Source organism: uncultured Sulfitobacter sp., assembly GCF_964021855.1.
Classification (GTDB): domain Bacteria; phylum Pseudomonadota; class Alphaproteobacteria; order Rhodobacterales; family Rhodobacteraceae; genus Sulfitobacter.
In genome coordinates, this window is sequence record NZ_CAXHZD010000001.1 from 852,077 (window position 1) to 909,747 (window position 57,671).

51 protein-coding genes and 1 tRNA gene (2 of these 52 running past the window's edge) are annotated in these 57,671 nt (G+C 57.7%); 29 read left to right on the forward strand and 23 right to left on the reverse strand.

What is annotated here, in order from left to right; all coding sequences use genetic code 11:
• On the reverse strand, positions 1–169 hold the beginning of the coding sequence (locus AADJ11_RS04180; protein ID WP_341233285.1) for a tellurite resistance TerB family protein. Its footprint begins 254 nt before the window's first position; 169 of the gene's 423 nt are visible here — the first part of the coding sequence; the start codon lies at positions 167–169; its stop codon lies off the left edge, out of view.
• Positions 170–287: 118 nt separating this feature from the next.
• Here AADJ11_RS04180 and AADJ11_RS04185 point away from each other — a divergent pair, with 118 nt between their 5' ends.
• Together AADJ11_RS04185 and AADJ11_RS04190 are read left to right on the forward strand one after the other, a co-directional pair.
• Positions 288–1,868: a lysine--tRNA ligase gene (locus AADJ11_RS04185; protein ID WP_341233286.1), complete on the forward strand. Its 1,581-nt coding sequence runs from the start codon at positions 288–290 to the stop codon at positions 1,866–1,868.
• 239 nt (positions 1,869–2,107) lie between these two features.
• Positions 2,108–4,396: a glycosyl hydrolase family 28-related protein gene (locus AADJ11_RS04190; protein ID WP_341233287.1), complete on the forward strand. Its 2,289-nt coding sequence runs from the start codon at positions 2,108–2,110 to the stop codon at positions 4,394–4,396.
• 38 nt (positions 4,397–4,434) lie between these two features.
• Here AADJ11_RS04190 and AADJ11_RS04195 read toward each other — a convergent pair whose 3' ends face one another.
• The 4 genes from AADJ11_RS04195 to AADJ11_RS04210 form a co-directional block, all read right to left on the reverse strand.
• The gene (locus AADJ11_RS04195) at positions 4,435–5,106 is read right to left on the reverse strand and encodes a hypothetical protein (protein WP_341233288.1); all 672 of its coding nucleotides are present in this window, start codon (positions 5,104–5,106) and stop codon (positions 4,435–4,437) included.
• Positions 5,107–5,240: 134 nt separating this feature from the next.
• Entirely contained in the window at positions 5,241–5,426 is a 186-nt protein-coding gene (locus AADJ11_RS04200) for a PLD nuclease N-terminal domain-containing protein (RefSeq protein ID WP_093916737.1), read from the reverse strand.
• A gap of 153 nt (positions 5,427–5,579) precedes the next feature.
• A complete protein-coding gene (gene uvrB / locus AADJ11_RS04205) occupies positions 5,580–7,796 on the reverse strand; it encodes an excinuclease ABC subunit UvrB (RefSeq protein WP_341233289.1) in 2,217 nt (738 codons plus the stop codon).
• An 87-nt stretch (positions 7,797–7,883) separates the two neighbouring features.
• A complete protein-coding gene (locus AADJ11_RS04210) occupies positions 7,884–8,168 on the reverse strand; it encodes an antifreeze protein (protein WP_341233290.1) in 285 nt (94 codons plus the stop codon).
• Between the two features lie 138 nt (positions 8,169–8,306).
• On the opposite strand from AADJ11_RS04210, the gene AADJ11_RS04215 reads away from it, so the two are divergent.
• From AADJ11_RS04215 to AADJ11_RS04245, 7 genes are all read left to right on the forward strand, one after another.
• Entirely contained in the window at positions 8,307–8,618 is a 312-nt protein-coding gene (locus tag AADJ11_RS04215) for an ETC complex I subunit (RefSeq protein ID WP_341233291.1), read from the forward strand.
• A 105-nt stretch (positions 8,619–8,723) separates the two neighbouring features.
• Positions 8,724–9,641 (forward strand): MYG1 family protein, encoded by a 918-nt coding sequence (locus AADJ11_RS04220; RefSeq protein WP_341233292.1) that lies wholly within the window; start codon positions 8,724–8,726, stop codon positions 9,639–9,641.
• A gap of 68 nt (positions 9,642–9,709) precedes the next feature.
• Entirely contained in the window at positions 9,710–11,095 is a 1,386-nt protein-coding gene (gene selA, locus AADJ11_RS04225) for an L-seryl-tRNA(Sec) selenium transferase (RefSeq protein WP_341233293.1), read from the forward strand.
• A complete protein-coding gene (gene selB, locus AADJ11_RS04230; protein WP_341233294.1) occupies positions 11,092–12,978 on the forward strand; it encodes a selenocysteine-specific translation elongation factor in 1,887 nt (628 codons plus the stop codon). The genes selA and selB overlap by 4 nt, the downstream gene beginning before the upstream one ends.
• Before the next feature lie 41 nt (positions 12,979–13,019).
• Positions 13,020–13,114 (forward strand) — tRNA-Sec (locus AADJ11_RS04235).
• Between the two features lie 63 nt (positions 13,115–13,177).
• Positions 13,178–14,767, forward strand: a complete 1,590-nt coding sequence (locus AADJ11_RS04240; RefSeq protein ID WP_341233295.1) for a redoxin domain-containing protein — start codon at positions 13,178–13,180, stop codon at positions 14,765–14,767.
• Positions 14,768–14,791: 24 nt separating this feature from the next.
• Entirely contained in the window at positions 14,792–15,313 is a 522-nt protein-coding gene (locus AADJ11_RS04245; RefSeq protein ID WP_341233296.1) for a UGSC family (seleno)protein, read from the forward strand.
• Positions 15,314–15,348: 35 nt separating this feature from the next.
• Here AADJ11_RS04245 and nagA read toward each other — a convergent pair whose 3' ends face one another.
• Positions 15,349–16,479 (reverse strand): N-acetylglucosamine-6-phosphate deacetylase, encoded by a 1,131-nt coding sequence (nagA, locus tag AADJ11_RS04250; RefSeq protein ID WP_341233297.1) that lies wholly within the window; start codon positions 16,477–16,479, stop codon positions 15,349–15,351.
• Positions 16,476–17,351 carry a BadF/BadG/BcrA/BcrD ATPase family protein gene (locus AADJ11_RS04255; RefSeq protein WP_341233298.1) on the reverse strand — a complete coding sequence of 292 codons (876 nt, stop codon included), beginning with the start codon at positions 17,349–17,351 and terminating at the stop codon, positions 16,476–16,478. The genes nagA and AADJ11_RS04255 overlap by 4 nt, the downstream gene beginning before the upstream one ends.
• A gap of 170 nt (positions 17,352–17,521) precedes the next feature.
• Here AADJ11_RS04255 and edd point away from each other — a divergent pair, with 170 nt between their 5' ends.
• Both edd and eda read left to right on the forward strand, forming a co-directional pair.
• On the forward strand, positions 17,522–19,321 hold the full coding sequence (gene edd, locus AADJ11_RS04260) for a phosphogluconate dehydratase (protein WP_341233299.1): 1,800 nt from the start codon (positions 17,522–17,524) through the stop codon (positions 19,319–19,321).
• A 21-nt stretch (positions 19,322–19,342) separates the two neighbouring features.
• Complete coding sequence (eda, locus tag AADJ11_RS04265; protein ID WP_341233300.1) at positions 19,343–19,984, forward strand: bifunctional 4-hydroxy-2-oxoglutarate aldolase/2-dehydro-3-deoxy-phosphogluconate aldolase; 642 nt, start codon at positions 19,343–19,345, stop codon at positions 19,982–19,984.
• Here eda and AADJ11_RS04270 read toward each other — a convergent pair.
• Positions 19,981–20,505, reverse strand: a complete 525-nt coding sequence (locus AADJ11_RS04270; RefSeq protein ID WP_341233301.1) for a winged helix DNA-binding protein — start codon at positions 20,503–20,505, stop codon at positions 19,981–19,983. The genes eda and AADJ11_RS04270 overlap by 4 nt on opposite strands.
• A gap of 221 nt (positions 20,506–20,726) precedes the next feature.
• Between AADJ11_RS04270 and AADJ11_RS04275 the strand changes: the two genes are divergently transcribed.
• Positions 20,727–21,644 (forward strand): lipid A-modifier LpxR family protein, encoded by a 918-nt coding sequence (locus tag AADJ11_RS04275; protein ID WP_341233302.1) that lies wholly within the window; start codon positions 20,727–20,729, stop codon positions 21,642–21,644.
• A gap of 166 nt (positions 21,645–21,810) precedes the next feature.
• Complete coding sequence (locus AADJ11_RS04280; RefSeq protein WP_341233303.1) at positions 21,811–22,884, forward strand: Hint domain-containing protein; 1,074 nt, start codon at positions 21,811–21,813, stop codon at positions 22,882–22,884.
• A 37-nt stretch (positions 22,885–22,921) separates the two neighbouring features.
• Here the strand turns inward: AADJ11_RS04280 and AADJ11_RS04285 are convergent, their stop codons facing one another.
• Entirely contained in the window at positions 22,922–23,491 is a 570-nt protein-coding gene (locus AADJ11_RS04285; protein WP_341233304.1) for a TlpA disulfide reductase family protein, read from the reverse strand.
• A gap of 22 nt (positions 23,492–23,513) precedes the next feature.
• On the opposite strand from AADJ11_RS04285, the gene argH reads away from it, so the two are divergent.
• From argH to AADJ11_RS04310, 5 genes are read left to right on the forward strand one after another with little or no spacing between them, the layout of a single operon-like run.
• Positions 23,514–24,905, forward strand: a complete 1,392-nt coding sequence (argH, locus tag AADJ11_RS04290) for an argininosuccinate lyase (protein ID WP_341233305.1) — start codon at positions 23,514–23,516, stop codon at positions 24,903–24,905.
• The gene (locus AADJ11_RS04295) at positions 24,902–25,060 is read left to right on the forward strand and encodes an argininosuccinate lyase (protein ID WP_341233306.1); all 159 of its coding nucleotides are present in this window, start codon (positions 24,902–24,904) and stop codon (positions 25,058–25,060) included. Before argH ends, AADJ11_RS04295 begins: the two co-directional genes overlap by 4 nt.
• Before the next feature lies 1 nt (position 25,061).
• A complete protein-coding gene (locus tag AADJ11_RS04300) occupies positions 25,062–25,379 on the forward strand; it encodes a DUF2834 domain-containing protein (protein ID WP_341233307.1) in 318 nt (105 codons plus the stop codon).
• A 40-nt stretch (positions 25,380–25,419) separates the two neighbouring features.
• Positions 25,420–26,685 carry a diaminopimelate decarboxylase gene (gene lysA, locus AADJ11_RS04305; protein WP_341233308.1) on the forward strand — a complete coding sequence of 422 codons (1,266 nt, stop codon included), beginning with the start codon at positions 25,420–25,422 and terminating at the stop codon, positions 26,683–26,685.
• 39 nt (positions 26,686–26,724) lie between these two features.
• Positions 26,725–29,247: a TIGR02302 family protein gene (locus tag AADJ11_RS04310; protein WP_341233309.1), complete on the forward strand. Its 2,523-nt coding sequence runs from the start codon at positions 26,725–26,727 to the stop codon at positions 29,245–29,247.
• Positions 29,248–29,274: 27 nt separating this feature from the next.
• Here the strand turns inward: AADJ11_RS04310 and AADJ11_RS04315 are convergent, their stop codons facing one another.
• Positions 29,275–30,090 (reverse strand): zinc-ribbon domain-containing protein, encoded by an 816-nt coding sequence (locus AADJ11_RS04315; RefSeq protein ID WP_341233310.1) that lies wholly within the window; start codon positions 30,088–30,090, stop codon positions 29,275–29,277.
• 164 nt (positions 30,091–30,254) lie between these two features.
• Between AADJ11_RS04315 and AADJ11_RS04320 the strand changes: the two genes are divergently transcribed.
• The 6 genes from AADJ11_RS04320 to AADJ11_RS04345 all read left to right on the forward strand — a co-directional run bounded on the left by AADJ11_RS04320 (position 30,255) and on the right by AADJ11_RS04345 (position 38,896).
• Positions 30,255–30,932 carry an ATP-binding cassette domain-containing protein gene (locus tag AADJ11_RS04320; RefSeq protein WP_341233664.1) on the forward strand — a complete coding sequence of 226 codons (678 nt, stop codon included), beginning with the start codon at positions 30,255–30,257 and terminating at the stop codon, positions 30,930–30,932.
• 2 nt (positions 30,933–30,934) lie between these two features.
• A complete protein-coding gene (locus AADJ11_RS04325; RefSeq protein ID WP_341233311.1) occupies positions 30,935–31,834 on the forward strand; it encodes an FtsX-like permease family protein in 900 nt (299 codons plus the stop codon).
• The gene (locus AADJ11_RS04330) at positions 31,834–32,562 is read left to right on the forward strand and encodes a lysophospholipid acyltransferase family protein (protein WP_341233312.1); all 729 of its coding nucleotides are present in this window, start codon (positions 31,834–31,836) and stop codon (positions 32,560–32,562) included. The genes AADJ11_RS04325 and AADJ11_RS04330 overlap by 1 nt, the downstream gene beginning before the upstream one ends.
• Before the next feature lie 186 nt (positions 32,563–32,748).
• Positions 32,749–34,284 (forward strand): alkaline phosphatase D family protein, encoded by a 1,536-nt coding sequence (locus tag AADJ11_RS04335; protein WP_341233313.1) that lies wholly within the window; start codon positions 32,749–32,751, stop codon positions 34,282–34,284.
• A 316-nt stretch (positions 34,285–34,600) separates the two neighbouring features.
• Positions 34,601–35,758: an efflux RND transporter periplasmic adaptor subunit gene (locus AADJ11_RS04340; protein WP_341233314.1), complete on the forward strand. Its 1,158-nt coding sequence runs from the start codon at positions 34,601–34,603 to the stop codon at positions 35,756–35,758.
• Positions 35,759–35,776: 18 nt separating this feature from the next.
• Positions 35,777–38,896, forward strand: a complete 3,120-nt coding sequence (locus AADJ11_RS04345) for an efflux RND transporter permease subunit (protein WP_341233315.1) — start codon at positions 35,777–35,779, stop codon at positions 38,894–38,896.
• Positions 38,897–38,956: 60 nt separating this feature from the next.
• Here AADJ11_RS04345 and AADJ11_RS04350 read toward each other — a convergent pair whose 3' ends face one another.
• The 13 genes from AADJ11_RS04350 to AADJ11_RS04410 all read right to left on the reverse strand — a co-directional run bounded on the left by AADJ11_RS04350 (position 38,957) and on the right by AADJ11_RS04410 (position 53,775).
• Complete coding sequence (locus AADJ11_RS04350; RefSeq protein WP_341233316.1) at positions 38,957–40,327, reverse strand: phosphomannomutase; 1,371 nt, start codon at positions 40,325–40,327, stop codon at positions 38,957–38,959.
• A gap of 300 nt (positions 40,328–40,627) precedes the next feature.
• Positions 40,628–42,016, reverse strand: coding sequence for a dihydrolipoyl dehydrogenase (lpdA, locus tag AADJ11_RS04355; RefSeq protein ID WP_341233317.1), 1,389 nt, complete (start codon positions 42,014–42,016; stop codon positions 40,628–40,630).
• 125 nt (positions 42,017–42,141) lie between these two features.
• On the reverse strand, positions 42,142–42,537 hold the full coding sequence (locus tag AADJ11_RS04360) for an MAPEG family protein (protein WP_341233318.1): 396 nt from the start codon (positions 42,535–42,537) through the stop codon (positions 42,142–42,144).
• Between the two features lie 14 nt (positions 42,538–42,551).
• The gene (locus AADJ11_RS04365) at positions 42,552–42,935 is read right to left on the reverse strand and encodes an MAPEG family protein (RefSeq protein ID WP_341233319.1); all 384 of its coding nucleotides are present in this window, start codon (positions 42,933–42,935) and stop codon (positions 42,552–42,554) included.
• Positions 42,936–42,987: 52 nt separating this feature from the next.
• Entirely contained in the window at positions 42,988–44,493 is a 1,506-nt protein-coding gene (gene odhB, locus AADJ11_RS04370) for a 2-oxoglutarate dehydrogenase complex dihydrolipoyllysine-residue succinyltransferase (RefSeq protein WP_341233320.1), read from the reverse strand.
• 2 nt (positions 44,494–44,495) lie between these two features.
• Positions 44,496–47,459: a 2-oxoglutarate dehydrogenase E1 component gene (locus AADJ11_RS04375; protein ID WP_341233321.1), complete on the reverse strand. Its 2,964-nt coding sequence runs from the start codon at positions 47,457–47,459 to the stop codon at positions 44,496–44,498.
• A gap of 76 nt (positions 47,460–47,535) precedes the next feature.
• Positions 47,536–48,423 (reverse strand): succinate--CoA ligase subunit alpha, encoded by an 888-nt coding sequence (sucD, locus tag AADJ11_RS04380; RefSeq protein ID WP_341233322.1) that lies wholly within the window; start codon positions 48,421–48,423, stop codon positions 47,536–47,538.
• Between the two features lie 230 nt (positions 48,424–48,653).
• Positions 48,654–49,847 (reverse strand): ADP-forming succinate--CoA ligase subunit beta, encoded by a 1,194-nt coding sequence (gene sucC / locus AADJ11_RS04385; protein WP_341233323.1) that lies wholly within the window; start codon positions 49,845–49,847, stop codon positions 48,654–48,656.
• A 399-nt stretch (positions 49,848–50,246) separates the two neighbouring features.
• On the reverse strand, positions 50,247–51,284 hold the full coding sequence (locus tag AADJ11_RS04390) for a MaoC family dehydratase (RefSeq protein WP_341233324.1): 1,038 nt from the start codon (positions 51,282–51,284) through the stop codon (positions 50,247–50,249).
• The gene (locus tag AADJ11_RS04395; RefSeq protein ID WP_341233325.1) at positions 51,284–51,487 is read right to left on the reverse strand and encodes a DUF1737 domain-containing protein; all 204 of its coding nucleotides are present in this window, start codon (positions 51,485–51,487) and stop codon (positions 51,284–51,286) included. Before AADJ11_RS04395 ends, AADJ11_RS04390 begins: the two co-directional genes overlap by 1 nt.
• A gap of 15 nt (positions 51,488–51,502) precedes the next feature.
• Complete coding sequence (locus tag AADJ11_RS04400) at positions 51,503–52,060, reverse strand: NnrU family protein (protein WP_341233326.1); 558 nt, start codon at positions 52,058–52,060, stop codon at positions 51,503–51,505.
• Positions 52,061–52,064: 4 nt separating this feature from the next.
• On the reverse strand, positions 52,065–52,922 hold the full coding sequence (locus AADJ11_RS04405; RefSeq protein ID WP_341233327.1) for a CoA ester lyase: 858 nt from the start codon (positions 52,920–52,922) through the stop codon (positions 52,065–52,067).
• A gap of 100 nt (positions 52,923–53,022) precedes the next feature.
• Positions 53,023–53,775, reverse strand: coding sequence for a sulfite exporter TauE/SafE family protein (locus tag AADJ11_RS04410; RefSeq protein WP_341233328.1), 753 nt, complete (start codon positions 53,773–53,775; stop codon positions 53,023–53,025).
• A gap of 153 nt (positions 53,776–53,928) precedes the next feature.
• On the opposite strand from AADJ11_RS04410, the gene AADJ11_RS04415 reads away from it, so the two are divergent.
• The 5 genes from AADJ11_RS04415 to sdhA form a co-directional block, all read left to right on the forward strand.
• A complete protein-coding gene (locus AADJ11_RS04415; protein WP_341233329.1) occupies positions 53,929–54,786 on the forward strand; it encodes a PRC-barrel domain-containing protein in 858 nt (285 codons plus the stop codon).
• Between the two features lie 187 nt (positions 54,787–54,973).
• Entirely contained in the window at positions 54,974–55,936 is a 963-nt protein-coding gene (gene mdh, locus AADJ11_RS04420; RefSeq protein WP_093917053.1) for a malate dehydrogenase, read from the forward strand.
• A 331-nt stretch (positions 55,937–56,267) separates the two neighbouring features.
• Positions 56,268–56,651, forward strand: a complete 384-nt coding sequence (sdhC, locus tag AADJ11_RS04425) for a succinate dehydrogenase, cytochrome b556 subunit (protein WP_341233330.1) — start codon at positions 56,268–56,270, stop codon at positions 56,649–56,651.
• An 11-nt stretch (positions 56,652–56,662) separates the two neighbouring features.
• On the forward strand, positions 56,663–57,034 hold the full coding sequence (sdhD, locus tag AADJ11_RS04430) for a succinate dehydrogenase, hydrophobic membrane anchor protein (RefSeq protein ID WP_341233331.1): 372 nt from the start codon (positions 56,663–56,665) through the stop codon (positions 57,032–57,034).
• Positions 57,035–57,064: 30 nt separating this feature from the next.
• A protein-coding gene (gene sdhA, locus AADJ11_RS04435) for a succinate dehydrogenase flavoprotein subunit (protein ID WP_341233332.1) crosses the window boundary here: on the forward strand, positions 57,065–57,671 show its start. The gene runs 1,199 nt beyond the window's last position; the window shows 607 of its 1,806 coding nt (coding positions 1–607); its start codon is at positions 57,065–57,067; the stop codon falls past the right edge of the window.

Here is a 57,671-nt window from a genome sequence, read left to right on the forward strand (position 1 = left end):
TGCTGATGCGGTCGTTATCGTAGTCCAGAAAAATGGGCAGGATATTTACCGCAGTTTGAATTTTAATCAGCTCGGTCGTGCGAATGTCTTCGTCCGACGCGGAAACCGCAATCATCAGCGCGACAAGACAATCTTGCGCGCTTAGTGTCAGGGAGGTGTCTTCGGTCATTGGGATATCCTGTATCGCCTGCTCATCAAGGGCAGATTATTGACGGCCAGAGGGGGACGCAATAGGAACAGCCTGCTTGTACACATAGGGTGACAGGCAAAATTGATGGATTTTAAAGATGTCGCAGATGCGTGAAGCCGCCTTAACCAGCAAAGCATGGCCCTTTGAGGAAGCACGCCGGGTGTTGAAACGCTATGGAAATAAGATGCCCGAGAAGGGTTATGTCTTGTTCGAGACCGGGTATGGCCCGTCGGGCCTGCCGCATATCGGGACCTTCGGCGAAGTTGCGCGCACCACGATGATTAGGCGCGCTTTTGAGCTGATCAGCGACATTCCGACCCGTTTGGTCTGTTTTTCGGACGATTTGGATGGCATGCGCAAGGTGCCAAGCAACGTTCCCAACCCCGAAGCACTGGCCGAACACCTGCAACGCCCACTGACATCTGTGCCGGATCCATTCGGGACGCATGACAGCTTTGGCGCGCATAACAACGCCATGCTGCGCCGGTTTCTGGATACATTTGGCTTTGAGTACGAGTTCATCTCGGCCACCGAATTTTACGGATCGGGCCAATTTGACGAGATTCTTTTGCGGGCCGCAGAAAAATACGATGAAATCATGGCTGTGATGTTGAAATCACTGCGCGATGAGCGTCGCCAGACCTATTCGATATTCTTGCCGATCCATCCTGAAACCGGCCGTATTCTCTACGTGCCGATGAAAGAGGTGAACGCCAAAGAGGGTACCATCACTTTTGACGATGAAGACGGTACAGAGATGACGCTGCCGTTGACGGGTGGCAATGTGAAGCTTCAATGGAAGCCGGATTTCGGCGCGCGTTGGGCGGCCTTGGGCGTCGATTTCGAAATGTATGGCAAAGACCATTCGACCAACACGCCGATCTACGATTCAATCTGCCGGATTCTGGGCGCGCGCGCGCCCGAGCATTTCACCTATGAATTGTTTCTGGATCAGGACGGTCACAAAATCTCGAAATCATCGGGCAATGGCCTGACGATTGACGAATGGCTGACCTATGCCAGCGCGGAATCGCTGTCGTATTTCATGTACCTCAAGCCCAAGACGGCAAAACGGATGTATTTCGACGTGATCCCGAAAGCGGTGGATGAATATCACCAGCAGCTGCGCGCCTATGAGACACAGGATGATAAGGCCAAGTTGAACAACCCGGTTTGGCATATCCACGGCGGGGATGTGCCCAAGTCGGATATGATCGTGCCTTATTCGATGCTGCTGAATCTGGCGTCTGTTTCCTCGGCCGAGGAAAAATCGCAGCTCTGGGGCTTTATCCAGCGCTATGCGCCTGATGCGACGCCCGAAGGTAATCCCGGTATGGACGCCGCTGCCGATCATGCGGTGCGGTATTACAATGATTTCGTAAAGCCGACCAAGGTGTTCCGCGCGCCCACCGATCTGGAACGCGAGGCATTGGAAGACCTGCGCGATCAATTGAAAGCATGGGATGGGGGCCTAGATGCCGAAGCGTTGCAAACGATGGTGTTTGCGGTCGGCAAAGAACGCTTCGATCCGTTGCGTGATTGGTTCACGGCGCTTTACGAGGTGCTTTTGGGTGCCAGCCAAGGCCCCCGTTTCGGCGGGTTCATTGCACTGTACGGTGTAGATGAGACCGTGGCGCTGATTGAAGATGCATTGGCAGGGAAACTCGTCTCAGCGTAACTTTATCCAAAAGCGACGGGGCCTACGCCTTGGCTCAGCCGCTTACCATCCCGACAATACTGCGCCGTTTGCCCACCCCAGTTGGTGTGGTAAGCGGCGCATTTTTGTTTTCAGCGTTCGCTCCCCTTAGCGCCGGTTAACGAACCGTAACTATCCAACTGCGCATGCCGGCATACCGCCGGGGTTACGCAACAGATGGGCCGCCGGGCGTGTGCCGCGGTTTCTGAAAGGGGATAGTGATGAACAAGGCGATTACGGACGGGCTTGTCCTGACACCAGCGATCTTTGCCAACGGGTTGGATGTGTATTCAAGCGGGGACGGCACCGCGGGTTCGGATACCTATGCCAATGCGATCAATGCGGCGTTCATCCCGGCCGATCAGGATTTTGGCGGCGCGTTAGAGCTGATTAAGACGCAAAGCACACAAAGGCTGCGCTATATGGGGCAGACGCCGCTGTTGCCTGGGTGTTATCTGCGCATAACGGCCAAGGTCAAAGCGGTCAGCGGTAACTTGCCCGCCGTTCGGATTGCGGGTTATCCCGCCCTTGGCAACGGCAGCCGCGTCGGCGGGTTGACCGAAGTTGGGCCGTCCGTTCAGCTTTCCAGCTATGGCGACGTTGTGGAGGTCAGCGCGATTGTCGGCTCCGGCCAGCGCAACGGCGTTGACATGGTGTGGGGGACCGAACCGGTTTACGGGCATTTCGGCCTTGATCTGACCGGGCAGAATGGCGGCGTGGTGCGTATCGATGACCTGCAAATCGAAGACATCACCAGCGCATTTCTGGTGGACATGCTGGCGCAGATTGATGTGCGTGACTTTGGTGCGGTGGGCGACGGGGTTACCGATGATACCGCTGCCTTTAATGCCGCGAATGCCGCGTCGGCAGGTCGGCGGGTGCTGATCTCAAAGGGGACATATCTGCTGAACGGGGATGTCACATTTGACGCCGAAACCCTGTTCGAGGGTAAGGTGACCATGCCCGCAAACGCAATCCTACAACTGCGCCGCAACTTTGATCTGCCAAACTATATCGACGCATTCGAGACTGAAGAGATTGCCTTTCGTAAGGCGTATCAGGCGCTTTTGAACAATTCCGACCATGAATCTTTGGATATGGGTGGGCGCAAGATTTATGTGACAGGGCCTATCGATATGCAGGCGGCCACGCCCGAACGGACAAGTTATGCCACACGCCGCGTGATCCGAAATGGTCAGTTTGAAGCGGCCAGTGGTGGTGATTGGGATACGATCACCGTCACGTCGAACGCGACATATACCCCGTCGAACGCGCGCAAGCTGACCAATGTGACCAATATCGCAAATGTGCCGGTCGGTGCGCTGGTATCCGGGGCTGGCGTCGGGCGTGAAATTTACGTGCGGTCGAAAAACGTAGCGAGCAAAGAGATCACCCTGAATGCCCCACTTTATGATGCGGCTGGTACGCAGAGTTTCAGCTTTTCGCGCTTTCAATACATGTTGGATTTCAGCAACTACGGATCGCTGAGCAAATTCGTGCTGTCTGATATCGAAATCCAGTGCAACAACGTGGCAAGCGGCGTGAACCTTGCGCCCTCTGGCGTCACCTTCCATATGCGCGACTGCTTTGTTTCACGTCCGAAAGATCGGGGTGTTACGTCGATTGGCGGCGGCTGTCAGGGGATGTTCATCGACCGTTGTCAATTCCTGTCATCGGAAGACAGCCTGAACGTCGCAGACCGCAAGACCATCGGGATCAACTGTAACGCCAATGATGTGAAAATTCGCGACAACCGGGCCACGCGGTTCAGACATTTTGCATTGGTTGCCGGGCAAAACAACATCATCACGGGCAACCATTTTTTCCAAGGCGATACTGTAACCAATGGTATCCGCTCTGCGGGTTTGATCCTTGCCGCGCAGCACACCGGATCAGTGGTGCAGGGCAATTATATCGATAACTGTTTTATCGAATGGACGAACGAACAAGATCCGGCCCCCGACTATAGCAACGAATATTCATTCAGTTCCTTGGCGATCAGCGGGAATATCTTTCTGTCGGGCGAGGTCGCGCCGTGGTTCAGTTATATCGTGATCAAGCCGCACGGATCGGGGCATGTTATCAATGGCCTGACGATTAACGATAACCGGTTCCGCAGCCTTAATGGCTGGATTGACCGGGTTGAACGGATCGACACCAGCTTTGCCGACATGGATTTTTCGCGCATGCGGAATATTGAAATGACCGGCAATTCGTTTCACGGTGTGACCTATCCTGTCGCAAACCCCGTCCAGGTTGAACATTCACAATCCAGTCCGGCGCAAAACTGGACTGTCGATATTTCCGAACGTTTTCCATTCGGCGGCTGGGCAATTGCAGTGGACAGCGTCGCGATGGATGGCCCGATCCGGAACGCTTCAAATGTGGCGCAGTTCACGGTGCCCTATGTGCTGACAGATCAGGGCCCGAACCGTGATTTGCTAAACCTTGTGTGGAATACCAGCGTGAAGGGATCCGTCTTTTTGCAGGCGCGTATGGACAAGCGTTAACCTAACGGGGCCTTTCGCGGTTGAGTTCGCGAAGGGCCCTAAAAATCTCTCCAGAAAGAAATTTTGAAGGCCGAGTTATCTGTGTTGCCGATCTGAGTTTCCGTGCCAATTTGCAACCTGAACTCGGGCCTGCTTTTGATGGGTTTGAACAAGATCGAAGGGGCGATTGATGTCGCGCTGATGTCGGACGTGGCAGCGTGAAAAATCTGTATCATGCCGGCAAAACGATCGTTGAAGTTGAGGCCGATGGTGCTGTCAATTTTCAGCAGATGTTCCCCATAGTAGGTATCGATAAAAAGCGATGCATCAACCGCCATCCATCCATTCAGGCGTTTGAGTTGATATCCGCGCCCCCATGATAGCCCGCCCCGAATGTAGGGGCGGACAATGTCACCGGACCAGCCGGCCCCGAAGCCAAGTTCATATGCATAAACGCTGGGGCGGTCATCCCCACCGATAGGACGCCGCAGGAAAACCATCGCGGAGCCTGACTGAACACCATTGGAGAATGCGTAAAAGGCGACTTCGGCACCGAGTGTCAGGTCATCACGCACGCCGAATTCAAGATACGTACTCTCTGAAAAGTCGCGCGAGAGCGTAGTGCTGATCGTAATCGAAGAGTATCCGCTGCCCTTTTCACGCATCCACGCACCAGCGGTCGCGGGTGAGGTCGCGAGAACAAGCAGTACAATCGCCAAGATACGCAGCATGTCCGAAATCCCGCCCTTTTGCGGGAAACATGCTCAATTGTGCTTAATAAATTGCTTACGGTTTGAAATGAATTATCCAAAAGAAAAGGGTCCGCAGAATGAACTGCAGACCCTATCCGTCACGTTACGTCGATTTAGACGTTGATTGTGCCACCGCGTGGGCCGGCCAGCAGCCATACGATAAAGCCAACGACTGGGAATACCAGAATGCCGACGATCCACAGGATTTTCGCCAGCGTCGACGCGCCGGAGCCGATAACTTTGACGATCGCGTAAATGTCAGCGATCAAGATGATGAGGCCTAGAATGCCATATTCCATTGTTGTTCTCCTTATGAGTTGTTCTGGGTGGACAACTAGCCAACGGGCCAAATTGTTCCCAAACCTGTGAGAAGAACTTCAAATTTTAGTGAGCGGGTGGAGGTGCACCTGCCACACGTGGGGGCAGAATGGCCGCCCCCACGTCTCGACGCGTTAACGTTTTTTGCCGCCATATCTGGATTTGCCACCGCGCATTCCGCCACGACCACCGGTTGATCGGCCAGACGCCTTTTGCGCATCATCAACGGCCTTGTCGACGGCGTATTGCCGCGCCATCGGGTCGTCCGCAATCGCCAGATCGACAGCTTCAAGCCGTTTCACCTCGTCACGCAAACGTGCAGCTTCTTCGAACTCCAGATTCTCAGCGGCCTTGCGCATATCGGTGCGCAGCCCGTCCAGAACGGTCTGCAAGTTACCACCAGCCAAGGGGTTGTCGATCTTGGCCGTCACGCGGTTCATGTCCACGTCGCCCTTATAGAGGCCGGCCAGAATATCATCGACGTTCTTTTTGACCGTGGTGGGCGTGATGCCGTGCAGCTCGTTATAGGCGACCTGCTTGGCGCGGCGCCGATCTGTTTCGCCCATCGCACGTTCCATGGAACCGGTAATGCGGTCGGCATACATGATCACACGGCCCTCGGCGTTGCGCGCAGCACGGCCAATTGTTTGGATCAGTGATGTTTCAGAGCGCAAGAAACCCTCTTTATCCGCGTCCAGAATGGCCACCAACCCACATTCGGGAATGTCCAAGCCTTCGCGCAGTAGGTTGATCCCGATCAGCACATCAAACGCACCCAAACGCAAGTCGCGCAGGATTTCGATTCGTTCAATCGTGTCGATATCGCTGTGCATATAGCGCACGCGAATGCCCTGTTCGTGCATGTATTCGGTCAGATCTTCGGCCATGCGTTTGGTTAGAACCGTACACAGGGTTCGGAACCCGTCAGCCGCGACTTTGCGGACCTCGTCCAGCAGATCGTCGACCTGCATTTCAACGGGTCGGATTTCAATCATCGGATCGATCAGGCCGGTGGGGCGAATGATCTGTTCGGTAAACACACCGCCGGTTTGCTCAATTTCCCACGCCGCAGGGGTCGCGGACACGAACACCGATTGCGGGCGCATGGCGTCCCATTCCTCGAACTTGAGGGGGCGGTTATCCATGCAAGACGGCAAGCGGAAACCATGTTCGGCCAGCGTGAATTTGCGCCGATAGTCGCCTTTATACATCCCGCCGATCTGCGGCACGGAAACGTGGCTTTCATCTGCGAAAACAATCGCATTATCGGGGATGAATTCAAACAGCGTTGGGGGCGGTTCGCCCGGTGCGCGGCCCGTTAGATAGCGTGAATAGTTCTCGATCCCGTTACAGACGCCCGTGGCTTCCAACATCTCGATGTCGAAATTGCACCGCTGCTCAAGCCGCTGCGCCTCAAGCAATTTACCTTCGGCGACAAGCTGATCCAGCCGCATCCGCAGCTCTTTCTTGATGCCGATGATGGCCTGATTCATTGTGGGCTTTGGTGTCACATAGTGGCTGTTGGCATAGACGCGAATTTGGTCGAACGTGCCGGTTTTTTCCCCCGTCAGCGGGTCGAATTCGGTGATGCTTTCCAACTCCTCGCCAAAGAAGGACAGCCGCCAGGCGCGATCCTCAAGGTGGGCTGGAAAAATCTCGAGCGAATCGCCGCGCACCCGGAACGTGCCACGCTGGAACGCGGCATCATTGCGTTTGTAGGCCTGGGCGATCAAATCGGCGATGACCTTGCGCTGGTCATATGATGCGCCGACCTTAATATCTTGGGTCATCGCACCATATGTTTCGACAGACCCGATACCATAGATACACGACACCGACGCGATGATGATCACATCGTCGCGCTCAAGCAGTGACCGCGTGGCAGAGTGGCGCATCCGGTCGATCTGTTCGTTGATCTGCGATTCTTTTTCGATAAAGGTGTCCGACCGCGCGACATAGGCCTCGGGCTGGTAGTAGTCATAGTAGCTGACGAAATATTCGACGGCGTTGTCGGGAAAGAACCCTTTGAATTCGCCGTATAACTGGGCGGCCAACGTCTTGTTCGGGGCCAGAATGATGGCGGGGCGCTGCGTTTCCTCGATAACCTTGGCCATCGTAAACGTCTTGCCTGTACCGGTTGCCCCCAGCAAAACCTGATCACGCTCGCCTGCGCGCACACCTTCGGACAATTCCTTGATCGCAGTGGGCTGATCGCCTGCTGGTTCAAATTCCGTTGCCAAAACAAACTTTTTGCCGCCTTCAAGCTTGAGGCGGTCACGCACATCAGGTGCGGGATTGGATAACATCGGTAGCTTGCGTTCTGGCAAGCTGTCAGAGTGGGCGTAGGCCATAAGTACAGTCCTTTGGGGGTCGCCCCCTAAGGTGTCATGTTTTTGCGCAGGTTCAAGAGGCAGCCGCATGAACAGCTTGCATAGCTGTTATTTTGTGAGGCGCTTGCGGTTGGCCCGTACCTTTTTGCTGACGGGTGCCATCGCCGCCGTCATGATCTGATCGGGGCTGCCGCCAGCCATTGCGGCCTTGGTTGCGGATTTATACGCTTGGGCCATCGCGGGGCCTTTTTCTTTGACCATTCGTGAATTTTCGCCGCTGGCATGTGGCATTAACCCTGCCATCCCAAGAATCCGCAGGGTCATCACCGCCTGCGTATCAAACAATAGCGACGCAAATTGGGTATTTAGGGCGAATAAATTCAGGGGATTCATACAGGTGCTCCGATGGGCTGTGACTAAGGTATGCCGCAGTGCAGCATTTGCAAGGTGTTTTATTTACAAATGCCAGTGATAACTTGATACCTTGGCCTAAATGTCCGATACGTACGCCACCACAGCGGAGAATTACCCATGCGCGCTCGCATCTACCAACCGGCACGAACAGCAATGTCATCTGGCACAGCCAAAACGCACGTTTGGCTGCTTGAGTTTGATCAAGAAACCGCGCGCGAGGTTGATCCTTTGATGGGATGGACGTCGTCCAACGATACGCAAACGCAGGTCAGACTGCGGTTCGATACCAAAGAAGAAGCCGTTGAATATGCGGTTGCACACGGCATCGATGCCCTCGTGCAAGAGCCGCACAAGCGCCGGTCCAACATTCGGCCCGGTGGCTATGGTGAAAACTTTGCTACAGCCCGCCGCGGTGCCTGGACCCACTAAGCCCGCCACCTATATCAACGGAATGACCATGCCTAAGACGCTTCCCATCGGGTGGCGTCTTGCTTTTTTCAGCCGCTGTTCAGCATATTATTTTAAAGGCCGCACATGACCATTACCCATCTTGTTACGCATTCCGGCGGTTTTCATGCTGATGAATTGCTGTCCTCTGTCATTCTGACGCGTCTTTTTCCGCAGGCCGAGCTGGTGCGCAGCCGCGATACTGCTTGGACGACACCTGCACCGGATAAAATCATCTATGACGTGGGCCGCGAATATGACGCCGATGCGCAAATATTCGATCACCACCAACGCCCTAATCCCCTTCGCGAAGATGGCCAGCCTTACAGCTCATTCGGGTTGATCTGGGCGCATTACGGGCGCGATTATCTGCGCGACTTTGGTGTGCCTGACGCTGATATCGATGACATCCATAGCAGCTTTGACAACGGGTTTGTTCTGCCGATTGATCTGGTCGACAACGGCGATCTGGCCCCCGCAACCGCCGGTCAACTTGCCGGGCTGACTTTGCCCGCGCTGTTGGGCACGCTCAAACCGGTGTTTGATGACCGCAGCGCCGATGCGGATGATCGCGCTTTTGCCGCCGCCCTGCCGATTGCCCGCGCCTTTATCGAAGGGTCGATTGCAGGCAAAGCGGCCAAGCGCCGTGCCGAGGCCGTTGTGCTGGAAGCTATCGCCCAAGCGGGCCCGTCGCGCGTGTTGGAACTGCCCATGGGCATGCCATTCCGCAAAGCGATTGAGACAGCCGGGGCCGATCATTTGCTCTTCGTCGTCCACCCAAGGGACAGCGATTGGGCGATCACCGGCATTCGCCTGAGCGGCGACGGGTTCGAGCAGCGCGCCGATTTGCCCGCCGCATGGGCCGGTCTGACGGATGATGCGCTTGAGGCTGCTTGCGGTGTAAAAGGCGCGAAGTTCTGCCACAACGGTCTGTTCATCGCCGTTGCGTCTACGCGCGAAGCGGCGCTTGAAATGGCTGATCTGGCCGTCAAAGACGCGATGTAATTCTTGATCCGCCTTGCCCTTGTCCGCCACGGGGATAGACTGAGCGGTATCAAAGGGCGGGTGCTTGCGTGAACGATCAACTTAGACAACTGCCCCAGATCGAGGCGATGCTGGCCTATCCCGCCATAGGCGCGGTGATCGATGCCTATAGCCGTGATGAAACTGTCGCCGCCTTGCGCACGACCTTGGCCGACCTGCGCCGCGCGATCACCAAGGGCGATCTGGTGCAGCTTCCTGATTTTGCGGGCGATGCCTTTGCCGACAGCTTGCGGAAGATGATCGAGCAAGATCGGCATATGAACCTGCGTGCCGTGGTGAATGCGACGGGCATTATCATCCACACCAATCTGGGCCGCGCCCGCCTTGCGCCGCAAGCGATCCAAGCCATGCATGACGTCGGGCTGAACGCATCAAACCTCGAACTGAACCTGACCACCGGCAAACGCGGCTCTCGCTATGATCATGCAGAGGCGCTGATTTGCGAGCTGACGGGCGCAGAGGCGGCGTTGATTGTGAACAACTGCGCCGCCGCCGTTGTGCTGGGTCTGATGGGCACGGCGATGGGGCGCACGGTCGTCGCCTCGCGCGGGGAGCTGATCGAGATCGGCGGATCATTCCGGCTGCCCGATGTCATCGCGCAAAGCGGTGCCGTCCTGCGCGAAGTCGGTGCGACCAACAAAACCCGGCTAAGCGATTATGCCGAAGCTATTGATGATGACACTGCCGTTTTGCTGAAAAGCCACACCAGTAATTTCAAGATCGTCGGCTTTACGTCGGCCCCAGCCCGCAGTGATCTTGCCAAACTGGCCCAAGACCGGAACCTGATTTTGATGGAGGATTTGGGCAGCGGTGTTCTGATCGATCTGTCGCCCTATGGGATGACGGACGAACCCGTTGTTGCGGATATCCTAAAGGCCGGCGTTGATGTGGTGATGTTTTCCGGCGACAAATTGCTGGGCGGACCGCAAGCCGGCATTATCGCGGGCAAGGCCGATGTGATTGCAAAACTCCGCTCGCATCCCCTGCTGCGCGCGCTGCGGATCGATAAGCTGTCCCTCGCAGCGCTCGAGGCAACTTTGCGTCTCTACCGCGCGCCGCATGATCCGTTTGAATCCGTTCCCGTGCTTAAAATGCTGTCAGAGCCTTTGACCGATGTGCAGGCGAGGGCCGATGTGCTGACGGGGCTGCTAGACGGTCTGGTTGCCACCTCGGTCATGCCATCTGACGCCTTTGTCGGGGGCGGGTCGCTGCCGCAACAAGGGCTGCAAAGCTTTGCGGTCAGCATTGCCCATCCTGACATGACGGCAGACGCCTTGGCCGATGCATTGCGCCGTGCGACGGTGCCGGTAATCGGTCGCATTCATCAAGATCAGGTTTTGCTGGATATGCGCACCGTGACGGATGCAGAGCTGCCGCTGATCGTGGATGCAATCGGCCAAGCGCACGCGAAATGACCTCTGCCTGCGTCATCGTGATCGGCCATGTGGATCACGGGAAAACCACGCTGGTGCGCCGGTTGACGGGTATGGAAACCGATACATTGGCGCAGGAAAAGCAACGCGGGCTGTCGATCAATCTGGGCTTTGCTTATTGTCGTTACCCATCCGGTACCGTTGACCTGATCGATGCGCCGGGCCACGAGGATTTTATCCGCGCGATGGTCACTGGGGCAACAGGTGCGCAGGCGGCGCTGCTGGTGGTTTCCGCCGTCGACGGGATCGCCACCCAAACGCTTGAGCATTTGCGTATTGCGAGGTTGCTCGGCGTCCGCGTCCGGTTTGTCGCCGTGACCAAGGGTGATTTGTTGGCCCCTGATGATCTGAATGCACGCGTTGAAATGATCCACCAAGGGCTTCAGAAATTGGGGCTGGGAGATGTCGAATTGATCCCCGTTTCTGCGGATTTAGATGCGGGTATCCAGACGTTACACCAGCGGTTAGAGGCGCTGCTTGCCGAGCCCACGCCCGCCCAAAACCCCACCGGTAGTTTCCTGCCCGTTGACCGCGTTTTTACGGTGCAAGGTATGGGAACCGTCGTAACAGGGACCTTGCTGGGCGGTGATCTGTCCCCGTCTGATCCCTTCACCCTGCACCCGCAAAACCGGTCGGTGACGATCCGCGGGCTGCAATCGCGCGGCGCGGCCCGCGATAAGGTTACCCATGGGGAACGCACCGCGGTCAATCTTCGTGGCATCGCGGCTGAGGAGATTGCGCGCGGCGATGTTCTGGCCGCTGACGGGCTGTGCGTGCCGAGCGATTGCATGGATGTGGAGCTGACGCTGCTGGCGGATGCGGCGAAACCGATCAAGCACATGACCGACATCAGGGTGCTGTTTGGCACGACCCATACGGTCGCGACCCTACGGCTGATGGGCGGGGGGCAGGTTGAACAACGACATAGCGCATTCGCGCAGTTACGTTTTAGCAAACCAGTCACGGGCTATGCCGGTCAGCGGATGATCGTTCGCAGCTTGTCACCTGCCGAGACGATTGGCGGCGCTGTGGTGCTTGATCCGGTTTCAACCGGCGCGAAATCCGGTGACAGGCTGCGCTTGGCGGTGATGCAGGCGGCCTCTGGTGGTGATGTCTTTGCACTTGCCAATGCGCTTTGCGCACAAGGTCGGGGCAGTGCAAAGCTGGCGGACGTCGCGCGGATATCGCGGTGCGATGCAGGGCGCATGTTGGCAACGCTGGGGAGCGCGTTCGAGGAGGTTGATACCGGGTGGATCGCATCGTCGCAAACGGTCAAGGACGTGCAGAACGATCTGCTTTCAAATCTGAAAGAGTTCCATGCGGCGCACCCGCTTAAACGCTTTGCCCCCCGCGCCAAAATCGTGGGCCGCACACAGTCGCTGATCCTGACCCGATATGTTGAAAACAGCTTGGCTGTGGCGGGCGATATCCACGTGGCCGAGGGGCAGATCGGGCTGGCCGCCCATGACCCTGCTGCGGCGATGACACCATTGCAACGGGACCGGATGGCCGAGATTGAGGCGCGGCTGAGGGACGGCGGCACCATGCCGCCCAGCCTAAGCGAGATCGTGCAGAACAGTGACGACGCTGATCTGGTCGAGCTGTTGATTGCCGATCAAACGGCTATTGCCACGATGAATATCGGTCTGAACCAACGGCTGGTTTTTCACGTGAAATCAGTCGCCCAAGCTGCGAAAACGTTGCGCGACGCCTTCCCCCCGCCGACGCTGTTCACCACGGGCCAGGCGCGCGAAGCATTGGGCACCAGCCGCAAATTCATCGTTCCGTTGCTTGAATATTTTGACGCGGAAAAAGTGACGCAGCGTGATGGCGACCTGCGTGTGATGGCACAGCCTGCGGATTGATCTTTCGCCCGCCTACACGTGCCGTTAGGGTCCGCCCAAACGGAGGTGACTGGAGTCTGGTGGCTTCCCTGGTCTTCAAAACCATGGACGCGTCGACAAGGCGTGTGGTGGGTTCGATTCCCATCCACCTCCGCCAAGTTTCTGGACATTCCGTAGAAATCACCATCAATATGCAAATGCATACTTGGGAGGGTGGCAGATGATCGACGCGGCGCGGGCTTTCACACTTAATAATCTTGACGGGACAGCCCACGCTTTTGATGGCACTGGCCCAAGTTTGGTGTGTTTCGTGAAAGAGGATTGCGAAACCTGCAACATCGCGGGCCCGGTTCTTGAGGGGCTGTTCAAGGGCTACGGCAGTGGTATCGACATGGTCGTGTTGGGGCAATCAGGTGATAAGAACGCAGATTTCGCGCAGCGTCACGGCCTGACGCTGCCCGTGTTGGGGGACGCGGGCTGCAAGGCGTCGTTTGACTGGGACATCGAAATCGTGCCCGCCGTGTTCTGGATTGATGCCGACGGCACTGTCGTCACCAAATTCGAAGGGTTTGTGCGCGATGACTGGCAAGCGTTGTCAGATCAGATCGCAACAGAAACCGGGCAGCCCGCAGCGCAGATTGATTGGGACAGCCTGCCCGCGTGGCGGCCCGGTTGCGGGTCAAAACACTTTGACCCCGAGATTTACGACAAGCTGCGCGCCGAGGCAGACGGCAGCGTTTTGCGTGCCCGCAAGGTTGAGGTCGCCAGCGGTGATGATGTGGCGGAGTTCATGTTCGATCAGGGGTTTTCGGATGGTTTGCCACTGGTGCCACCCACGCCTGAACGGGTGATGCGGATGTTGGCAGGCACACACCGCGACCCCCAAGACGTGGTGGCAACCGTGCCCCCGAACATGGGCGTCGGCACGGTTGAAAAGATCGCGATCAATGCGGTGATGGCGGGGTGCAAGCCGGAATACCTGCCTGTGGTGATCGCCGCGGTGGAGGCCGTTTGCACCGACGAATTTAACATCCACGGGGTCACAGCAACCACAATGGGGGCGGCCACGGTCGTGATTGTGAACGGTCCGGTGGTGGAGAAAATCGGCATGAACGCGGGCCTTGGCGCGATGGGGGCAGGCAACCGGGCCAACGCCACAATCGGGCGCGCGTTGCGGTTGGTGATCCGCAATGTCGGCGGTGCGACGACGGGGGGCGTTGAACGATCCACCCTTGGCAACCCGATGAAATACACCATGTGCTTTGCCGAGAATGAGGCCGTGTCGCCGTGGGAACCGCTGCATGTTGAACGTGGGTTCAAGGCCGAAGATTCGGTCGTGACCGTTTTTGCCATGACCGGCGGCCCAGTGCATATCGTCGACCAAACGTCGCGCAAACCGGATCAGATTGCCGGGTCGCTGGGGCAGGGGCTTGAGGGGGTGTTCATGCCCAAGCTGCACAACCTGCCCATCGATGCGCTACTGGTCGTGTGCCCCGAACACATCAACACGCTGACCGTTGACGGGGAATACTCCAAAGACCGGCTGCGCGACCGCATTCAAGAGGTCACATCCCGGCCCTTAAGCGAAATGGTGCAGGACGATCATTCGGGCGCGGGTATCCCCGTTGCCGATGCCGAAAAGATGGGGCCGGAAAAACTGGCGCAGCTGGCCCCGAAATTTGCAGGCAAAGAGTATATCCACATCGTCGTCGCAGGCGGCGATGCCGGCAAGTTTTCGTCGGTCTTTCACGGCTGGGCCACGGGGGCTGTAGGGTCAATTTCCGTTTCCAGAAAGATCGATCTGGGATAACATAGGTATAAGAGGAGGACATGAATGACAATAATTCTCGACCCGACGGATGAACGCATCCCGGTCGCGCGTCAGATTGCCGAACGATCTGGGTCTGTGCAGGGGGTTGTGGGGCTGCTGAACATTAGCAAGCCACGCGGCAATATCCTGCTGGATGAACTGGACCGTTTGTTGGCCGAAGGCGCGCCCGGTGTGGAAATCCGGCGCTATACCAAGCCGACATTTGCCAAGCCGTGCCCTGACGCATTGCGCCATCAAATTCGCGATGAATGCGACTTCTTGGTCGAGGCATTGGCGGACTGAGGATCATGTACCACGTGCAGTATGCACGATACAGTCTGGTTTGAAATCCAGGGGATCCCATCTGTTTCCGTCGCCTCAAGCGCTTTTGGCCAAGCTGCTGAAACGCAGCGCAAAGCGTTAGGTATGGAAGGTGCGCGATACGTCTTGGTGCCACATCCCATTCAGGATGCCACCGACGATGAAATGCGCATCAAAGCACGCGAAGCCTATGATCAGATCATGGCGGCGTTGCGCGATAAGTGAAGATAGGGCGGCGCAGGGGAAACCTTGGGCCGCTTTTACAGTTCAGTGATCCAGCGCGTCTGGGTCATGTCTTGGCTAAGCCACAGCAGATCATCAACGCGATCACGCGAGGGCGGGTTGCGCAACATGCCAGCAGGGATCGTGGTTGCGCGTGCCAGCGCCTTTTCAAGCGGCTCTTTGACATCATCGACCAGCACGCGGATCGCTTGCGGCATTGTCACATCAGCGCCAGCGAGGGTGCCGTCTGCTAGCGTGAGCCTACCATCTTTGCGTAAAATTTCACGACCGTTCAGCTGAAAGCTGGTAATGTCCGACCCAGCCGTCGCCATGGCGTCGGTCACGAGGAAAATATCGCTTGGCCCCGTCTTTGCAGCCAATGCGGCACGGATCATCGCGGGGTGCACATGCACACCATCGGCAATCAGCCCGCAGGCCGCCATTGGGTGGTTAAGCGCAGCACCCACCAGACCGGGCGCGCGCGCTTGTGCTTGGCTCATCGCGTTGAACAGATGGGTGGCACAGCGTGCGCCTGCGTCAAAGCCCGCCATGGCGGTGTCGTAATCACAATCGCTGTGGCCCAGCGATACGATGATCCCCGCATCCGCCATCGTCTTGATCTGCGTATTGGTCACATTCTCCGGGGCCACCGTGACCATCAGATTGGGAATGTGGTCGGCGGCATCCAAAAGCCCGCGCAGATCGCTGTCTTGCATCGGGCGGATCAGGGTGCCGTCATGCGCGCCTTTGCGCGCCACGCTAAGATGTGGCCCTTCTAGGTGCAGACCCGCGATGCCGGGGATGTGTTGGTCAATGGCGTCTATCACCGCCTTGATCGCAGCCGCGGTTTGGGCGGGCGTATCGGTAATCAACGTGGGCAGGATCGCCACCGTGCCCAACCCGCGATGCGCGGCTGCGATGGTGGCAAGGGTTTCCACCGTCGGGGCATCGTTGAACATCACGCCGCCGCCGCCATTAACTTGCAGGTCCACAAACCCCGAGAGCAGTGTTCCCCCGTCAAGGGTATGTGTTGGGCATTCGCTTGGCAGATTTTGGGGGGCGGTGATGCGGGTGGTTCCGTCCGACAGCACCAACAACGCATGGTCGTCCCGCAGGGCCGCGCCATCGTAAATGCGCGCGCCGATATAGGCCGACCGCGCTTGGGTCATTGCGCCGCCGCGCTTTTGGCGAGGGCAAAGGCACCATCGACAGCCCGCCCTTTTGCAGAGACCAGATTGGCAGTCGTTTCTGCGGGAAGGTAGGGCGCATAATGCGGCCCGACCCCGCCTGCCAGACACAGCAAATCATTCGTGTGATAGTCCAGCGCGGCCAGCGCCTTTTGCAGGTAATCCGCACCGCGCTGCATCAGCAATGTACCAATCGGGTCGCCCGCAACTGCGGTTTCGACGACATCTGGTGCAAGCGTGCCAAAATCGCCCGGGCGGGCCTTGAGACTGAACTGCACGATGCCAGCCGCACCGCCGAATTTGTCTAGCATCCGATCCGATAGGGGGCTTGCCGGCACGATGCCGTCAACAGCCAACAACGTCTGTTCCAACGCGCCATGTCCCAGCCATGCGCCGGACGCTTGATCGGACACCTGATAACACCAGCCGCCAATGCAGGTTTGTGCCTGCGCGCGTTGCCGCGCAATGATCGTGCCAGTGCCAAGCGCCACAACATATCCGTCCTCGGCACCGATGGCCCCGACAATCGTGGTTGTCGTGTCTTCGGTGACCACGCTTTTGCCAAAGGGCAGGGCGTTTGCGATGCGTTTACCAATGTCGGGCCCGGTGAAGCCCGCCAGCCCGAGATGTGCAACCGCTTGGCTTATTTGCGCAACGTCCTGGCCCGCGTCCTTTACCGCAGCATGGGTCGCTTCCAGAATATGCTTAATCGCCTCGTCAAAATTGGTGCTGACATTGGCGCGGCCGCCTTTGGCCTCGGCCAGTATGCCGTCTTGGGCGGTGCCCACCACAACGCGGCAACCGGTTCCGCCGCCATCGACGCCAATGATAAAGGGGGGGTGTTGATCCATCATGGGGCTTGTCTAAGATACCTGTTTTGTGGGGGAAAGGATATTTTCCCGCTTGGCGCAAAAGCGTTTGAGCAAGTGCATTTACAAAACACCTGCTTTAATGTTAAGTTAGCGCTAACATTAATCGAGCAATCCCATCTTTGACAGCCCAGATTGATAGTGAGGGAATAGTTATGCTGAATGAAACCGTCGCCCGCGTCACCGACCGCATCATCGAAAGAAGCGGTGCAGGCCGTCAGGCATATCTGGCCCGCATGCACGGCGCAGCTGAGGCCGGTCCCGCACGGGCGCATTTGTCATGCAGCGGGCAGGCTCATGCCTATGCTGGGGCTGGCGCGGACCAAGCAGCACTGGCAACGCAATCCACGGGCAATATCGGCATCATCACCACCTATAATGACATGCTGTCGGCGCATCAGCCGTTCGAACGTTTTCCCGAACTTATCCGGGATGCGGCCCGTGCGGCGGGCGGCACAGCACAGGTTGCAGGCGGCGTTCCTGCGATGTGCGATGGCGTGACCCAAGGGACGGCGGGGATGGAGCTGAGCCTGTTTTCGCGTGATATCATCGCCATGGCAGCAGGCGTGGGGTTAAGCCACAACACGTTCGATTCCGCGATTTATCTGGGGGTCTGCGACAAGATCGTGCCGGGGCTGGTCATTGCCGCCCAAGCATTTGGGCATTTACCAGCGGTGTTTTTGCCAGCGGGTCCGATGACCTCGGGCATCTCGAACGATGCGAAGGCTGAAGTGCGTCAACGCTTTGCCTCGGGCGATGCAACCCGAGAAGAGCTGATGGCGTCAGAGATGGCGGCCTATCACGGGCCGGGTACTTGCACATTCTATGGCACGGCCAACACCAACCAGATGCTGATGGAATTCATGGGCCTGCACCTGCCGGGTGCATCCTTTGTGAACCCCAACACGCCGCTCCGTGACGCCCTGACGATTGCGGGGACGCAGCGGGCCTTGGCGATCAGCCACTTGGGCAACAGCTATACGCCGGTTTGCGACGTGCTGGACGAGAAAGCATATGTAAACGGCATCGTGGGGCTGCATGCGACGGGCGGGTCGACGAACCTATTGATCCATCTGGTCGCGATGGCGCGCGCAGGCGGGATCATTCTGGACTGGCAGGATTTTTCCGATCTGGCCGATGTGACCCCGCTGCTGGCGCGGGTCTATCCAAACGGTCTGGCCGATGTGAACCATTTTCATGCGGCCGGTGGTCTGGGCTATATGATTGGTCAGTTGCTCGGCGGCGGGTTGCTGCATGACGACGTGAAAACCATCGCCGGTGACGGGCTGGATCGCTATACCCAAGACCCCAAGCTGAAAGACGGTGCGGTTGAATGGGTCGCTGGCCCGACAGAGACGTTGAATGACAAAATCCTGCGTCCCATGGGTGACCCTTTCCAGCCAACGGGCGGGCTTAAACGTTTGTCGGGGTCCTTGGGCAATGCTGTGACCAAAGTGTCTGCGGTGAAGCCTGAACACCGCATCGTCGAAGCACCCGCGCGGGTGTTCCACGATCAAGAAGCGGTGAAAGAGGCGTATAAAAACGGTGAATTCACCGGCGATGTTGTCGTGGTTGTCCGCTTTCAGGGGCCAAAGGCCAACGGTATGCCCGAATTGCACAGCCTGACGCCGGTGCTGGCGAACTTGCAAGCCAGGGGGCTAAAGGTTGCGTTGGTTACGGATGGCCGTATGTCTGGCGCGTCTGGCAAAGTGCTTAGCGCCATCCATGTCTGCCCCGAAGCGTTGGATGGTGGCCCGATTGCCCGCATCCAAGACGGCGATATGATCCGGGTGGATGCCCGTGATGGCGTGCTCGAGGTCACAACGCCCGGTGCGCTGGACCGCGCGCTTGCCACCGCCGATCTATCGGGCAATGAATACGGCCAAGGCCGAGAGCTGTTCGCGAATTTCCGCAAAACTGTCGGTGCCGCCGATACCGGTGCCAGCAGCATTTGAACTGAACAAAGGACCATCCCTATGACCCCGCAAGACGCAAGCGCCGCTGCCTATGATATTTGCAAACTGGCCCCGATCGTACCGGTTTTGGTGGTACATGATGTGGCTCACGCCCGCCCGTTGGCCGAGGCGTTAATCGCTGGTGGCCTGCCCGCGCTAGAGGTGACATTGCGCACCGATGCCGCATTGGAAGTGATCGCCGAAATGGCCAAGGTCGAAGGCGGTGTTGTCGGCGCAGGCACATTGTTGACGCCGGATGATGTGAAACGTGCGGTTGATGCGGGTGCGAAATTCGGTGTCTCGCCGGGGGCGACAGATATCTTGCTGCAAGCCGCCGAAGACCTTGATTTGCCGATGCTGCCCGGTGCTGCCACCGCGTCCGAGGCGATGCGCCTTTTGGAACGTGGCTATGACATGCTCAAGTTCTTTCCCGCAGAAGCATCTGGCGGGGCACCTGCGTTGAAATCGCTTGCGTCGCCGCTGCCGCAAATCCGGTTTTGCCCCACGGGCGGGGTTAGCACGGCCAACGCTGAAAGCTATCTGTCATTGCCGAACGTCGTTTGTGCAGGCGGCAGCTGGGTCGCCCCCGACGCGCTGGTGCGCAAAGGTGACTGGGCCGCGATCACGGAACTTGCCCGCGCGGCCAGCCAGTTGGGCCGCTAAAGCGACGCAGCTGCGCGACTGGCCTGATCATATTGGCCGGAAATCGCGCGCAGATGGGCGGCGATATCCCGCAGATCATCGCCTTTCATATCCGTGCGATTTAGGTTGTCGATCAGGCAAGTATTGCGCACCGCGCGATACGCCTCGATCAGTTCGGCACCGGCGGCTGAGGTGCGGTAAAACACTTCTTTGCCGCGCTTGTCGGCCTCAAGCAGGTCGGACTTGAGCAATTTACGCAGGGCGTAGTTGACTGTATGCGTGTCCTCGATGTTCAGCATAAAGCAGATGTCGGTCAGACGTTTTTCGCGACCCCGATGATTTGTGTTGTGCAGAACCAGAATTTCCAAAGGCGTCAGATCGGAATTGCCCGCCGCCGTCATGCAGCGCGACATCCAGCGGCTGAAGGCGTTATAGGCGATGATCATCCCGTACTCGAGCTCGGACGCCTCCCATCCTTCGCCCTCGGCCAAGTGGCGTGAGGATACAATCCGGCGGGAAGGTTGCGATTTTGCGTCTGACATGGGGCACCTACAGCTGATTATTGTTGTCGTTACGTTAGCGATTTGTGTGCGTCTTGCAATGTTTCGGGAATGACTTCGGGGCATTTGATTTCAAATATGAGCGGCCCAATTCTGGACGTATTTCCCCGTTAGATGGTATCGCGTTGCCAATGTGCAGCATCGAATCTGGTGACCCTAAAGGCTGCGCTGTCCAATCGGGTCCAACACAGGAGAGCCCAAGGATGCTCAAGGCCATCGCCGCCGCCGTGATTTTTCTATTGTCCCTGCCGCAGGCCGGGGCCGCAGAAGGGCGCGAATATCTTGGGTATGGGCGCTTGATCACCAACGACTATCTTGGCGATCTGCAAGACCGCGAGCGGACCGGCGCGGTGCAGTCGTCACGGGTGTGGGGGCCGGAATGGACGGGCGCATTGCCCAAGAACCTTGGTGAACTGGTTGAATTTCGCTTGGGGTTCGAGGTGCTGGCACCTGCAAACCTCGCTAATCCCTCCTCAGGGTCGCGCCCGTGGGCCGGGGCCATATCGGCTGGGATACATACCCATTTCAAGCCCAAGGACATTGAATACGCTGTCGGTGCATCGCTTTACGTGACCGGCCCGCAGACCGGCTTGGGCAGCTTTCAACGCGAACTCCACGAGCTGATCGGCGACCCGCCTCCGAGCGAGAGCACCTTGGACAGCCAGATCGAAAACGGCTTTCATCCCACCGTTCTGGTCGAGGCCGCGCGCACGATCCCGCTTGGGGAGAACAAAGCCATACGTCCGTTTATTGAAGGCCAAGCGGGTATCGAGACGATGATGCGCGCAGGGTTCGATGTGACATTCGGGGCGGCAGCAAAGGATGCGTTTTTCGTGCGCGATAGTACATCCGGGCACCGCTACCGCGTGATCCAGAAGGACAAGGTCGAGGGCTATAGCTTTGTTGCGGGGGCCGATGTCGCCTATGTCAGCGAAAGCACGTTTTTGCCAGAAAACCGCGGTTATATGCTGACCGATCACCGTGACCGCGTGCGGCTGGGTGTGCATTGGCAGGGCAAAAACGCATCGATTTTTTACGGCGCGACATGGTTGGGGAAAGAATATGAAACCCAGCCCGATGATCAGGTCGTAGGCTCGGTGCGCATCAACTTGTCATTCTAAAATGACGTCACAACCTATGGTTTACCTCGTCTAACCTGCCGTTTTGCAGACTGGCCTGCCCGCTTTTTGCAACGCGTGTGAAAATTTGGCAGTTACAGTCTTTGCATATCTCACGGTCTTTGCTACTCTAACGGTAATAAAAACACGATGAGGCAGCAGAACAGTGGTGAAAACGGGCTTTCGAGGCACGTTTGTCATTAGCTGGTCGCAGACAGACATAGACGGGCTTGAAGCCGCGCCGGTGCAATCCCTTGAGGTAGGGGCAGCATGGGCATGGCGAGGCGACGCGATACGCGTTGACGGGCCATCTGACGTTTTGCGACTGGATCAGGCAGACGGTGCAGAAGAACTTCGCAAGCGCGCGGCGCGTATGGTGCATCGGCTAGTCGGTGCGGCGTTGGATAAAGACGCGCCCAAACCGCGTAAAGACCACAGCGATGATCCCTTTAACACACTGATGGATAACAGTTTTGTCGTTACCGATGGCGGCAAAAGCTATACCGTCACACTGATCGAGGTCGGCGGTGGCAAGCAGCCGCTTTTGATGTTTATCGATGATATCCCCCCGCGCAATTGCGACCTGTGGGTCGTGCACCACAGCCTCAGCACCACGTCGTTGGACAAAGTCGCCCAGCAAAATGGCGGGGTGATTTGTTTCACACCCGGCACGTTGATCCGCACTGCGGATGGTCTGGCGCGGATCGAAGACTTGCACGAAGGCGATCTGGTGCAGACCAAAGACAACGGCGTGCAGCCGGTGCGCTGGATCGGCAAACGCCGGATGAGCGGCGCGCGCCTGTTTACGATGCCGCAACTGCGCCCCGTGCGGTTTCACGCCAATGCCTTGGGGCTTGCCCGTCCGGATCAGGATTTGCTGGTCTCGCCCAGCCATCGCATGTTGATCACCGGTGACGCGGCGCAAAGTCTGTTCAACACCAGCGAGGTGTTGGTGACGGCGCGAGATTTGGTGAATGGTTCAAGCGTCACGATTGATGCGTATCTGCGCGAGGTGACCTATATTCATCTGCTGCTGGACCAGCATCAGATCATGTGGGCGAACGGCGTCGAGACTGAAAGCTTTCATCCCGCATCGGCGGCGCTGGACAGTCTGGATGCCAAGGACCGTGAACGTTTGGTCGCGCATTACCCCTACCTCAACTCTGATCCGCAAAGCTATGGTCGCTATGCCCGCAGAAACCTGTCGATGTCCGAGGCGGCGATCCTGCAACACGCTGCGTAATGACTTTCGGGCCGCGACACAGTGGCCCCGAAACCGCTTAGCTGTCCGCGCGGCTGTCGATCAACGCTTTGATAATCGCCTTGGCGCTGTCGCTTGACCAATCCGCATCGCCGCGCAGCCGCGCGATTTCGCGCCCTTCGGGGTCTAGGATCACTGTGATCGGCAGACCAAAGACGCCCATCTGGCTGGCCAGTGCCTGTTTAGGGTCTTGGTGACGGGGCAGGCTGTCAACGCCGGCTTCCTCAAAGAACCGTTTGATCCCTTCGGGCGAATTGCGGCCCGTGGCGAGGGTCAGCACGCTGAAATCATCACCGCCGAATTCCTTTTGCAAGGCATTCAACTGCGGCATTTCCTTGCGGCAGGGCGCACACCATGTGGCCCAGAAATTCAACAGCACAAACTTTCCGCGCCAGTCTTCTAGGGTGGCGCTGCCTGCATTGTCAGCCAGATCAAAGGCGACCGTTGAGGTGGCCACAGGCGCGTCATGCACGACCAATTTCTTCATGTCGCCATCCCGCAATGCCGCGATGTCGGCCGTTTGCGCAAAGCTGGGGTTTGCACCGACCGCTAGGGCCGTATAAACGAGCGCGAGCATTATCTTTTTCATTTTCCCTCCGAGGGGTTGCCTGATGACCGATACGACTTCGAACAAAATGTGGGGTGGCCGTTTTGCCGCCGGACCAGACGCGATCATGGAGGCGATCAACGCCTCGATCTCGTTTGACCAGCGTATGGCCGCCCAGGACATTGCCGGGTCGCGCGCCCATGCCGCCATGTTGGCTGCACAAGACATCATCAGTGATAGCGATGCCGATGCCATTCGGAAAGGCCTCCTCACGGTCTTGTCAGAGATCGAAGGTGGCACATTTGCCTATTCGACCGCGCTGGAAGACATCCACATGAACGTCGAGGCGCGCCTGAAAGAGGTGATTGGCGAACCCGCTGGCCGTTTGCACACGGGCCGGTCGCGGAACGATCAGGTTGCGACAGATTTCAAACTCTGGACCCGCGACCAGTTTGACGCCGCCGAAAGCGGTTTGTTGGCGCTGATCCAAGCATTGTTGGGTCAGGCAGAGGCCGGGGCCGATTGGGTGATGCCCGGTTTCACCCATTTGCAAACCGCGCAGCCCGTGACGTGGGGCCACCATATGATGGCCTATGTCGAGATGTTTGGTCGCGATCTAAGCCGGATGCGCGATGCGCGTACGCGTATGAATGAGTCGCCTTTGGGGGCTGCTGCACTGGCTGGCACGTCCTTTCCCATCGACCGCGACATGACGGCGCAGGCGCTTGGCTTTGACCGCCCGTCGGCCAATTCGCTGGACGCGGTCAGCGACCGTGACTTTGCGCTCGAATTCCTTGGGGCGGCGTCGATTTGCGCCATGCACCTTAGCCGCTTTGCCGAGGAACTGGTGATCTGGTCGTCGGCGCAGTTCCGTTTCGTGACCCTGTCGGACCGGTTTTCGACCGGGTCCAGCATCATGCCGCAAAAGAAAAACCCCGACGCGGCAGAGCTGATCCGCGCCAAGATCGGTCGCATCATGGGGGCCAATGTGGCGCTGATGATGGTGATGAAGGGGCTGCCGCTGGCCTATTCCAAGGACATGCAGGAAGACAAAGAACAGGTATTCGACGCTGCCGATAACCTGATGCTGGCGCTGGCCGCGATGGAAGGCATGGTCAAAGACATGTCTGCCAACCGCGACAGTCTTGCTGCGGCGGCGGGGTCCGGTTTCTCGACCGCGACCGATCTGGCCGACTGGTTGGTGCGGGTGTTGGGCCTGCCCTTCCGCGATGCGCATCACATCACCGGATCGCTGGTGGCGCTGGCCGAAAAGAACGGCTGCGACTTGCCTGATCTGACGCTGGAGCAGATGAAAGCCGCCCATGACGGGATTACTGCGGATGTGTTTGACGTGCTTGGTGTGGAAAATTCCGTCAATTCGCGTATGTCATACGGGGGTACCGCGCCCGCGCAGGTCCGCGCGCAGGTAGCCCGTTGGAAAGGGATCCTTGGATGAAACGCGCCATCGCGATTGTCATGTTGATAACCCTCGCGGCTTGTGGCGCGGACGGAGAGCCGAAACCGCCGCACCAGCGCCAGCAACCCTCGGCGACTGAGCCGGGGGTATCTGTTTCGGGCTCTGCCGAATTTGGCGTGGTTAAGAATTTTTAGAATGTCGATTTTGCGGATGATATATTTGGCGCTGGCCATCTGGGGTGCCATTCATCCGATGTATTATTTCATCACTTGGTTCAGCGCCAACGGTGTTGATCTCATGGGGATGGTGGACGCGTGGCATGCGAATGCGGCGTCCAGCGGGCTGGTCTGGGATTTGACCATTGCCGCTGTCACCCTGACCGTTTGGATCATCGCCGAGGTCGCAGTCCGGCGAAATTGGCTGGCGCTGATTGCCATTCCCGCAACCTTTGGTATTGGGGTAAGCTGTGGCCTGCCTTTGTATCTATTTCTGCGGTCGGCCCCTGTAAAATAGCGTCGGAGCCTCCGGCGGGGATATTTGGGAGCCAGAGAAGATGGATCATTTCCTGTATCGCGACGGTGCGCTGTTCGCTGAGGATGTCGCCATTGCCGAGATCGCAGCAGCGGTAGGGACACCGTTTTACGTTTATTCCACCGCGACTTTGTTGCGGCATTTCAAGGCGTTTGATGACGCGTTGGACGGGATGGACCATCTGGTGTGCTACGCGATGAAGGCGAACTCCAACCAAGCGGTTTTGCAGACTTTGGCCCAAGCGGGTGCGGGCATGGATGTTGTGTCAGCCGGGGAATATCTGCGCGCCAAGGCCGCAGGCGTGCCGGGCGATAAAATCGTGTTTTCCGGCGTGGGCAAAACCGCCGCTGAAATCCGGTTGGCGCTTGAGGGTGGTATTCGGCAGTTCAACGTGGAATCAGAGCCTGAGATGGAAGTGCTGAACGCTGTTGCGCAATCCATGGGCGTGGTCGCGCCAATCACCATTCGTGTGAACCCGGATGTTGATGCCAAGACTCATGCTAAGATCGCGACTGGCAAATCCGAGAACAAATTTGGCATCCCCATTGCGCGTGCGCGCGAGGTGTATGCCATGGCTGCCGCTATGGCGGGCCTAGAGGTGATTGGGATCGACGTGCATATCGGCAGCCAGTTGACCGATCTGGCCCCGTTCGAGATGGCCTATGACAAGGTTGCCGAGCTGACCGAAGTGTTGCGCGCCGACGGTCATACGATCAAACGTCTTGATCTGGGCGGCGGTCTGGGTATCCCATACGAGCGCAGCAATGAGGCACCACCCTTGCCCAGTGACTATGGCGCGATGGTGCAGCGCAAGCTGGGCCATTTGGGTTGTGAGATCGAGATTGAACCGGGTCGTTTGATCGCGGGGAATGCGGGGCTGATGGTCAGCGAAGTTATTTATGTGAAGTCTGGCGAAGGGCGCGATTTCCTGATTCTTGACGGTGCGATGAACGACCTGATCCGCCCTGCGATGTACGAGGCGTATCATGATATCGTGCCGGTGGTTGAACCCGCCGCAGGGGCCGAGCAGCAACCCTATGACATCGTTGGCCCGGTCTGCGAATCCGGTGACACCTTTGCCAAGCAACGGATGATGCCACAGTTGGCGGCGGGTGATTTGGTCGCCTTCAGAAGTGCCGGTGCATATGGCGCGGTGATGAGCAGCGAATACAATTCGCGCGCCCTTATTCCCGAGGTGTTGGTCAAAGGCGATCAATTTGCGGTTATTCGCGCACGCCCGACCTTTGACGAAATGATAAATCGCGATACCATCCCTGAATGGCTTTGACCGCGCGCTGCGTGTCAGCCACGCGGGAGATCGGTGTAAATGGCCCCATTCAAAGACGATGATCAGCATCCCGGGCTTGCGAATATTCGCGGCCCGCTTCGGCTGACATGGGCTGGAATGTGGGCGGAAAGCCTAGTTCGGGCGCTGTGGCCGATACTGGCTGTCGTCTTGTTGGTCCTTGCTGCGCTGATGCTGGGGCTGCAGGATGTTGTAGTTTTAGACGTCGTCTATGGTGCCGCTGTCGTTGCGTTTGTCGCGGCCTGCGCGGCGATGGTCTATGCGTTTCGCAATTTTTATATCCCGACCCGGGCCGAGGCGCTTGCGCGGTTAGACGCCAGCCTGCCGGGACGTCCTATTCAAGCTTTGATGGATGATCAGGCGATTGGTGCGGGCGATGCGGCATCCATGGCGGTGTGGCGCGCCCACCAAAAACGCATGGCAGATCGGGCGGCAAGGGCGCGGGCGGTGCCGGCTGACCTGCGGGTGTCACGGCGTGATCCCTATGCCCTGCGCTATGTCGCGCTTCTGTTTTTCGCAGTCGCGTTGATATTCGGCTCTGTCCTGCGGGTGGGGTCTGTGGCGGGGATGGTGCCCGGCGCTGGCGGTCTGGCGAGTGGTCCGGTTTGGGAAGGCTGGGCGGAGCCGCCGCGCTATACTGGCAAGCCCACCTTGTATTTAGCCGACCTTGAGGAAGGGCCGCTGAGCTTGCCAAAGGGCACGTTGATCACCGTGCGGCTGTACGGCGAGGTTGGCGCACTTGAGGTGGCTGAGACTGTATCTGGGCAGGCGCAGGCGGCCGAGGACGATCCGGCCTTGGTTCTAGATTTCAAAGTGAACCAAAGCGGCGGGATTAGCATCGACGGCCCCGGCGGGCGCAGCTGGGATGTGGCGATGCTGCCCGACGCGGCACCAAAGGTCGAGATAGCGGGTGAGCCGCAGGTCGCAGCGTTGGGCGAAATGAGCCTGCCCTTTGCCGCCAGCGACGATTACGGCGTTGAGGCTGGAGAGGCGCGTATCAGCCTTGATCTGGCGTCGGTTGACCGGCGCTATGGGCTGGCGATTGAGCCGGACGCGCGGCCTGATGTGACTGTTCCACTGCCCATGCCGATCTCGGGCAAGCGCACGAATTTCGAAGAAAACCTGATCGAGAATTTTTCCAAGCACCCGTGGGCGAACCTGCCCATAAAAATAAGCCTGAGCGTGTTGGACGCCTCAGAGCAGCAATTTAGCACCGCGCCCAGCGACATGATCCTGCCGGGGCGGCGGTTTTTCGATCCGCTGGCCGCTGCGGTGATTGAACAGCGCCGTGATTTGCTGTGGTCAAAGGCGAATGCGCCGCGGTTGGTGCAACTGCTCAAGGCGGTGTCGTACCGCCCGCAAGATGTGTTCCGAACCGAGACATCGGCCCTGCGTTTGCGTCGCCAGATTGACCGGCTGGATATTCGCGCGAAATACGGGCTGACGGATGACCTGCAAGCCGAGATCGCGGATGACCTGTGGGACCTGGCGATTGAGTTGGAGGAAGGGGTGTTGGCCGACGCGTTGGAGCGGATGCGGCGCGCCCAAGAGCGTTTGGCCGAAGCGATGAAAAACGGCGCGTCCAACGAAGAGATTGCCGAGCTGATGGACGAGCTGCGCCGTGCGACGGAAGAGTACATGCAGCAATTGCAGCGTCAGCAGGCCCAAGAAGGGCAAGATGGCGAGCAGCAGCAGGGTCCGCAAGGCGAAACAATGCAGATGACCCAAGACGATCTGCAACGCATGATGGACCGCATTCAAGAGCTGATGGAGCAAGGGCGCATGGCCGAGGCCGAACAGGCGCTGCGCGAGTTGCAAGAGATGATGGAGAACATGCGCGTCACCGAAGGCCAGCCTGGCCAAGGCGGGGAAAGCCCCGGCGAGCAGGCGATGGAGGGCTTGGCGGATACATTGCGAGAGCAGCAAGAGCTGAGCGATCAGGCGTTTCGTGATCTTCAAGAACAGTTCAACCCCAATGGAAATCAGGATCAGCCGGGCGAAGAGGACGGCCAACAGCAAGGGCAAGAACCGGGCGAGGGTCAACAGCCGGGACAGGATTCCATCGCCGAACGTCAGCAAGCGCTGCGCAATGAGCTGAACCGCCAAGAGGGACGCTTGCCCGGCCAAGGATCGGCGGAGGGAGAGGCCGCGCGCGATGCATTGGACCGGGCTGGCCGCGCCATGGATGATGCGGAACAAGCCCTGCGCCAAAACGAGCTGGCGGATGCCATCGACGATCAAGCCCGCGCAATGGAAGCGCTGCGCGAAGGCATGCGCGCGCTAGGCGACGCACTAGCGCAAGAGCAGCAGCAACAAGCGGGTCAAGGCAATGCCGAGGGTAATCAGCGGGCCGATCAGCGCGATCCGCTGGGGCGCGATCAATCGTCAAACGGGGGCGAAAGCACGCAAGGGGATCTGGCGTTGGATAACGATGCCTATGGCCGCGCGCGCGAATTGCTGGATGAAATCCGTCGCCGTTCGGGAGAGACAGAGCGCCCAGAGGTCGAACGTGATTACCTTAATAGGTTGTTGGACCGTTTTTAAGTCAGGATTGAACACCGTCTGGCGGGCTTAGCCGCCCGATTGTGAAGCTTTCGCCTCTAACCACAGCAGAACGCTTTGCACTGAACTGTCCAGCGACACACGCGCCTGATTTACTGTGGCAACATATTTGGAAAGAAGCGGCTGAAGCTGGGGAACCGTCGATGAAATCTGTGCGGCAAAGATGTAGATAACCAAAAGCAGCGCTGCCAATATGATAACCAAGGCAAAGCCGCGCTTGAACCCGCTTTGACCTTTTGAACCGGCACCCATGGTCGTGTCTTCCAGATCGGGGTCCGCCGAGCGGCGCTCGTTTCCGGTGCGCAGCGTCGAATTGATTTCCTCGATATCAGGCAAAAGATTGCGCCGTGATGCAGTCATCGCCGCACTTGGCGTCGCTACGGGTTCGCTCGGCGTGGCGTCACCGCGCAAGCGTGCTGTGCGTTCTTTGGCCAAGCGGGCGCGTTCATCCGCGTCGGGTTCATCGGGTGTATCATCAAGACCAAGATCGGGTTGGCTTTCCAGCACTTCAGCCTGCTTGCTTTGCCGGGCCAGTTTTTCGGCTTCGGCTTCTTGCCGCAAGATGTCTGCGACCGACGGGTCCAACTGTTTGCGCGTTGGCGTGGGCTTGGTCGGCGGCGCGGCTGGTGGCGGTGTGGCTGTTTCCTCGTCCGGGGTTGGCGCGGGGTCGCCCAACTCTCCGGGGGTGTCGTCCGGTTCATAATCAGGGTGATGCTGGAACCAGGTTTGCCCGCAATTAGAGCATTGCACGTCGCGCCCCGAGGTGGGCATGACGTCATCGGGCACTTCGTATTGCGCATCACAATTGGGACAGATCAATCTCATGTCGCGTCCGTACCCATTGAAAACTCCATCGTTTGCACGTGCTTGCCACCATATGACCTAGAAAACGGCAGTAAAAGTGCAATCTTCGTCGGGTGGGGTGTTCGGGCGCATTGAAACCCATGCGGTGCTGAGGCACAACAGTCCAAACGAAATGGGATATGCCTGTGATCGAATTTGAAAACGTGGCCTATAGTTACGGCGGAGGCGAGCTTTTGTCCGATATCTCGGTCAAGCTGGCACCGGGTTCGTTTCACTTTCTGACGGGGCCGTCAGGGGCGGGCAAGACCACCTTGATGAAACTGTGCTATGGTGCGTTGCTGCCGACGGCTGGCCACGTGACCTTGTTTGGCAGAGATGCGCGCAGCCTAGACCGTGATGATATCGCGATGATGCGCCGCCGTGTGGGGGTTGTGCATCAAGATTGCCAGTTCCTGAACCATATGTCGGTTGCTGAAAATATCGGCCTGCCGTTAACGGTGTCCGGCCGGCACGCCGAAACCGGCGGCGATGACCTGTCAGAGCTGCTGGCCTGGGTTGGTCTCTCCAACCGTGCCGACGCGTTGCCGCCAGAGTTATCGGGCGGGGAACGGCAGCGCGCGGCCTTGGCCCGTGCGGTGATCATGTCGCCGGATGTGGTGCTGGCGGACGAGCCGACCGGCAACGTCGATTGGGAAATGTCGCAACGCTTGCTAAGGCTGCTGATCGAACTGAACAAAATGGGCAAAACCGTGTTGATCGCGACCCATGACCTGAGCCTGATCCGCGCCACCAAGGCGCATGTGCAAGCCCGCGTGTTGCGCATTGCCAACCGGCGCATTCAACTGGCGGGGGCGGATTTGTGAACATGTTTCGATTTGCCATTGCAGCCCTTTGGACAGGGGACCGGCAAGCGGACCGCGTGGTGCCGCCCTCGGGGTTCACTGCGCAACTGACCTTGTTTGCGGCGGGGACAATGGCATTTCTGGCGGTCTTTGCGCTGGCGCTTTCATTGGCGTCTGGCCGCTTGGCCACGATCTGGGGGCAGGAATTGGCGCGCACTGCGACGATCCGGGTGGTGGCACCCGTTGATCAACGTGCCGCCCAAACCGAAGCGGCTTTGCGCATTCTTGAAACGACCAAGGGCGTCGCCTCTGCCCGTGCCTTAACGGACGCTGAACAACAGGCGCTGCTGGCCCCATGGTTCGGCGCAGAGCTGGCAATTGATGCATTGCCTGTCCCGCGCCTGATCGAGATCGTGGAGGACAACGAAGGGTTGGACCCCGAAGGCTTGCGCCTGCGATTGGCCGCTGAGGTGCCGGGGGCCATTCTAGACGATCACAACCGCTGGCGCGCGCCGCTGGTCCAAGCCGCATCGCGGTTGAAACTGCTGGGCTGGATATCGACGATCCTGATCACGGCCACTTTGGCCGCGATGGTGACGCTGGCCGCGAATGCGGCGCTCTCGGCAAATGCGCAGGTGATCGCGGTGCTGCGGCTGGTTGGGGCCACCGACAGCTACATCGCACAAGCCTTTATTCGCCGTTTCACCTTTCGCGCCCTGTCAGGGGCTGCCGCGGGCACGGTTCTGGGGATGCTGGCCATGGTGCTGCTGCCCAGTACAGAGGACGTCGGCGGATTTTTGACGGGGCTAGGTTTTCAGGGACGGCATTGGCTGGTCCCATTGTTGATCCCGTTTCTGGCCGGGGCTGTTGCCTTTGCCGCCACGGGTGCCGCCGCCAAACGCACGCTAAAGGAACTTGCCTGATGCTCCAATGGATACGATCGCTGGCGTTTGTCGCAATATCCACAATTGCCATGCCAATTTTCGGGCTGGTCTATGCGCCGTGGGCCATGTTTTCGCTGCGCGGTGCCTATGTCTGCTGCAAAAGCTATTCGCGGTTTATCATGTGGCTGGCCGAACATCTGGTTGGTATGCGTTGCGAAGTGCGCGGCACGCCCCCTGTTGATGGGGTCCTGATTGCCGCGAAACATCAATCGTTTCTAGATATTATGATGATCTTTCAGGCGGTGCCGCTTGGAAAATTCATCATGAAAAAGGAAATCCTGTGGACGCCGGTGATCGGGCAATACGCAAAACGGATGAAGATGTACGCCGTTGACCGCGGCAAGCGCGGCGCGGCTGTGGCCAAAATGCTAGAAGACGTCAAAGCAGGGCATGTCGAGGCCGGTCAGTTGATTATCTATTCCCAAGGCACACGCGTGGCCCCGGGGGTATCTGCCCCCTATAAAAAGGGAACCGCAGCCTTGTACGAACAAATGGGTCAAACCTGCGTGCCTGTCGCTACAAATGTCGGATATTTCTGGCCCCGCCGTGGGCTGTACCGTCGCCCGGGTGTGGCAGTGGTCGAGTTTCTGGAGCCAATTCCAGCAGGCCTGCCGCGCGATGAGTTCATGTCCCGCCTTGAACAGACAGTAGAAGCACGGTCAGACGCCTTGTTGGCCGAAGCAAAATCTTGGGACGGGAGGGGCTAACCCTCCCGACCTTGCGGGTGATGCTGACATAGAACTGTTTTGGCAGGTTGACTGACAGAATTACGATAAAGATACACCTACCCTCCCACTCCCCCATTATCATAAAGCTTTCATAAAACTGTCGGTGGAGTGAAACCCTCTGCCTGAATGGTCTCGTCTATAGAAACCATTCAGGAGTCGCAGTTTATGCCACGTATTTCCTTCACCCGCCGTCAGGCTCTCTTGGGCTCGGCCGCTCTTGGGGCTTCATTGTCTATGCCGTCCCTTTCGCGCGCGCAGTCGCGTCCTATTATCACCCACGGCGTGATGTCCGGCGATGTTGCCCATGACGGCGCGATGATCTGGAGCCGTGCAGACCGCGAGGCAAAGATGCTCGTTGAATGGGCCACGACCGAGAGCATGTCTGACGCGCAGGCTGTCCCCGCTTTGGCCGTTGGCACCCCATCTGATTACACAGGCAAGCTGGCGTTGACCGGGCTGCCCAGCGATCAGGATATCTTTTACCGCGTGACGATGACCGATCTGGCAGATGGCACCATGTCAGAGCCGACATTGGGCAAATTCCGGACCGCCCCGATGGGCAACCGCGATGTCAGTTTCGTCTGGTCAGGCGATACCGCCGGCCAAGGTTGGGGTATTGACGAGGATCGCGGCGGCATGACCACCTATGCCACCATGTTGGGTCATACGCCTGACTTTTTCCTGCATTCCGGCGACACGGTCTATGCCGATGGCCCCCTGAAGGAGGAGGTCGAGCTGGAGGACGGGACAATCTGGAAGAACATCGTCACGCCCGCCAAAAGCAAGGTGGCCGAAACCCTCGACGAATTCCGGGGCCAGCATCTGTACAACTACATGGACCGTAATGTTCAGGCGTTCAATGCGGCGGTCCCGATGATTTCGCAATGGGACGACCATGAGGTGACGAACAACTGGTACCCGAACGAGGTGCTTGCCAGCGACGACCGCTATGCGGTCAAGTCGATGCAGACGCTTTCGGCGCGCGCGGCCCATGCGTTTCACGAGATGATGCCAACACGTCAAAATCTGGCCGAACCAATGCGGGTTTACCGCAAGGTTTCTTATGGCCCGCTGCTGGATATCTTTGTGATCGACATGCGCACCTATCGGGGTGACAACACCGCCAATACCGAAGCAGAAGGCACGCCGTTTCTGGGGGCCGAGCAACTGGCATGGCTCAAGCGGGAAATGGTGAACTCCACCGCGACGTGGAAGGTGATCGCATCTGACATGCCGATTGGGATGATGGTGCGCGACGGCGATACGAATATGGAGAATGGGGCGAATGGTGACGGTCCGGTTCTCGGGCGCGAGCAAGACATTGCTGCTGTGCTGTCCTTTATCAAGGCTGCGGAAATCGCGAACACCGTCTGGCTGACCGCAGACGTGCATTACACTGCTGCGCATCACTACTCGCCGGATCGCGCCGTGTTTCAGGAGTTTGACCCGTTCTGGGAATTCGTGTCTGGCCCGCTGCATGCGGGCACCTTTGGCCCGTCGAGCTATGACAACACCTTTGGCCCCGAAGTACGCTTTGCCAAACATCCCGAAGAAGGCAAGGCCAACCTGCCGCCAAGCGACGGTTTGCAGTTTTTCGGCAAGGTCGACATTGCCGCCGACACGGGCGTGATGACCGTGCGCCTGATGGACAGCGCAGATGTAGAGCTGTGGTCGGTCGAGCTGGAACCGAAAACCGTCTGAACGATCAAGTAACGGGGGGGCGGCTGCGACAGGCCGCCCTTTCTTTGATCTCAAAGTAGAAGTGCATTCTGCGACGGGGATCTTGGGCTGTATCAACGCTTGCGGGAAATGCGATCCGGCAAGCGTTCAAGTATATGTTAGAAGGTTTGGATTGACTTCTTCGCCGTACGAAATAAATAGGCGTTTAGTAAGCTTGGCTTAGTATATAGCGTTGTATTTTCAAACGCTGTTTCTGACCTGCCAACTATATTTTGCCGCAAGGCGCTATACTCAACCCAAGTTTGTCATCCGCAACGTCTGACGGGACCATCAAACCATGCATTCGATCCACCCCTTCCGGCGCTTGCCGTTGCTTTGCCTTACACTTGCCGCCTTCGCCTTTCCAGCGGCTGCCCAACAGCAAGGGCGCCCACCGCCCGCAGTCACCGTGGTAACGGTTCAACCCCAAGATGTGACCCTGACGACAACCCTGCCCGGACGCGTTGTGGCCTCTGCCACGGCAGAAGTACGCCCGCAGGTCGCGGGGATCGTCACCGAACGTCTGTTCCAAGAAGGCGGATCGGTCGAGGCGGGAGATGTGCTTTATAAGATCGACCCTGCGAGCTACGAGGCCGCTGTCGCGCAAGCCGATGCGGCGGTGGCGCAAGCGCAGGCGCAGTTGAACGCTGCCGAGAAAGAGGAAGTTCGGCAACAAGAACTGGCCTCGCGCAATGTTGCCAGCACCGCCTCGCTTGATAGTGCCGTCGCTGCGCGGGATGTCGCGCGGGCCGGTCTTCAGGCCGCGCAAGCACAGCGCCACGCGACACAGATCGAGCTTGACCGGACCGAGATTACAGCCCGTTTGTCAGGCGAAATCGGGCGTTCCTTGGCCAGCCAAGGTGCATTGGTCACGGCAAGTCAGGCCAGCCCGATGGCCGTAATCCGCAATATCGACACGGTGTATGTGGACGTGACCCAATCCGCCGCCGAGATGCTGGAATGGCGCCGTGGCAATATGGGTGAACGGCTGGGTGACAGTATGGCCCGTGTCAGTCTGACGCTCGCCGATGGCAGCCTCTATGACCAGACCGGCACGCTGACTGCTGCGGAACCTGACGTGGATGAACAGACCGGGGTCGTGGTGCTGCGGATGTCGTTCGACAATCCCGGCAAGCTGCTGCTGCCCGGCATGTATGTGCAGGTCGAAATGCCGACACGGACTGCGCAAGGTGTGTTTGTCATCCCCCAAGAAGCCGTAAGCCGCAACCGGCGCGGACAGCCCGTTGCGATGGTGGTGGGCGATGACAATGTTGTCGAGACGCGCCAGCTGACCGTTTTGCAGGACATGGGCAGCGACTGGGTGGTGAGCGAGGGGCTGAACGCGGGCGACAGGATTGTGACCGTGGGTCTGCAAAAAGCCAGCCCCGGCGCGACAGTGACGCCCGAGGAACAGACATCGGCACCAGTCGATCCGTCCGATACCAAAACCGAATAATTCAGAACCGGAATATCCATGGCCCGCTTTTTCATCGACCGCCCGATTTTTGCATGGGTCATCGCGATTTTCATTATGGGCATCGGGGTGCTTTCCATTCTGCGGCTTCCCGTGGCGCAATATCCGCAGATCGCGCCGCCAACCGTTTCGGTCAATGCCGTCTATCCCGGTGCGTCAGCTGACACGGTGGCAAATACCGTCACGCAGGTTATCGAACAGCAGATGACCGGGCTGGACGGGCTGCGCTATATTTCATCCAGTTCGACGTCGTCTGGCAGCGCCAGTGTGACCCTGACATTCGAAACAGGCACTGATCCGGACATCGCCCAAGTCCAAGTGCAAAACAAACTGGCGCAAGCCACCGCGCTGCTGCCCGAAACGGTACAGCGGCAAGGTGTAACGGTTCAAAAATCATCGGCCGGCTTCTTGATGGTGATCTCTTTGATCTCCGAAGATGGAAACCTCGATGCGACGGACCTTGGCGATTATCTGTCCACCAACCTCGTGAACGAGCTGAGCCGGGTCGAGGGTGTTGGCAGCGTGCGGGTTTTCGGCGCGCAATACGCCATGCGCATCTGGCTTGACCCGGCCAAACTGGCGGCGTTCGAGCTGACACCGTCGGATGTCGTTGCCGCTGTATCTGCCGAGAACGCACAAATTTCTGCCGGTGCCTTTGGATCGCGTCCCTCTGTCGAAGGGCAACAGCTTTCCGCGACGATCACAGCGCAATCGCTTCTGCGTACGCCCGAGGATTTCCGCCAGATCGTACTGCGCGCAGAAACCGACGGCGGGTTGGTTTTGGTCAATGATGTCGCTCGTGTCGAGATCGGCGCCGAAAGCTATGCCACCGTGTCGCGCTATAACCGCAACCCGTCGACGGGGATGGCGATCAGTCTGGCACCGGGTGCCAACGCGCTGGACACGGCAAATGCGGTCGAGAGCCGTATGGAAGAGCTGGCGGCATTTTTCCCCGAAGGCGTGACCTATGTCGTACCCTTTGACACGACGCCTTTTGTCACAATCTCGATCGAAGAGGTGGTCAAGACGCTGATCGAGGCGATCATCCTCGTCTTCCTTGTGATGTATCTGTTCCTGCAAAATTTCCGCGCAACGTTGATCCCCACGCTGGCGGTGCCGGTTGTCTTGCTAGGCACATTCGGCGTGATGGCCGTGCTTGGGTTTTCGATCAACACGCTGACAATGCTTGCGATGGTGTTGGCCATCGGTCTGCTGGTGGATGACGCGATTGTTGTGGTCGAAAACGTCGAACGGATTATGGAGCAAGAAGGCCTTGGCCCGGTTGAGGCGACGCGCAAATCGATGGACCAGATCACCGGTGCCCTGATCGGTATCGCGGTTGTGCTCTCTGCCGTGTTCGTGCCGGTGGCGTTTTTCCCCGGCTCAACCGGGGTGATTTACAAGCAGTTTGCGGTCACGATTATCTCGGCCATGACGCTATCGGTCGTGGTGGCGCTGACCCTGACGCCCGCGCTTTGTGCGACATTGCTTAAGGCGAAGAAGCACGATGAAAAACGCGGACCGTTCAAGTGGTTCAACACCGGATTTGACAAGCTGCGCGGCGGTTACGCCGGTCTTGTCGGTGGTATCGTGCGGCATCCGTTTATCAGCGGCGTCCTTTATCTTGCGATCATCGCGGCCATGGGCGCGCTGTTCCTGCGTACGCCCCAAGGGTTCCTGCCGGACGAGGATCAGGGCATTCTCTTTACCCTCATTCAAACCCCGACGGGGGCCACTGCCGAACGCACGCTCGAAGTCGTCAAACAGGTCGAGGATTATTACCTGAACCAAGAAAGCGACATGGTCCAATCCGTATTCGGCGTTGTCGGGTTCAGCTTTGCGGGGCAAGGGCAGAACCTTGGGCTGGCTTTTGTCCGTCTCAAGGACTGGGATGAACGCACCGCGCCGAACCTCAGCGTACAAGCGCTGGCCGGGCGTGCGTTTGGTGCCTTTAGCCAGATCAAGGACGCGCAAGTATTCCCCGTTGTGCCACCTTCGGTGATCGAACTGGGCAACGTGTCTGGCTTTGATTTCTACCTTCAGGCGCGCGGTGGACAGACCCACGAACAGCTTCTGGATGCGCGTAATCAACTGCTTGGTGCCGCAGCGCAAAGCCCGCTGATCGCCTCGCTCCGCCCCAGCGGGCTTGAGGATGCAGCGCAGTTTAACCTTGATATCGACTGGCGCCGCGCCGGTGCAATGGGGGTAACGGCCAGCGATGTCGGCAACCTGCTGACCATCGCATGGGCGGGCCGCTATGTGAACGATTTCATCGACGAAGGGCGGATAAAACGCGTCTATGTCCAGGGCGAGGCTGACGCCCGCGCATTGCCGTCCGACCTGCAAAAATGGCGCGTGCGGAATGCGAGCGGTGGGTTGGTCCCTTTCTCGAATTTCACCGAGGCGAATTGGACCTTCGGCCCCCAAGGCGTGAACCGTTATAACGGTGTGCCAGCGATGCAATTGCAAGGGACTGCAGCCCCCGGCACCAGCACGGGCGAGGGGCTTGCCGAGCTGATGCGGCTTGCCCAAGATTTGCCACCGGGCTTTGTCATCGCACCCACAGGTTTGTCGCTTGAGGAGCAAGAATCCGGCAATCAGGCACCGTTGCTTTATGCCCTGTCGCTGGCCGCGATCTTCCTGTCATTGGCCGCACTCTATGAAAGCTGGTCGATCCCCTTCGCGGTAATGCTCGCCATGCCAATTGGGGTTCTCGGGGCCCTGTCGGGTGCTTATTTTGGTGGGTTTGAGAACGGGGTCTTCTTTCAGGTCGGCCTGCTGACGGTGATCGGCCTGACCGGTAAAAATGCGATCCTGATCGTGGAGTTTGCCCGTGACCGACGCGAAGAGGGCGAAAGCATTATTAACGCGGCCCTCGATGCTGCAAAACAACGGTTCCGCCCGATTATCATGACTTCAATGGCGTTCTCGCTGGGTGTATTGCCGCTGGTTCTAAGCAGCGGTGCCGGATCGGGTGGTCGCACAGCCATCGGCAGCGGCGTGCTGTCTGGTACCATCGCGGCAACCGTGCTGGGCGTTTTGTTCGTGCCGTTCTTCTTTGTGATGATCGCGCGGATGACGCGGAATAGGGATGCGAAGAAGGTTGACACGAAGGGGTAGCTCTTAAGGGCGCTCGACGCGTTTTCCGAGAAAAGCGGCAAACCCTTGGGGTAGTGCCCCCTACGGCATCATCTTTGCACGCAGGATATCCAGCCCCTGAGCCAGTAAATCCTCTGCTGCGTCAACGCTGTCAGCCTCAGCGTAAAACCGCAGCTCCGGCGCATTGCCGGAGGGACGAAGATGCACGATGCGGTTGCCGGCGCAGATCATCCGCAAGCCGTCCGTGCGATCAACCGCAACCTCGGTCAGGGCATACTGCTTCAGGAACGCTGCGCGGGTATCGTCGTCGGTGCTCAGCTCAGCGATAAAGGCTTGGGCCGTTTCGGTGGCGACACCCTGCAAGCGATCCGCCGCGGTAAAGCGCGCGGGTTGGGCGGCGACGGCGGCGGCTAGGCTGCCTGCCGCTTTGGCCGCGACCAAGCTGGCGAGAATAGGCAATACAGCATCGCGGGTCATAAGAGCTGGCAATGCGCCAGCAGGGCCTTGCGCATCATAGCCCAACAGAAAGCCGCCGTTTGCCTCGTACCCCACAACGCGCCCCTTGGCGCTTTCCATGCCTGCAATGACGAAGGGCGATCCAATTTTGGTGCGGATAACGCTGTCGAACACCTGCTCTGCCCCAGAGTTCGACGATACAGGTGTGACAGCAATCGGCGCACCCAAATTCGTACCCGTTATCTGCCCGAGCAGATCCCCCGGCACGACATTGCCCATCGCATCTGCGACCAGCGGCCGGTCGCCATCCCCATCGGTTGACACGATTGCGTCCAGCGGGTGATTGCTGGCCCAATGGCGCAGCTGCGCACGCACGTCTTCGGGCACAGCTTCGGTATCCACAGGCACGAAATGCGCGGAACGGCCGAGCTCGGTGATCTGGGCGCCCAGTTGGGTCAGCAGGTTAACCATCAAATCGCGCCCAACGGCGGAGTGGCTGTAAACCCCGATGCGCATGCCTGCCAGCGCCGTTCCATAGGCCATTTTGTAGCGGGCGATATAGGCGGCTTCTGCGGTGGTATTCGTTATTGCCTCGGGGCCGTCATGGGTGGGGACCGCATCAAGATTTGCCAGAATGGCGGCCTCATGGGCCTTGGTGATCTCGCCCTCGGGGGTATAGAATTTGATCCCGTTCCGGTCGTCAGGAATATGGCTGCCTGTCACCATCACCGCAGCACAGCCCGCGTTCATAGACGCCAGGGCCAAGGCAGGCGTCGGCACGGCCCCCGCATCAGTGACCTGCACCCCCATCTCGCGTGCCGCGTTTGCGACCATCCTAGATATCGCTGGCGAAGACCCCCGTAAATCGCGCCCGATCCAGATGCCATTCCCCACAGGGCAGGTCGCGATGAAAGCCCTGACATGAGCACCGATAAGATCAGAGGTAAGTTCAGTCACAAGCCCGCGCAGGCCGCTGGTTCCGAATTTAGGGGGCATGGCGGGGTCCTTTGGTTTGTTACTTATTTTGAAAATAAGGGCGACGGCATCATGTGCGAAGGTTTAATCAGGTATATCGGAAGAGTGCCACAATCAGCTCAAATAGCCATAACTCACTGCCAATTGTGCCAGAGTCGGTTTTGCGTCTGTGAATCTGAGGCAATATTATAAATGAATTATACGCCAGTAAGAAGAATGCTACATCACCCACTGTGCTAAGATGGCGGAGCCTTTGCCGCCTGGCACGCGGGCGATTTTCAGGTTTTTAGGGGAGGTGGGGCGTGAACCCCACCTAAGAAATCACATGTGGATCGCACCATCGCCGCAGGCCAGTGCGGCTTCGCGCACGGCCTCGGAATAGGTTGGGTGGGCATGGCATGTCATCGCCAGGTCTTCGGCGGATGCGCCGAATTCCATTGCGACGCATACCTCGTGGATCAGATCGCCAGCGGCTGGTCCGATGATATGCGCACCCAGAATGCGGTCGGTTTCCTTGTCCGCGATAATTTTGACAAAACCGTCACCGGCAAAGACCGCCTTGGCCCGCGCGTTGCCCATAAAGCTGAACTTGCCGACCTTATAGGCGCGGCCCGCTTCTTTGAGCTGCTCTTCGGTGGCACCGACATTGGCAACCTCGGGGTGGGTATAGATCACGCCGGGGATCACGCCGTAGTTGACGTGCCCGTGCTTGCCCGCCACGACCTCTGCCACAGCCATGCCTTCGTCTTCGGCTTTGTGGGCCAGCATCGGGCCCTCGATCACATCGCCGATCGCGTAGATGCCGTTTACCGAGGTTTGCCAATGATCGTTAACCGCGATCTGGCCGCGCTTTGTCCGCTCGACGCCCAAACCATCAAGGTCCAGACCGTCGTAGAAGGGCTTGCGGCCTGTGGCGACCAGAACGACGTCGGCATCCAGCGTGTGTTCGCTGTCATCCTTGCGCAATTTATAGGTGACCTTGGCCTTGGTTTTCGTGGCGTCGGTGCGTTGCACGGCTGCGCCCATAACGAAATTGATGCCCTGCTTTTTCAGCAGCTTCATAAACTGTTTTTGAACTTCGCCGTCCATGCCGGGCGTAATCGCATCCAGATATTCGACAACAGTAACTTCGGACCCCAGCCGCGCGTAGACAGAGCCAAGCTCGAGCCCGATCACGCCTGCGCCAATCACGACAAGCTTCTTGGGCACTTTGTTCAGGGTCAGCGCACCGGTTGATGTTACGACGACTTTCTCGTCCACTTCAACACCGGGCAGGGATGCTGGCTCTGATCCGGTTGCGATGATGATATTTTTAGCTTCGTGGATGTCGTCACCGACTTTGACTTTGCCGGGCTCTGGGACAGTGGCCCAGCCTTTGATCCAGTCAATCTTGTTCTTTTTGAACAGAAACTCGATGCCCTTGGTATTGGTGTCGACGGTTTTCTGCTTGTAGGCCAGCATCTGGTTCCAGTCGACCGAGGGGCTTTTGCCCTTGAGGCCCATTTCAGCAAAGTTATGTTCGGCCTCGTGCAGCATATGGGTTGCGTGCAGCATCGCCTTGGAGGGGATACAGCCCACGTTCAGGCAGGTCCCGCCAAGCGTTTCGCGGCCTTCGACACAGGCCGTCTTGAGGCCCAATTGGGCACAACGAATGGCGGATACATAGCCGCCGGGGCCGGAGCCGATGATGATGACATCGTAGCTGGACATGGAAGGTCTCCTTGGTAGGTCGGGCGATTATTTGTTTCAGGCGAGGTGCCGGTTTAGAAGTAAGCTAGGGGGCGCTGCCCCCGTGCGCAAGCGCACTCCCCCGGGATTTATGGCCATTTGGAAAGTCAGAAGAGCGCTGCAATCAGCATAAGAACAGTTGCGACAAAGCCCATCAGCCAGATGAGCGAGCGGCCCGGGCGCAGCCCGTAGGCGTAGGCGGGGATATAGGCGATGCGGGCGGCCAGAAATACCCATGCGAGAAGGGCAGTATAGGGAGTGCTTTGGCCTGTGGTCTGGATGGCCAGCGCTGCAATGCTGAACAGGATCAGCGCCTCGAACATGTTGTTCAAGGCGCGACCCAACCGTGCCGTCCGGTCGGACATTTGGCGTGTCGGTTCGCGGTCACGGGCGGATAGGGTGTAGCCCATCCCCAATTCTAGATTGGCGGGGATGGCAAACAGGGCAAAGGTCATAACCTGCAGCAGTGCTGCGAGAATGAGAACGGTAAGTTCGGGTCCCATTGCAGCATCCAGCCTTATAGCGCGAGAAAGTACAAAACGGCGGTGGCGGCAAACCCGGCCAGCCAAACGAGGGTACGCACTGCGGGAATGCCAAATGCATAGACCGGTAGATAGATGATGCGGGCGATTAGAAACACCTGAGCCGCCAGAAGGCTGGCGGAGCTGGTACGGTCAAGCACCACCAGAATGAGGATCGCAGGGGCAAAAAGTGCCATTGCGGTAATGGAGTTGGTCAAGGCCCGTTCGAGCCGGGCGGTCATACCGCTGACGGTCCGCGTTTCATCGCGCGACGAAATTAGATACCCAAGGCTAAGCTGCTGCATGCCGCCCAGAACCTGTAGCAGAATGGTCAGCAAAACCAGCAGACCGTAGGCGGCGAGTATTGTCGTTTCTGTCATGGTCGACCCCTTTGTGATTTAGGCGCGGGCGATGTGCCCGCGCGCCGATTATTTACAGATCCATCAGCAAACGACGTGGATCTTCCAATGCCTCTTTCACGCGGACAAGGAAGGTTACAGCGCCTTTGCCGTCGACGATGCGGTGGTCATAGCTGAGTGCCAGATACATCATCGGGCGGATCACAACCTGGCCGTTAATCGCCATTGGGCGTTCCTGGATTTTGTGCATGCCAAGGATACCCGATTGCGGCGGGTTCAGGATCGGCGAGGACATCAGCGAGCCGTAAACACCACCGTTGGAGATGGTGAAGGTGCCGCCTTGCATTTCGGCCATCGACAATTTGCCATCGCGGGCTTTGGCCCCCATTTCGCCAATCGATTTTTCGATGGTGGCAAAGGACATGTCTTGGGCGTCTTTGATTACAGGGACCACAAGGCCCGTTGGCGTGCCTGCCGCGATGCCCATGTTGACGTAGTTTTTGTACACAACATCGGTGCCGTCGATTTCGGCGTTCACCTCGGGCACTTCATGCAGGGCGTGAATACAGGCCTTGGTGAAGAAGGACATGAAGCCCAGCTTTACGCCATGTTTCTTCAGGAACAGGTCTTTGTATTCATTCCGCAGGGCCATAATCTCGGTCATGTCGACCTCGTTATAGGTGGTCAGCATGGCCGCGGTGTTTTGGCTGTCTTTCAGGCGCTTGGCGATGGTTTGACGCAGACGGGTCATTTTCACCCGTTCTTCGCGTGCCGCATCTTGTGGGGCAGAAGGCGCGCGCGGGGCGGCTGCCGGTGCTGGCTTCGCAGCGGAGGTTCCGGCGGCGACGGCCTTGGCAACGTCTTCTTTCATGACGCGGCCGTCGCGGCCTGTGCCAGTGACCTGATCGCGTGTGATACCGGCCTCTGCCATTGCCTTTTTCGCAGAAGGCGCATCTTCGATATCGCCGGAGGCGGGGGCTGCGGATGGGGCTGCAGGGGTATCAGTCTTTGGCGCGGGTGCGGCGGCGCCGGCACCTTGGGCGATGACGGCAAGCTTGCCGTTGGCTTCGACGGTGGCACCCTCTTCGAACAGGATTTCGGTCAGGGTGCCTGCGGCGGGGGCTGGCACTTCGACGCTGACCTTGTCGGTTTCCAGCTCGCACAGCATTTCGTCGGCTTCGACTGTATCGCCGACTTTCTTGAACCATGTGCTGATTGTTGCCTCGGTCACGGATTCACCAAGGGTGGGGACCATGACATCAATGGCATCACCACCAGCGGCCGGTGCTTCGACCTTGGCGGTTGCGGCGGGCTTTTCTTGCTTGGTGGCGGGTTTTTCGCCGCCTTCAGAGATATTGGCAAGCAGGGCATCGACGCCAACGGTTTCGCCTTCGGCGGCGACGATATCGGCAAGGGTCCCTGCAATCGGGCTGGGCACTTCGACGGTGACCTTGTCGGTTTCCAACTCGCACAGCATTTCGTCAACCTCGACATGATCGCCGGGTTTCTTGAACCATGTTGCCACGGTCGCTTCGGTAACGGATTCACCCAGTGTCGGGACGCGTACTTCGCTTGTCATGGTTATTTTCCTTCGATGGTCAGCGCTTCGTCAACGAGGGCTGCTTGTTGTGCTTTGTGTTGTGAGGCCAGACCCGTTGCGGGCGACGCCGATGTGGCGCGACCGACGTAAACGGGGCGGGTGTGCGTGGCCTTGATCCGGCCCAGTACCCATTCGATATTGGGTTCGATAAAGGTCCAAGCGCCTTGATTTTTGGGTTCTTCCTGACACCACACCATTTCAGCATTCTTGAACCGTTCAAGTTCCTTAACCGCGGATTGTGCGGGGAAGGGATAGAACTGTTCAAAGCGGAGCAGGTAGACGTCGTTGATGCCGCGGGCGTCGCGTTCTTCCAGCAGGTCATAATACACCTTGCCGGAACACATGACGACGCGCTTGATCTTGTCATCAGCCACCAGCTTGGTGTCCGAGTTTCCTTGCTGCGCATCATCCCACAACACGCGGTGGAAGCTGGAACCTGTTGTAAACTCCTCGGCCTTGCTGACGGCCATTTTGTGGCGCAGCAGGGATTTCGGGGTCATCAACATCAGCGGCTTGCGATAGCTGCGGTGCAGCTGGCGGCGCAGCAGGTGGAAGTAGTTCGCAGGTGTCGTGCAGTTGGCCACGATCCAGTTGTCACCACCACACATTGTCAGGAACCGTTCCAAACGTGCGGAGGAGTGTTCTGGGCCTTGCCCTTCGTAGCCATGCGGCATCAGGCAGACGAGGCCGGACATGCGCAGCCACTTGCTTTCGCCGGAGCTGATGAACTGATCGAACATGATCTGCGCGCCATTGGCAAAATCGCCGAACTGCGCTTCCCACAAGGTCAGAGCGTTGGGTTCGGCCAGCGAATAGCCGTATTCAAAGCCCAGAACCGCATATTCGGACAGCATCGAATCGATAACCTCGTATTCGGCTTGGCCTTCGCGGATGTGGTTCAGCGGATAATACCGGTCTTCGTTTTCCTGGTTAATCAGTGCCGAATGCCGCTGAGAGAATGTACCACGTGCGGAATCTTGGCCAGAAAGACGTACCTTGTATCCTTCGGTCAAGAGCGAGCCAAAAGCCAAAGCTTCGGCGGTGGCCCAGTCGAAACCGGAACCGGATTTGAACATCTCGGCCTTGGCGTCCAGCAACCGGTTAACGGTTTTATGCATCGGGAAATTGTCAGGCGCAGTTGTCAGCGCCTTGCCAACCTCTGCCATGGTATCCTTGGCAATCGCGGTTTTGCCGCGCTGGTATTTCTTTTCCTTGGCCTTATCCAAATGGGACCACTTACCATCCAGCCAGTCGGCTTTGTTGGGGCGGTATTCTTTGCCGGCCTCGAATTCCGTGTTCAGCTTCTCTTGGAACGCGGCTTTCATGTCCTCGATCTCGCCCTCGGGGATCAATCCGTCTTTGACAAGGCGATCTGTATAAAGCGTCAGTGTTGTCTTTTGCTTTTTGATCTTTTTGTACATCACCGGGTTGGTGAACATCGGCTCGTCGCCTTCGTTGTGACCAAAGCGGCGGTAGCAGATGATATCCAGCACCACGTCTTTGTGGAACTTCTGGCGGAATTCTGTGGCAACACGCGCGGCGTGAACGACGGCTTCTGGATCGTCGCCGTTAACGTGGAAAATCGGGGCCTCAACCACCAGCGCGTTATCGGTGGGATAGGGGCTGGAACGGCTGAAATGCGGCGCGGTGGTAAACCCGATCTGGTTGTTCACAACGATATGCATGGTGCCACCGGTGCGGTGCCCGCGCAGGCCGGACAGCGCGAAACATTCAGCGACAACGCCCTGACCCGCAAAGGCCGCATCGCCGTGCAGAAGGATCGGCATGACCGAGCTGCGTTCTTTGTCGTTCAATTGGTCTTGCTTGGCGCGGACTTTGCCCAGAACAACCGGGTTCACGGCCTCAAGGTGGGACGGGTTGGCGGTCAGCGAAAGGTGAACGGTGTTGCCGTCGAATTCGCGGTCCGAGGACGCGCCAAGGTGATATTTCACATCGCCCGAGCCATCAACATCTTCGGGCTTAAAGCTGCCGCCTTGGAATTCGTTGAAAATCGCGCGGTAGGGTTTTTGCATAACATTGGCGAGAACCGACAAACGGCCACGGTGCGGCATACCGATCACGATATCCTGCACGCCCAGCTGGCCACCACGTTTGATCACCTGCTCCATCGCGGGGATCAGGGATTCACCACCGTCCAAACCAAAGCGTTTCGTGCCCATGTATTTAACGTGCAGGAACTTCTCAAAGCCTTCCGCCTCGACCAGCTTGTTCAAAATCGCCTTGCGGCCATTCTTGGTGAACTGGATTTCCTTGCCGTACCCTTCGATCCGCTCTTTCAGCCAAGCGGCTTCTTCTGGGTTGGAAATATGCATGTATTGCAGGGCAAATGTGCCGCAATAAGTGCTTTTCACGATGTCGACGATCTGCTTCATCGTGGCGATTTGCAGGCCCAGAACATTGTCGATGAAAATCGGGCGGTCCATGTCTTCGGGGCCAAAGCCATAGGCGGAGGGATCCAGCTCGGGATGGCTGGTGTGTTCGCGCATGCCCAGCGGATCAAGGTCGGCGGCAAGGTGGCCGCGAATGCGGTAGGCGCGGATCAGCATCAAGGCGCGGATGCTGTCCAGCACGGCGCGCTGCACTTGCGCGTCAGACAGTTCGATCCCTTTGGCGGCGGCTTTTTCGGTGATCTTCTGACCGGCGGCTTTCGTCTCGACAGGGGCAGGCCATTGGCCTGTCAACGCGGCGGTTAAATCATCTTGCGGCATGGGCGGCCAATCGTTGCGCGCCCACGAGGGGCCTGCCGCCTCGGCCTTTACGTCTGCGTCATCATCATCCATCGCCCGGAAAAACGCCTGCCACGCCTGATCCACAGCATTGGGATCATCGGCATACCGCGCATACATCGCTTCGAGGTAGGTGCTGTTCTGCCCTTCCAAAAAGGAAGAATCGTGGAACTGTTCGTTTTGCGGTTGTTCGGTCATGGCGATACCTCTGATGAGAGCGCTACGTTTGTATGGAGGAGGTCAGGCAGGGGATGCCCCGCCTGACCAAAGGGGATTAGCCTAGTTTGATGGCTTCTTGCACGGCTTCGCCCAGTGTCGCGGGGCTGTCCGCAACGACGATACCGGCTTCTTTCATGGCTTCGATCTTGCTTTCTGCGTCACCTTTGCCGCCTGCAACGATCGCACCGGCGTGGCCCATGCGACGGCCGGGAGGAGCCGTGCGGCCTGCGATGAAACCGGCGGTTGGTTTCCAACGGCCTTTCTTCTTTTCATCGGCCAGGAATTGTGCGGCTTCTTCTTCGGCGGAACCACCGATTTCACCGATCATGATGATCGATTGTGTTTCGGGATCGGCCAGGAACATCTCGAGGATATCGATATGTTCGGACCCTTTGATGGGGTCGCCGCCGATGCCAACCGCAGAGGATTGGCCAAGGCCAAGATCAGATGTTTGTTTCACGGCCTCATAGGTAAGTGTGCCCGAACGCGAGACAACCCCGCAGGTGCCGCGCTTGTGGATGTGGCCCGGCATGATGCCGATCTTGCAGGCGTCAGGTGTGATAACACCGGGGCAGTTTGGCCCGATCAAGCGTGACTTGGAACCGTCCAGCGCGCGTTTGACGCGCATCATGTCCAAGACAGGGATGCCTTCGGTAATGCAGATGATCAGTTCCATTTCGGCGTCAATCGCCTCGAGGATGGAATCGGCTGCGAAGGGCGGGGGCACATAGATCACGGTTGCATTGGCTTCGGTGACATGGCGCGCTTCGTGGACCGAGTTAAAGACCGGCAGATCAAGGTGCGATTGCCCGCCTTTGCCGGGTGTCACACCGCCAACCATTTTGGTGCCATATGCGATGGCTTGCTCTGTGTGGAACGTGCCCTGCGAGCCGGTGAGGCCCTGACAGATCACTTTGGTGTTTTCGTCTACGAGGACTGCCATTGTAATTTCCTATCTGTGGTTCGTAATGCCGAAAGATCAGCATTGTTATCTGAGAGGGCGTAGGCCCGTGAATTGTGCCGGGCTGACTTAGGCCACTCCAGTTTTGAAAAATGTCGCGTCGAGGGGGATGGTCGCGCCGCCGCCGCTGCATGCGCTACAACCGGCATCGCCAACGCGACACCGGTTGTGAAACTTCAAACACATGCTCAAAGGGCGCTGCGTCACTTGAATTAACCCTTAACGGCTTTCACGATCTTCTGTGCACCGTCTTTAAGATCGTCAGCGGCAATCACATCCAGACCGGAGTTGTTGATGATTGCTTTGCCTTCTTCGACGTTTGTGCCTTCGAGGCGGACAACCAGCGGAACCTTAAGGCCGACCTCTTTCACAGCAGCAACCACGCCTTCTGCGATGACGTCGCAGCGCATGATGCCGCCAAAGATGTTGACCAAGATGCCTTTGACCTGCGGGTCAGAGGTAATGATCTTGAACGCTTCGGTCACTTTTTCTTTGGTGGCACCGCCACCAACATCAAGGAAGTTCGCAGGCTCAGCGCCATACAGTTTGATGATGTCCATTGTGGCCATCGCCAGACCGGCACCGTTCACCATGCAGCCAATTTCACCGTCAAGCGCGATGTAGTTCAGGTCGTATTTGGACGCCTCAAGCTCTTTCGCATCTTCTTCGGTGGTGTCGCGCAATTCAGCGATATCACCGTGGCGGTACATTGCGTTGCCGTCAAAGCTGACCTTGGCATCAAGTACCTTCAGGTCACCGCTGTCGGTGACGATCAGCGGGTTGATTTCCAGCATTTCCATGTCTTTTTCGACAAAGGCTTTGTACAGCTGGCCCATCAAGGTCACGCATTGTTTCACTTGCTTGCCCTCAAGGCCCAGCGTGAAGGCAATACGGCGACCGTGGAACGCCTGATAGCCCGTTGCGGGGTCTACCGAAAAGCTAACGATTTTCTCGGGGGTCGATGCGGCGACCTCTTCGATGTCCATGCCGCCCTCGGTCGAGCAGACGAAACCAACGCGCGATGTTTGACGGTCAACGAGCAGGGCAAGGTAAAGCTCTGTCTCAATGCCGGAACCGTCTTCGATGTAGATGCGGTTAACTTGCTTGCCAGCAGGGCCGGTCTGGTGCGTGACCAATGTGCGGCCCAGCATTTTTTTGGCTTCTTCGGCAGCTTCTTCGACCGATTTGGTCAGGCGTACACCGCCCTTGTCGCCAGCGTCCGCTTCTTTAAAGGACCCCTTGCCGCGACCACCTGCGTGGATCTGCGCCTTGACCACCCACAATGGGCCGTCCATTTCGCCAGCGGCTGTTTTTGCGTCTTCTGCTTTCAGTACGACGCGGCCGTCGGATACTGGCGCGCCATATGTGCGCAATAGGGCTTTCGCCTGATATTCGTGGATGTTCATGAAAAACGGTCCCGTATTTGTTCCAGTCAAATCGCGGTATACGATTGAGTCTTGATACTGGGTAAACAGTTTTTTGCGGAAATACAGTTTTTTTCATACAAAAGCGACATTTGTGATCACACGATAAATCGGTGTGATCACAAATATGCTTATGCTGCCGGAAACGCCCTTTGGAACAGGGCTGCGATCTTTACGGGTTGAGGCGATTTTGGGGAAAACTTGATTCAATGCCCAGTAAATCAAGGGCGATAAATATTCGGTGACGACATGCTCTCGCATCGGATTGTGGCTCTAACGCACGGAAGCTTAGTCGCGATTAGCTTGTGAGATTTGATTTCACTCGCCCCAGGCCTGTGCGCAAAGTCGTGGCGCGGCCATGCGGCGCGCCACAACGCAAAGTTATTTCGGCATCAAAGCCCAGTAGTCCAGATCAAGCAGAACGTCGGGCAGATACTTGCCGTCCTCACCTTTCAGTTTAAACGGATCGCCGCCCTTGGTTGCCACCAACCGCAAGCGAATGGCACCAACGCCGGGCGCGGATGTGTCCGCTTTGTCCAAAACCTCGGACCAGGCGCGAATGGTGTCGCCGGACAGACACGGGTTCGCGTGTGCGCCACCATTCAACCCGACGATCATCTGCGCGTTGGCCAGGCCGTTAAACGACAACGCGCGCGCCATCGAAATCACATGTCCACCATAGATCAGCCGCGACCCATCCGGGCGGGCGGAGGTGTCGAAATGCACCTTGGCGGTGTTTTGCCATAGACGTGTGGCCATCATGTGTTCGGCCTCCTCCACGGTGACGCCGTCAACGTGATCGATCTTTTCGCCAATTTCGTAATCGTCCCAGCGGTGGGCTTCGCCTGCCAAGGTGAAATCGTAGTTAGTGAAATCAAGATCATCAGGAATATGAAGCTGGCCGACGCTCAGCGCCTTGGGCAGGTTTGGCACAACTTCGGCAGGGGCGGGGGCGTTGATATCGCGTTTGCGGACCATCACCCAGCGGACATATTCCAGCACCTTGGTGTCGTCCTGATTATAGCCCGAGGTGCGCACATAGACGACGCCGGTTTTACCGCTCGAGTTTTGTTTGAGGCCTATCACCTCGGACACAGACCGCAGGGTATCGCCCGGCCAGACGGGTTCAAGCCAGCGGCCTTGGGCATAGCCCAGATTGGCCACGGCATTCAGCGACACATCAGGCACGGTTTTGCCGAATACGATGTGAAAGGTGATCATATCGTCCATCGGGCTGAACGGCAGTCCGCAGCTTTGCGCGAATTGGTCGGATGAATATAGCGCGTGACGTGCCGGATACAGCGCATGATATAGCGCGCGTTCGCCGCCCTTTACCGTACGGGGCACCGCGTGCTGGATGGTTTGTCCGACGCTGTAATCTTCGAAAAACCGGCCTGCGTTTGTCTTGGTGCCCGCCATCAGTGCGCCCCCAGTTTTGTTTCTGGTGTATAGGTGCCTTCAACTTCTTTCGTGACGGCCTGCCCGCAGCGCATCACGCCCGCCGCGTCATCCCATGTCTGGGTGGGAGAACCGTGAAGCTCCCATCCTTTATTCAGGGCTTCGGTAACCTTGTGGCAAAAGGCGGACGTGTCCTCTTCGGACAGGAAACGATAAAGCTTCATCAGTGTACTTTCAGATTAAGAGACGGGCGAGACACCAAGCAATGTGTGGATCGAAATAGTGATGATCAGCATTACAACCGTGATGACGGCCAGACGGATATATGTCGCCTTGCCTGCGGCGGGCGGCGGTGTCCAATCGGGTTCAGCTTTGTTGATCAGGATGACCGAACCGACAGCCCAAACAAGCATACCGCCGAACAGGATAATTGATGCCAGATCACCGTTCACCAGCAAATGCGCGACGGCCCAGATTTTCACTGCCATCAATTGCGGATGCCGGGTTTTGTAGGCGGGCCAGGCTTTCGCGCCTTTGGCAGCACTTGATCCATAGACCCAAAAGGCGAAAACCATCAGCAGGTTGTTGAGATGCGTCAAAAAGCTGGGCGGGTACCAGACGTCAATAAACGCGGCACCGCGATACCCGATGATGATCATAACGAGCGAGACCACGATCGCCACAGCGATCACCCCTTTACCCTTGTTGCCAAGGGCGGCGCGCTGTTCCGGCATCAGCCGTCTGAAATAATGCGCACCGACCCAAAGGATCATGCCGAGGATCAAAAGTGCCATCATGGGGCTACTCCGCTTGTAGGGCCGCTATTGCGTCCAGTTTTGCCAATGTTTCGCGGGCTGTGGCAACATGCAGGTTCTCTACAATGCGGCCGTCCACGACTGCCACACCCTGACCTGTCGCTTGCATTTCGTCAAACGCTGCGATCTGGCGGCGGGCAAGGTCTGCTTCGACCTCGGACGGCGAAAATGCTTCGTTCGCCACGTCCAGCTGTGCGGGGTGGATCAACGTCTTGCCGTCAAAACCCATATCGCGGCCTTGGTCGCATTCAACGCGGTGGCCGTCATCATCCTTGAACGCATTATAAACGCCGTCGATGATCGCAATGCCGTTGGCCTTGGCGGCCAGTACGCATAGGCCGAGGCCTGTGAGCAGGGGCAAGCGATCAGGGCGGACGCGGGTTTGCAGATCTTTGTTCAGGTCGTTGGTGCCCATGACCATACATTGCAGTTTCGGATGCGCCCCAATCGCAGCAGCGTTGAGCATCGCACCGGGTGTTTCCATCATGGCCCACAGCGGAATGTCACCTGTGATCGCGGCAAGTGCGTCCAGATCATCGGGGCTGCCAACCTTGGGCAACAGAATCGCGTCGCAGTCCATCGCGGCGGCGGCGCGGGCATCGTCTGCACCCCATTCCGTGTCCAGCCCGTTGATACGGATCACTTTAAGACGGCTGCCGTACCCGCCGTCCTTCAGGGCTTGTGCCAAGGTTTCGCGGGCTGCGGCTTTTTCTTCTGGGATAACCGCATCCTCAAGGTCGAAAATAATCGCGTCAGCGGGCAGGCCGCGAGCTTTGTCCAGGGCGCGGTCTTTTGAGCCGGGGATATACAGGACAGAGCGTAGGGGGCGGGTGATTTTCGACATGATATGATCCTCCGAGAAATATTGTTGCGCGCAGGTCTGCATTTTTTAACGAAAACTTCAAGCGCAATTGTGCCGCGATGCAGCAATTCACGGGGCTGTATTAGGTCAACCCGTCCCAGATCAGTTTGCTACCGGTGGCCAGCAGTAAGACATAGGTAAGCGCGAAGAAGTGTCTTTCAGAAATGAATCGATGTGCTTTGACGCCGATCCACGCGCCAAGAATGGCAAAAGGGGCAAGCACAAGATCAGCCGTCATCGTGTCCCATGTGAATATCCCCAAAAACGCATAGGGGATAAATTTCGCGATATTGATCGTCCAGAACAACAGGACGGTGGAGGCTTGAAATTCCGTTTTCGTGAGGCCCCGTGACAGCAGGTAAATAGCGGCGGGAGGGCCACCGGCATGGCTGACAAAACTGGTAAAGCCCGCGACGCTTCCCCAGAAAATGCCCATCCAATCTGGCATTGCCTGTCGCGCCGCACGTATCCAACCTGCACCACGTCCCCATTGCCAAATTACAAAGCCAACCGAGATGCTGCCAATCAGCAGGCGGAAAAAATCTGGTGACGCGATTTTATAAAGGGCTGCACCCAAAAGAACCCCGGGAATGCCGCCGAGGACCAGTAATTTAACCTCATGCGCCCGCCACTTGCGCCAATAGGGTTTCAGCGTTGTGACATCGATAAGCATAAGTAACGGAAGCATAATTCCCAGTGCCAACCCGGGTTCGATTACCAGCGCAAGGACTGAAGAACTGGCGAAAGCGGCCCCCGATCCGAACCCGCCCTTTGATATGCCCGCAAAAATAACGGCCGGCCCCGCGATGAAAAAAAACCAAAGATCAAACGTCATCACATGGAACTTTCTAAGGGCGGTATCGGCGCAAAATTTATTTGTCGGAATTCGAAACTGACTTGGAACTCATTGGCGATATCTTGGTTAGTCCTGCAACCGAGCGATGTTCGCTTGGCGCTAAGTCTAGTACTTAAATAGGAGTAAACAGTAATGAAACGTTTTCTTGGAACCACCGCAATCATTCTTTCTCTGACGGGCCCAGCATTTGCAGCCTCGCATGCCGAAAACGGCATCGGCAGCACAGTGGCGCAATCGTCTGACTTCTTTGCATCCGATCTGATCGGCATGCGCATCTACAACTCTGAATCTGACGTTGATACGAACATGACAGTCGCCAACGGCGCTGAAACCGAATGGGACGACATTGGTGAAATCAATGACATCCTGCTCGACGAAAATGGCGATGTTAAAGCCGTCATTCTGGGCGTCGGCGGTTTCCTTGGCATGGGCGAACGTGATGTCAGCGTAAGCATGGACAGCATCAAAGTCCTGCGCAGCGAAGATGACGCCGATGACCGTTTCTTGGTTGTGACAACGTCGAAAGAGATGCTTGAACAAGCACCTGAATTCGAACGCCCCATGGACGAAGACATGGATGAAAACATGGATCGTGCCGAAACAGATCATTCCGCAACATCGGAAATGGATAAAGAAGCCCGTGCAGAAGAACGTACAATGCTGACACGTCCAACCGTAGCTTACGAAGGCTATTCGGATGCCGACGTTGAAGACATGCAAGCACTGACAGCCGAGGATCTGGAAGGTTCTTATGTTTACGGTGCGAATAACGAAACCGTAGGCGAAGTCGACAGCCTGATTCTGGGCGACGACGGTCAGATCAACGAGGTCGTGATCAATGTTGGCGGTTTCCTTGGCTTGGGTGAAAAACCTGTTGCCGTGACTTGGGACGAACTGCAGGTCCTGAAAAATGCCGAAGGTGACGACTTCCGCATTTACATCGACAGCAGCGAAGAAGCGCTTGAAGCGCAACCTGAATACCAAGGTTAATTCGAAAACACGCGCCAAGGTTGGGTTGTTTAACCCACTAAGGTAAATTAGGGGCCATTTCCTGCCGGAAGTGGCCCATTTTTATGCGTTTGTTCACCTTCCTTGGGCCATGATCCACGGGCAACTTGCACGGTGCGATGCATTTCGCTATCCCGTGGCCAATCTTAACCTTGTCGGAGTACACCACATGGCCAGACCCAAAATCGCGCTTATCGGCGCTGGGCAGATCGGGGGCACGCTTGCCCATCTCGCAGCAATCAAAGAACTGGGCGACGTCGTTTTGTTCGACATCGCCGAGGGCGTTCCACAGGGGAAGGCGCTTGATATCGCTGAATCCGGCCCGTCGGCAAAGTTCGACGCGACCATGTCGGGTGCCAATGATTATGCAGATATCGCAGGCGCTGATGTTTGTATTGTTACAGCTGGCGTTGCCCGCAAGCCGGGGATGAGCCGCGATGACCTGTTGGGCATCAACCTGAAGGTCATGAAATCTGTTGGCGAAGGCATCGCAGCCCACGCGCCAAACGCATTCGTTATCTGTATCACAAACCCGCTTGATGCGATGGTTTGGGCACTGCGCGAATTCTCGGGCCTGCCACACCACATGGTTTGCGGCATGGCTGGCGTTCTTGATTCGGCACGCTTCCGTCACTTCCTGGCGACTGAATTCAACGTGTCCATGAAAGACGTCACCGCGTTCGTTCTGGGCGGTCACGGCGACACCATGGTGCCATTGACCCGCTATTCGACTGTTGCCGGTATCCCATTGCCTGATCTGGTAAAAATGGGTTGGACCACACAGGATAAACTGGACGCAATCGTTCAGCGCACCCGTGATGGCGGCGCAGAAATCGTGGGCCTGCTGAAAACCGGTTCGGCGTTCTATGCCCCCGCGACATCGGCGATCGAAATGGCCGAAGCCTATCTGAAAGACCAAAAGCGTGTGCTGCCCTGTGCCGCATATGTTGACGGCTCTTATGGCTTGAACGGTTTCTACGTTGGCGTGCCAACCGTTATCGGTGCAGGCGGCGTAGAACGCGTTGTCGAGATTTCGATGGATAAAGACGAACAGGCGATGTTCGACAATTCCGTCAATGCCGTAAAAGGCTTGGTCGATGCGTGCAAAGGCATCGACGGCTCTTTGAGCTAAAGTATTGGCAGGGCGGCACCGCGTGCTGCCCTGCCTTTTCGCAATGCGGGGTTACCAGCGGCTGCGAAATTCCTTCCCTCCATCCGCGCTAGGGAAGCTGCCGATTTACCAAATCCAAAATATGCCGCTGAATTCTTACTGATTTAATCGGGTTTACGGCTTTGTGATCACATGAAAAAAATTCGTGATCACAAACTGATAATTGTTGTGAATGTTTCACATTTTTTAACGAATTTGGTGCGCAAACATAGGTGAAAGCGGTCCTCTGTGCGTGACAGTATCGAAAATACCGCTATCTATAGGCAGAACTTGACGAGAAAAGGAATCCATCATGGCTGATGTGAACCGGGGCAACCGCCCGCTGTCTCCACACCTGTCGATCTACCGCCCGCAATTAACGTCGATGACGTCGATCCTGACCCGGATCACAGGCAATGCAATGCTGGTCGCCGCGTTGTTGATCGTTTGGTGGTTCTTGGCGGCCGCGACGTCGCCCGAAGCATTCGCGACAGCCAACGGCTTTATCACCAGCTGGTTCGGCGATCTGGTGATGTTCTTTTCGCTGCTCGGCCTTTGGTATCACACCCTTGCTGGCATCCGGCACCTGATCTGGGACAATGGCTATGCGCTGGATATCCCAACGGCTGAAAAGCTGGGCTGGGCCATATTGGCCGGGTCGGTCGTGCTGACCATCATCACCGCGCTGATCATTTAAGGGGAATAGACATGGCTTATTTGACAGACCGCAAACGCGCGCTTGGCTTGGGGTCGGCGAAATCCGGCACCGCTCATTTCTGGGCGATGAAAGTCAGCTCGGTTGCATTGCTCATCCTGATCCCGCTTTTCGTCTTTACCTTTGGCGCAGCACTGGGTGGCACCTATGAAGAGGTGCTGGCCTATTACGCCAAACCGTTCCCTGCAATCGTGGCCGCACTGACATTGGCCGTGGGGTTCAAGCATTTTAACGACGGTGTGCAGGTGATGATCGAAGACTATGTTCATGGTCTTTCGCAGAAAATTGCCATCATCTTGATGACTTGCCTCAGCTACGGCGCAGCGGCGGTTGGCATTTTCGCCATCGCACGCATCGCGCTTTAATACAGAATTCGCACTACGGGAGTCCGAGACATGGCTGCATACGAATATGAAACGCATGAATATGATGTGGTTGTTGTGGGGGCCGGTGGTGCCGGTCTGCGCGCCACCCTCGGCATGGCCGAGCAGGGCCTGAAAACGGCCTGCGTTACCAAAGTTTTCCCGACACGGTCGCACACTGTTGCAGCGCAGGGCGGCATTGCCGCGTCGCTGTCGAACATGGGTCCCGACAACTGGCAGTGGCACATGTATGACACCGTCAAAGGGTCTGACTGGCTGGGCGATACGGATGCGATGGAATACCTCGCCCGTGAAGCCCCCAAGGCGGTTTACGAGCTTGAGCATTACGGCGTTCCATTCTCGCGCACCGAAGCGGGCAAGATTTACCAGCGTCCGTTCGGTGGCCACACCACCGAATTTGGCGAAGGTCCGCCCGTACAACGCACCTGTGCCGCGGCTGACCGCACCGGCCACGCGATCTTGCACACGCTTTATGGGCAATCGCTAAAGCATAACGCGGAATTCTATATCGAATATTTTGCCATCGATTTGATCATGTCCGAAGACGGCGTATGTCAGGGCGTTTTGTGCTGGAAACTGGACGACGGCACCATGCACCTGTTCAGCGCCAAGATGGTTG

What these genes read in the sequence shown, in the direction of transcription:
- AADJ11_RS04185 (WP_341233286.1), top strand. Translation starts at nt 288, where the DNA reads ATGTCGCAGATGCGTGAAGCCGCCTTAACCAGCAAAGCATGGCCCTTT.
- AADJ11_RS04395 (WP_341233325.1), bottom strand. Translation starts at nt 51,487, where the DNA reads ATGAAGCTTTATCGTTTCCTGTCCGAAGAGGACACGTCCGCCTTTTGC.
- AADJ11_RS04345 (WP_341233315.1), top strand. Translation starts at nt 35,777, where the DNA reads ATGGCCCGCTTTTTCATCGACCGCCCGATTTTTGCATGGGTCATCGCG.
- lpdA (WP_341233317.1), bottom strand. Translation starts at nt 42,016, where the DNA reads ATGTCCAGCTACGATGTCATCATCATCGGCTCCGGCCCCGGCGGCTAT.
- eda (WP_341233300.1), top strand. Translation starts at nt 19,343, where the DNA reads ATGACCCCGCAAGACGCAAGCGCCGCTGCCTATGATATTTGCAAACTG.
- AADJ11_RS04220 (WP_341233292.1), top strand. Translation starts at nt 8,724, where the DNA reads ATGACCATTACCCATCTTGTTACGCATTCCGGCGGTTTTCATGCTGAT.
- AADJ11_RS04330 (WP_341233312.1), top strand. Translation starts at nt 31,834, where the DNA reads ATGCTCCAATGGATACGATCGCTGGCGTTTGTCGCAATATCCACAATT.
- AADJ11_RS04195 (WP_341233288.1), bottom strand. Translation starts at nt 5,106, where the DNA reads ATGCTGCGTATCTTGGCGATTGTACTGCTTGTTCTCGCGACCTCACCC.
- AADJ11_RS04190 (WP_341233287.1), top strand. Translation starts at nt 2,108, where the DNA reads ATGAACAAGGCGATTACGGACGGGCTTGTCCTGACACCAGCGATCTTT.
- AADJ11_RS04215 (WP_341233291.1), top strand. Translation starts at nt 8,307, where the DNA reads ATGCGCGCTCGCATCTACCAACCGGCACGAACAGCAATGTCATCTGGC.
- AADJ11_RS04415 (WP_341233329.1), top strand. Translation starts at nt 53,929, where the DNA reads ATGAAACGTTTTCTTGGAACCACCGCAATCATTCTTTCTCTGACGGGC.
- AADJ11_RS04365 (WP_341233319.1), bottom strand. Translation starts at nt 42,935, where the DNA reads ATGACAGAAACGACAATACTCGCCGCCTACGGTCTGCTGGTTTTGCTG.
- nagA (WP_341233297.1), bottom strand. Translation starts at nt 16,479, where the DNA reads ATGACCCAAGCGCGGTCGGCCTATATCGGCGCGCGCATTTACGATGGC.
- AADJ11_RS04390 (WP_341233324.1), bottom strand. Translation starts at nt 51,284, where the DNA reads ATGGCGGGCACCAAGACAAACGCAGGCCGGTTTTTCGAAGATTACAGC.
- lysA (WP_341233308.1), top strand. Translation starts at nt 25,420, where the DNA reads ATGGATCATTTCCTGTATCGCGACGGTGCGCTGTTCGCTGAGGATGTC.
- AADJ11_RS04240 (WP_341233295.1), top strand. Translation starts at nt 13,178, where the DNA reads ATGATCGACGCGGCGCGGGCTTTCACACTTAATAATCTTGACGGGACA.
- AADJ11_RS04325 (WP_341233311.1), top strand. Translation starts at nt 30,935, where the DNA reads ATGTTTCGATTTGCCATTGCAGCCCTTTGGACAGGGGACCGGCAAGCG.
- AADJ11_RS04310 (WP_341233309.1), top strand. Translation starts at nt 26,725, where the DNA reads ATGGCCCCATTCAAAGACGATGATCAGCATCCCGGGCTTGCGAATATT.
- AADJ11_RS04300 (WP_341233307.1), top strand. Translation starts at nt 25,062, where the DNA reads ATGTCGATTTTGCGGATGATATATTTGGCGCTGGCCATCTGGGGTGCC.
- AADJ11_RS04295 (WP_341233306.1), top strand. Translation starts at nt 24,902, where the DNA reads ATGAAACGCGCCATCGCGATTGTCATGTTGATAACCCTCGCGGCTTGT.
- AADJ11_RS04255 (WP_341233298.1), bottom strand. Translation starts at nt 17,351, where the DNA reads ATGATGGATCAACACCCCCCCTTTATCATTGGCGTCGATGGCGGCGGA.
- AADJ11_RS04410 (WP_341233328.1), bottom strand. Translation starts at nt 53,775, where the DNA reads ATGACGTTTGATCTTTGGTTTTTTTTCATCGCGGGGCCGGCCGTTATT.
- AADJ11_RS04350 (WP_341233316.1), bottom strand. Translation starts at nt 40,327, where the DNA reads ATGCCCCCTAAATTCGGAACCAGCGGCCTGCGCGGGCTTGTGACTGAA.
- sdhC (WP_341233330.1), top strand. Translation starts at nt 56,268, where the DNA reads ATGGCTGATGTGAACCGGGGCAACCGCCCGCTGTCTCCACACCTGTCG.
- AADJ11_RS04405 (WP_341233327.1), bottom strand. Translation starts at nt 52,922, where the DNA reads ATGTCGAAAATCACCCGCCCCCTACGCTCTGTCCTGTATATCCCCGGC.
- AADJ11_RS04340 (WP_341233314.1), top strand. Translation starts at nt 34,601, where the DNA reads ATGCATTCGATCCACCCCTTCCGGCGCTTGCCGTTGCTTTGCCTTACA.
- sucC (WP_341233323.1), bottom strand. Translation starts at nt 49,847, where the DNA reads ATGAACATCCACGAATATCAGGCGAAAGCCCTATTGCGCACATATGGC.
- AADJ11_RS04270 (WP_341233301.1), bottom strand. Translation starts at nt 20,505, where the DNA reads ATGTCAGACGCAAAATCGCAACCTTCCCGCCGGATTGTATCCTCACGC.
- sdhD (WP_341233331.1), top strand. Translation starts at nt 56,663, where the DNA reads ATGGCTTATTTGACAGACCGCAAACGCGCGCTTGGCTTGGGGTCGGCG.
- AADJ11_RS04275 (WP_341233302.1), top strand. Translation starts at nt 20,727, where the DNA reads ATGCTCAAGGCCATCGCCGCCGCCGTGATTTTTCTATTGTCCCTGCCG.
- AADJ11_RS04375 (WP_341233321.1), bottom strand. Translation starts at nt 47,459, where the DNA reads ATGACCGAACAACCGCAAAACGAACAGTTCCACGATTCTTCCTTTTTG.
- AADJ11_RS04315 (WP_341233310.1), bottom strand. Translation starts at nt 30,090, where the DNA reads ATGAGATTGATCTGTCCCAATTGTGATGCGCAATACGAAGTGCCCGAT.
- AADJ11_RS04335 (WP_341233313.1), top strand. Translation starts at nt 32,749, where the DNA reads ATGCCACGTATTTCCTTCACCCGCCGTCAGGCTCTCTTGGGCTCGGCC.
- AADJ11_RS04285 (WP_341233304.1), bottom strand. Translation starts at nt 23,491, where the DNA reads ATGAAAAAGATAATGCTCGCGCTCGTTTATACGGCCCTAGCGGTCGGT.
- mdh (WP_093917053.1), top strand. Translation starts at nt 54,974, where the DNA reads ATGGCCAGACCCAAAATCGCGCTTATCGGCGCTGGGCAGATCGGGGGC.
- odhB (WP_341233320.1), bottom strand. Translation starts at nt 44,493, where the DNA reads ATGACAAGCGAAGTACGCGTCCCGACACTGGGTGAATCCGTTACCGAA.
- edd (WP_341233299.1), top strand. Translation starts at nt 17,522, where the DNA reads ATGCTGAATGAAACCGTCGCCCGCGTCACCGACCGCATCATCGAAAGA.
- AADJ11_RS04210 (WP_341233290.1), bottom strand. Translation starts at nt 8,168, where the DNA reads ATGAATCCCCTGAATTTATTCGCCCTAAATACCCAATTTGCGTCGCTA.
- AADJ11_RS04200 (WP_093916737.1), bottom strand. Translation starts at nt 5,426, where the DNA reads ATGGAATATGGCATTCTAGGCCTCATCATCTTGATCGCTGACATTTAC.
- AADJ11_RS04360 (WP_341233318.1), bottom strand. Translation starts at nt 42,537, where the DNA reads ATGGGACCCGAACTTACCGTTCTCATTCTCGCAGCACTGCTGCAGGTT.
- selB (WP_341233294.1), top strand. Translation starts at nt 11,092, where the DNA reads ATGACCTCTGCCTGCGTCATCGTGATCGGCCATGTGGATCACGGGAAA.
- sucD (WP_341233322.1), bottom strand. Translation starts at nt 48,423, where the DNA reads ATGGCAGTCCTCGTAGACGAAAACACCAAAGTGATCTGTCAGGGCCTC.
- AADJ11_RS04400 (WP_341233326.1), bottom strand. Translation starts at nt 52,060, where the DNA reads ATGATGGCACTTTTGATCCTCGGCATGATCCTTTGGGTCGGTGCGCAT.
- argH (WP_341233305.1), top strand. Translation starts at nt 23,514, where the DNA reads ATGACCGATACGACTTCGAACAAAATGTGGGGTGGCCGTTTTGCCGCC.
- uvrB (WP_341233289.1), bottom strand. Translation starts at nt 7,796, where the DNA reads ATGGCCTACGCCCACTCTGACAGCTTGCCAGAACGCAAGCTACCGATG.